Raw genomic sequence first — 56984 nt, 5'->3', positions numbered from 1 at the left:
GCGCTCCATCTCCGCCAGCCAGTCCGCGTGCTCCGCCTCTCCGCCCGCCAGTCCCGCCTGCTGCTTAATGTCCGCCATGTCCGCCGCCTCCTTGTCCCCGCTCTTTGACGATCTGTTCCATTCTTCGCTTCATGTCCGGCGCCATCTGCGGCCGGTTGGCGTCCATCTCGCGGTCGAGCTTCTCCCAACGGTCGCGGAAGGAGCGCCTCGGCAAGCTTGGCGTTACCCGGTAGCTGTTCCAGCCCTTCAAGGGTCCTAGCTTCGTGCGGATCTCGCCGCCGCGCACGACGAGCCGCTGGCCGATCTTGCCGATCGCGAGCGCCGCCTTCATCGCCGCGCTCGAGCCCGTGAGCGCCGCGAAGCCCTTCATGCCGGCCGTCTCGACCGCCTTGCCGTTGCCCGTCTCCACCTTGCGGCGTCGCAGGTAAATGAGCATCTCATGGAGCGGGATCTTGACCGGACAGGCCTCGTAGCAAGCGCCGCACAAGCTCGACGCATTGGCGATGTCGTCCCACTCGGCGACGTTCTTGTTGAGCGCCGGCGTGAGCACCGCGCCGATCGGGCCGCTGTACGTGCTGCCGTAGGCGTGGCCGCCGATATGCCGGTACACAGGGCAGGCATTCAGGCAAGCGCCGCAGCGGATGCAGTTGAGCAGCTCCTGGAATTCGGGATCGCCGAGCTGCAGGGAACGCCCGTTGTCGACGATGATGATGTGCATCTCCTCGGGACCGTCCGCGTCGGCCGTGCGCTTAGGACCGGTGATCGCCGACATGTACATCGTCAGCTTCTGTCCGGTCGCCGAGCGCGGCAGCAGCGTCGCCATTACCTCGAGATCCTCGAACGAAGGAATGATGCGCTCCATGCCCATTAGCGTAATTTGCGTCTTCGGCACCGTCGTGACCATGCGCGCGTTGCCTTCGTTTTCGAATAGAACCATAGAGCCTGTCTCCGCGATCGCGAAGTTGCAGCCCGTCATCCCGATGTCCGCCTCGAGAAACTTCTCGCGCAGTTTCTTGCGCACGAAGCCCGCGAGCACGGTCGTATCCGCCTCCAGCTTCTCCCCGGCCACCTCGGATAGCAGATCGGCGATCTGGTAGCGGTTTTTGTGAATCGCCGGGATGACGATATGCGAAGGCATCTCGCCCGCCAGCTGGATGATGTATTCGCCGAGGTCGGTCTCGATCGCTTCGACGCCGATCTGCTCGAGTGCGTGGTTCAGGTGCAGCTCCTCGGAAACCATCGACTTGGACTTCACGACGGTCTTGGCCGCCTTGCGCTGCGCGATGTCCATCGCGATGGCGACCGCGTCCTCGCCCTTGTCGGCGAAGTGCACGTGCACGCCGTTCGCGCGCGCGTTGTCGACGAACAGATTCAAATAGTAGTCGAGATGGGCGATCGTATGCAGCCGGATCTGCCGTCCCCGCTCCCGCCACTCATCCCAATTCCCGTGCTCCGCCGAGGCGTTTTTTTTCCCGTTGCGAAGCCGCTCGGTCGTGAACTTGACCGCCTTGACGAGAAACTCGTCGTTCAGCGCCAGCTCCGCCCGCTCCTTGACCGTCGCTCTTCCCTTTTGCGCGCTCATGCCAGACCCGCTCCTTCCGCCAGCACCTCTGCCAGGTGCATGACCCGCACTTGTTCGCCGCGATAACGCAGGTTGCCCGCGATGTTCATTAGGCAGGCCATGTCGAGTCCCACCAGCACCTCGGCCTCGGTCTCCTTCACGTGATCGACCTTCTCCGACACCATCGCACCCGAGATGTCCGCCATCTTGACCGCGAACGTGCCGCCGAACCCGCAACAGTCCTCCGCGAACGGCAGCGGTACGAATTCAAGACCCCGCACGTTCGACATGAGCGCCATGGGCTCGTTCTTGACGCCGAGCAGCCGCGTGCCGTGACAGGACGGATGATAGGTCACCTTGTGCGGAAAGCTGGCGCCCACGTCCGTCACGCCGAGCACGTTGACGAGAAATTGCGTGAACTCGTAAGATTTGTCCCGAAGGCGCTCCGCCCGTGCGAGCTGGACCGGATCGGACTCGAACAGCTTCGGATAGTGGTGAATCATCCCCGTGCAGGAGCCGGACGGCGAGATGACGAAGTCGCTGTCCTCGAAGGCGTCGAGAATCGTCTTGGCGCTCGCCCGCGCCTCCTGCCAATAGCCGCTGTTGAAGGCGGGCTGGCCGCAGCAGGTTTGAGTCTTCGGAAATTCGAGCGACACGCCGTACTGCGCGAGCACCCGGACCATCGCCTCGCCGACGCGCGGGTAAATGGCGTCTCCGAGGCAGGTGATGAACAATGAAACCTTCATAGCGTGACACCTCGCGATTTCGATTGGATATGTCAGGTTGTCAGACAGGTTGGTGACGGGAAAGGCGCAGACAAGTCTGCGCCGATCTCTTAGGAATAGCCATTCTTCACTCACGTTGTTGTCACAAAATGAGCGAATGCCGCCGGATCGCACGCGCTCCGGCAGGACTCGACTTCGAATGATCGGAAGAACGCGGCTTCGACCGCCCCAACATCGTCAGGCGATGCTTACGGCGATGCCGCGCGACTCGAGCTCGCGCACGATCTCGCCCGGCAAGCGCCGGTCGGTGACGATCCGGTTCACCTCGGACAAATCGGATACGTGCGTGAACGCCTGCAAGCCGAACTTGCTCGAGTCGGCCAGCACGTAGATGCTATCGGCCATGCCGATCATCTTGTTCTTGATGCGCGCCTGCAGCTCGTTAGACTCGCTGATCCCCCCGCTCGAGATGCACGCCCTTGCACGAGAGGAACAGCTTGTCGACGTGATACGCGTCGAGCGAGCGCTCGGCGAGCGGCCCGACGTACGACAGCGACCTACGCGCGAGCTGGCCGCCCGTCGAGATGACCTCGATCTTCTCCTTGCCGGAAAGCTCGAGCGCGACCTTGATGGAGTTAGTCAGCACGGTGAGCGGGATATCCGGCATCTCGCGGGCCATGTACCACGCCGTCGAGCTCGCGTCCAGCAGGATCCGGTCGTTGGGCGAGATGAGCTTGATCGCCTCGATGGCGATGCGCCGCTTGTCGTCCGCGCGGATGATCTCGCGCTCGGAGTAAGGCGTCTCCGGCTGCGTCTGCACGTCCAGATCCTTGACGCTTACGGCGCCTCCGTGCGACCTCCGCAGCCGTCCGGCCTGTTCCAGCCGGTCGAGATCGCGTCGGATCGTCTCTTCCGTCACGCCGCATTGGTCGGACAGCTCGGACACGCGGATGCTGCCGCGTTCGTTAACGAGCTCTACGATTTTTTCATAACGTTCCGCGACGAGCATTCGGCGTCCTCCTTTCCTCTATCCTACTTCTATAGCGACGTCGTCCGCAAGAATTTTCCGTAGGCGTCTTCCCAGGCAGCCGTGTCCGCGGGCGCGTAGGTCACGACGTCGAACGAGTCGCGGATGACCCGGCGCGCTTCGCGCAGGTCGGCCAATTCGCCGGACGCGATCCACTGGACCGCGAGATTGCCGATCGCGCTCCCCCTCGGCCGGACCGGCCCAGACCGGCTTGCCGATGGCGGATGCGGTCCAGCGGCAGAGCAGCGTGTTCTGGATGCCGCCGCCGACCATATGAAGGCCGCCGTAGCTAACGCCGGTCAGCTCTTCGACCCGCTCGAGCGCGTAACGGTACTTGAGCGCAAGGCTCTCGAGAATGCAGCGCATCGCTTGTCCGACGCCTACCGGCGGCTGCTGCCCGGTGCGGCGGCAATACTCGGCGATCCGTCCGGGCATGTCGCCCGGCGGAAGAAAGAGTTCGTCGTCCGGATCGATGAAGGCGGCGAACGCCGGCGCTTCCTCGGCCATCGCGACCAGCTCGGGGAACGAATAAACGCTGCCCTGCCGCTCCCAGGCTCGGCGGGATTCGTTGACGATCCATAAGCCCATGATGTTCTTGAGCAGACGGTACGTGCCATACGCGCCGCCTTCGTTCGTGAAATTCAATTCCCGCGCGCGGTCCGTGAGTACCGGCTCGGTCACCTCCGTGCCGATCAGCGACCACGTCCCGCAGCTGAGATAGGCAAACTGCTCGTCAAGCGCCGGTACCGCGACGACGGCCGAACCGGTGTCGTGTTCGGCGACCGCGTATACCGGTATCGCCGGCACGCCGAGCTCCTCGGTCACCGCTTCGCTGAGCGCGCCGGCCCGGTCACCGGGCGCGAGGACCGGACCGAACCATTCGGACGGCAAGCCCAACTTCGCGAGCAGCGCTTGGTCCCAATCCTTCTTCGTCGCGTTGAACAGCTGGGTCGTCGTCGCGTTGGTGAATTCGGCGTGCATGTCTCCCGTCAGGAAGTAGCGCAGCAGATCCGGGATCATCAGGAAGCGCTTGGCCTCGCGCAGCAACGGATTGCCGGCGGACTTCAGCGCGTACAGCTGAAAAATCGAGTTGAACGGCTGAAATTGAATGCCGGTTCTGGCGAACAGCTCGGCTTCGGGAATCGCGGCGAACAGCACGGGCATGATGCCTGCCGTATGACTGTCCCGGTAATGATAGGGATTGCCGAGCAGCTCTCCGCTCTCGCCGACGAAGCCGAAGTCGACGGCCCAGGAGTCGATGCCGATGCTCTGTATGTCGACGCCGCGCTGCTTGGCCTTCAGAAGCGCCTGCTTCATCTCGTGCAGAAGCCGGAGAATGTCCCAGTGGAGCCTGCCGCCGACCTGGACCGGATCGTTCGGGAACCGGTGAAGCTCCTCCGTCTCGATCCGTCCGTCCTTCAGCCTGCCGAGCAGCGCCCGGCCGCTGCTCGCTCCCAGATCGTAAGCCAATATGTCGGCCATCTTCAGCTACCTCCAGTATCTATCCTTGCTTAGCCGCGCGCGGCGAGCACGTCGCGTTCGTACGACTTGACCTCTTCGAGCCAACGCTCGCGGACCGGCACGCCTTGCGATTCGCAATAATAGTCCCAGATCGCGCCGAACGGATACGTCTTGAACTCCTCGGTCAGCGCCAGGCGGGACGTGTAGTCGCCTGCGAGTTCGGCCTTGCGCAGCAGGTCCGTCGGCTCGAGGAGCGCTTGAAGCAGCGCCTTGATCGTGTTGCGGGTGCCGATGACCCAAGCCGCGACGCGGTTGATGCTGGCGTCGAAGAAGTCCAGGCCGATATGCGTTTTGCCGAGCAGATCGCCGCGAACGAGCTCCTTGCCGATCTCGAACAGCTCGTCGTCGAGAATGACGACATGGTCGCTGTCCCAGCGGACCGGACGGCTCACGTGCAGCAGCATGCCCTCTGCGAACAGCGACAGCGAAGACAGCTTGCCGGAGATGACCTCCGTCGGATGGAAGTGGCCGGCGTCCAGGCAGATCAGCTTGTTATTTTGCAAGCCGTAGCCCATGTAGAACTCATGCGAACCGACCGTATACGCTTCTGCGCCAAGTCCGAACACCTTGCTCTCGACGGCGTCGAGGTTGTGCGCAGGGTTCAGCTCCTCCGCGAACACTTCGTCGAGCGCATCCTTCAGACGCTTGCGCGGCGCGAGGCGGTCGACCGGATTGTCCTTGAAGCCGTCCGGGACCCAGACATTGGTGACGCAGGTCTGTCCGAGCTGTTCGCCGAAGTAGGCGCCGACGCGGCGGGAGCGCTTGCAGTGCTCGATCCAAAAATCGCGGACCTTCGGATCGGCGTGGCTAAGCGTGAAGCCGTCCTTGGAGTTCTCATGGGAGAAGCAGGTCGGATTGAAATCGAGTCCCAGCCCCTGCGCCTTCGCCCACTCCACCCAACGCTCGTAGTGACGGGGCTCGATCGCGTCGAGATCCACCTTTTCGTCGGTGTCCGCATAGATAGCGTGCAGGTTCACCTTGTGCTTGCCGGGAATGAGGGAGAACGCTTTTTCCAGGTCGGCCCGAAGCTCGTCGGGCGTGCGCGCCGCGCCGGGATAGTTGCCCGTGACCGCGATGCCGCCCGTCAGGTCCTGGTCGCGATTCAAGAAGCCGCGCACGTCGTCGCCCTGCCAGCAGTGCATGGAAATTTTGATTTCGGACAGCTTTTTGAGCGCCGCGTCGACGTCGATGCCGTGAGCCGCGTATAGGGCCTTGGCCGCTTCGTACTGCTTGGTCGTTTCGTTAGATGGCAAAAGGGTCTCCTCCTTATATAAGCCAGGCGAGCGACGCGGGTCGTGCGCCGCGCCGCTCGGGCTTTCTATTCGTTTAAAGTTATTGAATCGGGAACGCCATGACCGACATGAGCGCGTTTTCCGCTTGGGTCGCGTCGAGACGGCTGTATTGCACGATGACCTTGATGTCGCTGCGCACTTCGATCGCGTACGGCACGCCGGGCGTAATGCTCTTGCCGTCCTTGGCCAGCGAAGATGTCCGAATATGACGCGTGCGCCGTGCCGGCACGACGACCAGAATGTCCTCGATCGGATCGCGGTCCTCGAAATAAATGGTGAACTGCAGCAGCGCGTCGTCGGATGCGGTGTTCAGCACGCATACCGATTCGTGGCTCGTCAGCTGGCCTGCGCTGTGCTCGGGAATGTAGGCGTCCGGTATGAACCAACGCTTTTCGCCGGTCGCTTGGGGCATGCGCGAATCCTCCTTCGTCGGCTATTGAACCGCCATGCGGGCGATTAGCGCGTGAACGCGGCCGGTACGCCGCCGTCGATCGTGAGCATGCAGCCGGTCGTCTTCTCGGCCTTCGAGGAAGCGAAGAACGCTACGCCTTCCGCGATGTCGCGCGGGTAGATGTTGACGAGCAGCGTCGTACGCTTGCGATAGTACTCCTCGAGCTGGTCGGGCTCGATGCCGTAAGCCGCGGCGCGTTCGTTGCGCCAGCTGCCGTTCCAGATCGCGGAGCCCTGCAGGATCGCGTCCGGCAAAATCGTGTTGACGCGGATGCCGTGTTCGCCGCCTTCGGCCGCGATGCAGCGTGCCAGATGCGCTTCAAGCGCCTTGGCCGCGCTGTAGGCGGTGGCGTTTTTGCCGGCATACACGGAGTTTTTGGAGCCGATGAACACCATGCTGCCGCCGACCGCTTGCGCCTTCATCAGCTTGAACGCTTCGCGGGCGACCAGGAAATAGCCGGTGCCGAGCACGTTCATGTTCAGGTTCCATTCCTTCAGCGACGTCTCTTCGAACGGGCTGGAGGTCGCAAGACCCGCGTTGTTGACGATAATGTCGACGCCGCCGTAGGCAAGCGCGGTCGCCGCGTAAGCGGCTTGAACCGCCTCTTCGTTCGTCACGTCCATCTTGACCGCGATCGCGCGGTTGTCGCCGTAACGGGCATTGATCTCGGCCGCAATCTTCTCGGCGCCTTCAAGGTTAAGGTCAGCCAACACGACGTGCGCGCCTTCGGATACGAGGCGGCGAGCCGTCTCGCTGCCGATGCCGCCCGCGCCGCCGGTGATGAACGCGACCTTGCGCGAGAACTCGGCCTCGGCCGGCGCCAGCGTCAGCTTGTAAAGCTCGAGCGGCCAGTACTCGACGTTGTACGATTCGTTCTCGCTTAGGGAAACGAATTCGCCGAGCGCCGTCGCGCCGCGCATGACCGCGATCGCGCGGTGGTAGAGCGCGCCGCTTACTCGGGACATCGCCCAGCTCTTGCCGGTATTGATCATGCCGACGCCCGGAATGAGGATGACGCGCGGCGCCGGTTCGAACATGACGTCGCCTTCGTTTTTGTTGCGCTCGAAGTAGGCTTTGTACTGTTCCTTGTAAGCCGCGACGCTCTCCTTCAAGATCGCCTTCAGGCCTTCGACGTCGTCCGCGTTCGGCGTCCAGTCGATGAACAGCGGCACGACCTTCGTATGCACGAGGTGGTCCGGGCAAGCGGCGCCGACTTGGGACAGCTTCGGCGAGCGTTCGCCGCCGACGAACGTCAGCACGTCGTCCGCGTCGTCGAACGACAGGATCATCTTCTTGGCGTCGGAGACGGCGCCGCGGATCGTCGGCATGACTTGCGCGGCGATGCTGCGACGGACGTCGGCCGGCAGCGCGGCGTGCTTAACGCCGCCGAACAGCGTGGCGGCGTTCACGCGCGCTTCGATGAACGCTTCGGCTTCGCTGATGATCTTGATCGTTTGCGCGTAAGCTTCCTCGCTCGTCTCGCCCCAGGTGACAAGGCCATGCTTTTCCATCAGGACGAGCTCCGCGTTCGGGTTGGCCAGCACGCCTTCGGCGATCATTTTGGAGAGCTTAAAGCCCGGGCGGATGTACGGCACCCATACGAAGCGGTCGCCGAAGATTTCTTTGGCCAGCTCCTTGCCGTTGTCGGCGCAGCACAGGCTGATGATCGAATCCGGATGCGTATGGTCGACGTGCTTGAACGGCAGGAACGCATGCAGCAGCGTCTCGATCGAGGCGCGCGGGTGCTTCACGTCGATCATGCAGTTGACGAGGTAGGCGACCATCTCTTCGTCCGGCATCTCGTCCTTTTCGAACAGCGGGCGGATGTCTTCCATGCGGAGGCCCGTAAAGTTGCCGGCTTTCATCGAAGCGAGGTCGGAGCCGCTTCCCTTCACGTACATGACTTCGACGTCGCGACCGCGGAAGTCCTTCACGATCGTCTTCGCGGACGTGTTGCCGCCGCCCCAGTTGCAGACGCGGCGATCGGCGCCGATGATGTTGGAGCGGTAGACGAGCTGATCGAGCGCGTTTTCTTGCTTCGATGCTTCCGAGGAATTCCACAAGCTTTGAACCATGAGATGAGACCTCCGAATAAGTGTTTTGTTTTCTTTTGTTTTCACTATATCATCTTTGTTTATTTTTGAATATGCATTTTCGGATAAAATCGAGTAGGAGGAGGCGGCTAGCCTCCGTCCTCTCACACCACCGTACATGCGGGTCCGCATACGGCGGTTCCAAAAGGTTAACAAGGCTCCTTGTAACGAGTAAGCAGACTTTTCAGCCCTTTTGCCTCCCAGTAGGAGGTCGGAAGGGCGTTGTTTATGTTCCGGGACATTTCCCAAGGGCCGCGCCGGGAGTTGGCCATGACATAACAGGCCCACTCCCGTACATTCAGCGCTCTTAGTTCGCGGATGCGCGTTCGCACTCGCTTCCATTGCTTCCACAGGCACATGCGCAGCCGTCTACGAATCCAGCCATCGAATTGCTCGAGGTGTTTCTTCGCAGCAGCCATCCGGAAGTAGCCCAGCCACCCCATCGTATAGCGGTTTAGCCGGTTTATCCGTTCCTCCATTGGCATAGACTTCGTACGGTTCGTCAGTTCCCGGACCTTGTCCTTGAACCGAGAAATCGTCTTTGGTGCCAATCGAATCGTCGCTTGCCGGTTGTTCATGAAGCTAAATCCTAGAAACTTTCGCTCCCGCGGTCTGGCTACCGCACTCTTTTCCCGGTTCACTTTCAGTCTTAGCTTTCCTTCTACAAAGCGAACCACCGACCCCATGACGCGTTCTCCGGCGCGTTTGCTGGCTACGAAGATGTTGCAATCGTCCGCATAGCGGACGAAGTGCAGTCCTCTGCGCGTTAACTCCTTGTCCAGGTCGTCCAACAGGATGTTTGCCAGTAGTGGACTAAGCGGTCCGCCTTGCGGCGTCCCTTCCTCCGTTCGCTGGCAAACCCCGTTCTCCATGACGCCGGCATTCAGATAGGCGCGAACCAGCTTCAGGACGCGTTGGTCCGTCACCTTACGTGCCACTCTGGCCATGAGCATGTCGTGGTTCACCCGGTCAAAGAACTTCTCCAGGTCCATGTCTACGACCCAGCGCAGTCCGCTCTGGATGTAGGATTGAGCCTGCCGCACCGCATCGTGCGCACGCTTGCCTGGCCGAAAGCCGTAGCTGCTTGGAGAGAATTCGGCATCGAAAATCGGATTCATCACTTGCAGAAGCGCTTGCTGTAGCAGTCGGTCCATCACGGTCGGGATGCCAAGCAGCCGTACGCCGCCTCCGGGTTTGGGGATTTCCACCCGTCTGACGGGCGCAGGTCTGTAGGTTCCCGCGAGGAGTTCGGTCTTCACCGACTCCCAGTGCGTTTTCAGGTAAGCTTGTAGCTGCGCTACCGTTACACCGTCCACACCGGGCGCTCCTCCGTTTTGGACCACTCGCTTGTACGCGTCCCTCAGGTTTGCGCCCTCGAGCATCCGCTCCAGCAAGTCGTTACTGGCTTTGCGAGAGGAAGGGGCGACTTGTGCCGGCGATGAACTCGGCGCTCCTGCATACCCTTGCGGCTTCACCGCTTCTCTTTGCAGCAAGCTCCCTTGCGGGATATTCGGCTGTCGTTGCTCATCGCGCGAACGCATCGGTTTCCTCTCTCCTTTCGGTTCGGCCCTTCCGCAGCTGTTGCAACAGTCTGCGTACTATGGCCTCTGCTGACTCCTGCGGGTTCAGCGCAACCTCCCGGTTGCGGTTACGAAATGACTTCGCTTTTTTTTCATCCCGCAGGCCTCCCCAGATAAGAACGCCATCTGTCTGCCCGCGACCACTGGAGTTTACAGGGTTAGCCCTTGGCGGCTTTGGATTTCGTTGTGTGTTGACAACTCATCCGGCTAACCCTGCCTCGAATCCAGTTCGTATACCTTGGCCCGTGCATTTGCCTCCGGCTTCCTTCAGATTCCGCCTCGCGACGGACACCCTTGCCCTTGGCTACGGTAGGCGCTCGCCAGCCCCCGTTCGGGACTTTCACCCTAAAGATGACGCCCATGCTGGGCGTACAACAAAAAAACATCCTCCCAAAAGAGGATGTTCTCGAAATAAAAACAAACACCATGGTGCTTTGCCGGCATGTACGAAAATAACAATAGCGTCACTCCGAAGTCTCCTCGACCGCTTCAGCAGACGCGCAGGCCGACGATGACCAGGTCCCGCTCGACCCCGTCGAGCTCCGCGACGCGCGGCAGTTGTCCCCACCGTTCGAAGCCGTGCTTGCCGAGGAGGCGGAGGCTCGGTTCGTTGTGTCCGAAGACGAGCCCGACCAGCGTCTTGATGCCGAGCGGCGGCGCTGCCGCGATGGCATGCCGGATGAGCAAGCCGCCCAGGCCAAGTCCCCGGTCGGACTCGGCGACGTAGATGCTGAGCTCCGCCGTCGCATCATATGCCGCTCTACTATGGTAAGGCGAAAAGCTTAGCCATCCCGCGACTCGCCCTTCTCTGCGCAATACCCATAAAGGATGCCGGTTCGGCCGATGCGCCTCGAACCAGCCGATGCGGCTCTCGACCGACACCGGCGCCAGATCCGCCGTCACCTGTCTGCCCGCGATCGTCGAATTGTAGATGGAGACGATGTCCGCCAGATCCTCGAACCGGGCGATTTCGATGCGATAGTCTTCGTGCTGCGACAATGTATTCCCTCTTTTCCATTATGGAAACGGTTCGTCCAAACGGATGCGGATGTAATGATCGCTCTCCGGCTCGTCTTCGTAAAATCCCTGCAGCGCAGACTCCCACGCCGCTCGCGCCGGGGAACCCATGAAACCGGCGACATGATCGCCGAGCGATTGCCATTTGACGAGCAGCATGTAGCGGCCTTCCTGCTCCACGCATTTGTGGAGCTCGTGCGAAATATAGCCTCTCGAACCGGCGAGCAGCGCTTGGGACTTGCGGAAGCTGCTCTCGAATTCGCTTGCCATGCCAGGCTTGACGTTGAGCGTCGCCGATTGAAGGATCATCAGTACACCTCCGGAAAATTCGCATACGCGTACGTTTGCAACCATAACGCCCGGCCTATTAATCGATCGCTTCTTCTGCTGGATGGATCGCTCGGAGTGCGACGCGGTCGTTCTCCCTGACGCCCGTCAGGCCGATGGCGCTCAACATGACATAGGCATGTCCGTCGCTCCAAAATAGAGGCGCGCCTTTGTAATAATGGTCGAAAGCGCGTAGAACGACCGTCTCACGGCCCGGCAGCGCGAACGAATACCGATTGTCGACGTGCTCGATATATTTGCGGAACGGCTTGGACCGCATATAAACGTCGCCGTTCAGCTCGATCCATTCGTAATTGGCGTCCGCCGAAGGATAAACTTCGATCCCGGCATCCGAGCCGTCGATGGCGTATTCCGGTGCTTTCTTGATGAAGCTGCGTACCGTATCCATCGTCGGAGGAAGGTCGAGCAAGTGCGCCTGCACATTCTCCGCGATGCCGATCAAATGCGACACTCCCAACAAAACGGGACCGCCGAATAGGCTGAGTACGATGAGGGTGACGGAGCCGCTCATCAAGCCGACGATCGTACCGCCTACTAAAATTAAATAGCCGAACAAATCGATTATCGCCCGCATGCGATGAACCTCTCCTCGTTCGTTAGTCGTCTTCCTCTTCGTCCGGCTCGACCACGTACATGCAGCGGAAACGCTCCGTACCCGGATACTTTTCGCCCAAGCTATGTACGGCGAAGCCGATGCTGCGATAGAAATTCACGCCGTCCTCGTCCGTCTCCGCTTCGATGCGCTCGGGATCGGCGGCGCTCAGCAGATGCAGGACCATCCCCCTGCCGTATCCTTTGCCCCGCTCGTCCGGATCGACCGCGATATGACGGATGGTCGCGACGCGGTCTTCATCCGTCTCGTAGCCGATGACGCCGATGATCTCCCCGTTGTCTTCGTAGCCTTGGATATGCAATCGCGGATTTCCCTTGTATTCGTTCAGCACCTTCACGATGCTGTCGGGATCCGGAAATACGGACAACTCTAGCAGCTCGTAGATTTGGCGTTGATCCAGTCGGTCTTTTACGTCAACCAGCATGCCCGTCACCCTTTTATGTTATTTAACTGCAATAATTATTGTCATTAAATATACGTTTATCTCCATCTCGTATCCGATTTGGAAAATTGAAATACCGTCCAGGACACGGATGCCAGCACGCAAAGAACCGCATGCCCGCGTTCGTAAAAGAGCGCATAAATCAAACAAAAAACCGTCGCCGTTTGCGCCAGGCTGCCGAGCGTCTTGCCCTCTTTATCGGAAAACGCCGCAATGACCGAGAATAGCAACATCGCCGAGATTACGACAATCCATAGCATCCTTCGTCCGCCTCCTACTCAACGTCGAAATCAAAATACGTTTTCGGATAGGGCTCCTTCGCTAGCGTATAATGCCACCATTCCTTGCTGTAAGCCTTAAAGCCCCGCTTTTCCATCGCCTTCTTCAGCAGGCTGCGGTTCGCCGTATGCGCCGCGTTCGCGAGCTTCGCGCCATGCGCCGACACCGGTCCGAGAAAGTCGAAGCTGCCGCCCATGTCGACGAGCTTGCCGGTCTCGACGCTCGCGATCGACAGATCGACCGTGCTGCCTCTGGAATGCCCCGACTTGCTGGCAAGGTAACCGAGCTTGAACAGCTTGCTCTTGTCCGTGTCCGGGTAAAAGATATCCTTCGTCTTCTGGTCCTTCGGATCCTTCGACCAGCGAATGAAGTGATCAACCGCCTTCTGCGGGCGGTAAGCGTCGTAAATAACGAGCTTGTAGCCTTTGGCGGCGAGATCGCCTGCAACCGCCTTCAGCGCCTTGGCGGCCTGCTGCGTCATGACCGCAAATGGCGCCTTGTACCCTTCGACGCGGGCGCCTACGAAGTTGTAATCGCTAAAATAGCGTATATCGTATTGGGCCGCAGGGATAACTTCGTCCAGATAGACGAATCCTTTAGGCAGCTTGCGCTTCTTGGCCGGCGGACGCTCGGCAGGCTCGGCGGCTTGCGTGTCCGACGACGAAACCGCCAAGGTCGATGTGTCCGGCCTTGCCGTCCCGGCCGTGATCTCGCCGATCCGGGCGGATAAAGCGGCCGAAGCCGCAGCGGTCATGCCGAACGTGGCTGCTGCGTCGACGGCTGGCGCCGCGGCGACGGACAAAGCGACCGCGAGCGGGACCATCCATTTGCTGCGCATGCTTAGGCCTCCTCCTTCGCGCGATCGTAACCATTATTATAGCATCATTCCATCGCGGATGAAGCGCGAGTTGTTGCAGCTTGCAAAGCGGCGGGTATACCTTTGTGTGGAAAACCAACTGCGAATTAAAGGAGCGATCGAACATGGCTAACGCTGCACAAGCCGGCGCAGGCAACGGCGATCTTGCAGGAAAGGTCGCCCTGGTCACAGGCGCCGCATCGGGCATCGGGCTCGCCTCGGCAATCAGGCTCGCCCGCGACGGCGCGAAGGTGGCGCTGCTCGGAAGGGGCGGCGACGACGAGCTGGAGCAGGCGGTACATAAGATCGCAGGCGCCGGCGGCGAAGCGATCCCCGTCGAGGCCGACATCTCCGTCGAAGCCGATATGGAGGCCGCCGTGCAAAAAGTACTCGATACATGGGGCCGGCTCGACATCGTCGTGGCCAATGCGGGCATCAACGGCGTACTGTTGCCGATCGAGGACATGGGCTTCGACGATTGGAGCACGACGATCGGCATCAACCTGACCGGCACCTTCCTCACGGTCAAGTACGCGGTCCCCGCGCTCAAAAAACACGGCGGCAGCATTATCATTACGAGCTCCATTAACGGCAACCGCGTCTTTTCCAACTTCGGCTTCAGCGCCTACAGCACGTCCAAGGCCGGCCAGGTCGCCTTCATGCAGATGGCCGCCCTCGAGCTTGCCAAATACCGCATCCGCGTCAACGCGATTTGTCCGGGCGCGATCGAGACGAACATCGAGGAAAATACGGACCGCAGGCCCGAGGTCGACGAGATCGCGATACCGGTGGAATTTCCCGAAGGCGACCAGCCGCTGCGCCACAAGCCGGGCAGCGCCAAGCAGGTCGCCAGCCTCGTCAAGTTCCTCGCTTCCGACGAGTCTTCGCATATTACCGGGACGCCGATCTACATCGACGGCGCGGAATCTCTTATTCACGGCTGATTCCGGAATCGCAGACGGACGATCGAATTCGTTCAAGCCCAGGCCCGACCGCCGCAAACATATTAGCCAAAGAAGGTGCGCGTCATGCAGCTCGAATGCTTCTACCATTCCCCGCGCAGCAACTGGGCTTATTCCTATGACAAGGACACCTTCCATCTGCGAGTGAGGACCAAAAAAAGACGACGTCGACAGCGTCGTCGCCGTCACCGGCGACAAATACGATTGGGAGCGTCACCATCACGATTGCCGCATGGAGAAAATCGCCAGCGACGGCTTGTTCGATTATTGGGAATGCGAAGTCAAACCCGAACGCAAGCGGTTCTCGTACGGCTTCAAGATGGAATCCGGCGGCGACCGGGTCTGGATGATCGAATCCGGCATCTTCGGAGAAGAGCCGTACCCGCCCGGCGGTTATTACGAGATGCCGTTCATTCACGAGATCGATATATTTACGCCGCCCGAGTGGACGAAGTCGGCGGTTTTCTATCAGATCATGCCAGACCGTTTCGCCAACGGGGATCCGTCCAACGATCCCGAAGGAACGCTTCCCTGGGGCGGCACGCCGACGCGCGAGGGCCACTTCGGCGGCGATCTTCAAGGCATCGTCGACCGGCTCGATTACTTGACGGAGCTGGGCGTGACCGCCGTCTATTTGACGCCGGTGTTCGAGGCGCCAAGCAACCATAAATACGATACGATCGATTACCGAAAAGTAGACCCGCATTTCGGAGATGCCAAGACGCTTAAAAAAGCTGGTCGACGCCGCACACGATAAAGGCATCCGAATCGTGCTCGACGCCGTTTTTAACCATACGAGCGTAGACTTCCACCCGTTTAAGGACATCGTAAAGCACGGCGAAAAATCCAGGTACAAGCATTGGTATCATATTTACGATTATCCGGTCCGTATCGAGGAAGGCAATCCGAACTACGACACGTTCGGTTTTTTCGCCTCCATGCCCAAGCTCAATACGGCCAACCCGGAGGTCAAACACTACCTGCTCGGCGTCGCCGAATACTGGCTTAAGGAAGTCGGCATCGACGGCTGGCGCCTGGACGTCGCCAACGAGATCGACCATTCGTTCTGGCGGGACTTCCGGCGGACGGTCAAAAGCATCAATCCCGAGGCTTATATTATCGGCGAAGTATGGTCCGACTCGCTTCGCTGGCTGCTCGGCGACCAATTCGATTCGGTCATGAATTATCCGTTCGCCGATCGCGTGAACGAATTTTTCAGTCCGGGCGAAGCCGATGCCGGCGACTTCGCGAGCAAGATCAACAACGTTCTGATGCGTTACCCGCAGCAAACGAACGAAGTCGTCTTCAATATGCTGAGCAGCCACGACACGCCGCGCATTTTGACGATGATGGGGTCCGACAAACGGAGGCTCAAGCTCGCGATCGTGTTTTTGCTTACGTTTATCGGGACGCCCTGCATCTTCTACGGCGACGAAGTCGGGCTTGCCGGAGACGGCGACCCGGATTGCCGCAAATGCATGGAGTGGGACTTCAAGCGCCAGGATCGCGAGCTGTTCGATTTTTACAGACTGCTGATCGATCTGCGCAAATCGAATCAAGTGCTCCGCTCGGGACGCTTCCGCTTCCTGAAGGCCGAAGCCGGAGACAGTGCGGTTGTCTACGAGCGGATCGACGGGAATCATCATTTCACCATATGGATGAACAACTCCGAAAAGGAGACGGTCCTCGTCCATCCGATGATCGCCGACGATTGGATCGACGCGCTGAGCGGCGAACCGGTCAAGCCGGAGGACGGACTCATGCACATCGGCCTGGAGCCGCTCGGATACCGGATCTTAAGCCGCTCCATCGTATAACGCGCTACCCGGATACCTGCATTGCACATGCAGGTATCTTTTTTTTCGGACACATTTTGTTCACAATTGAAAAATAAGTTCTAGTTTCAAGTTATATATGCGTTGGTTAATTACTATCTATGATTGATCTGGCAGTCATTTTCAAGGAGGAAGAGCAGAGGATGAGCAAGCAAAAGGTTTTAGCCATGCTATTAGCTGGAGGGGGAAGGCAAGCGGCTGCATCCGCTAACGCAGCAATGGGCCAAACCGGCCGTACCTTTCGGTGGAAAACAACGCATCATCGATTTTCCGATCAGCAACTGCTTAAACTCCTTCATCGATAATATCGGCATCGTTACGCAGTACCGCTCCGAATCCATCCACCAATACTTAAGCGAAGCTAAAACATGGAGCGCCGGTCCGCGCGCGCAGCGCGGCCAAACCTTGCTGCCGGCAGACCGTCTTGGCGGCGAAGGCTACATAGGCACAGCCGACGCGATCTTTCAAAATATAGATTACATCGACAGTCATGCGCCCGAGGACGTGCTGATCCTTTCCGGCGACCACATTTACCAAATGGATTATGCGCCCCTCCTCTCCGCTCACCGCAAAAGCGGCGCAAGCGCGACGATCGTCGTGAAGAACGTCGCCTGGGAGGAAGCGAGCCGATTCGGCATCATGAGCACGGACGAAGATGGCCGAATCGTCGACTTCGCCGAAAAGCCCGCCGCGCCGAAGAGCAACCTCGCTTCGATGGGCGTCTACGTGTTCCGCTGGAACGACCTGCGTCGCCTTTTGCTGCAGGACGCGGCAGATCCCGTTTCCTCGCGCGACTTCGGCAAGGACGTCATCCCGCGGATGCTGGCTGACGGCGAACCGCTCCATGCCTACAAGTTCGGCGGCTACTGGCGCGACGTGGGCACGATCGGCAGCCTATGGGAAGCCAACATGGATCTACTGGACGGCGCCGTTCACATCGGCACGCCGGAATGGCCGATGAACGCTTCCGCCCTGTCTTCGGTCGTGCATTTCTCTTCCGGCGTAGGCGCGCAAATCCGCGGGTCGCTTATTCATCAGGGCGTCACGCCTCGCGGCGAGATCGATCGCTCCGTCGTCTCGATCGGCAGCCAGATCGGCGCGAGCAGCGTCATCCGGGACAGCGTCGTCATGCCGCACGCGAAGATCGGCAAGCATGCGAAGATCAATCGCGCGATCATCGGCGAAGGCGCCATTATCGAGGACTATGCGATCGTCGGCGACGGTGCGGACATCGTCGTCATCGCCCCGGGCGAACGCGTCAAGGCGAATGTGTACATGGCTCCGGCCTTCGACCGCATCAAGGACATGAAAGACCGCATCGTCGGCGCAGGCAAGCTGGACCAACCGGCCGCCCTGCTCACGATCGCCGAATAATCGCCGTTTATTGAAGAAGGCGCGCTCCGTTATGGGGAGCACGCCTTCTTTTTTTACGCGTCGGACGCCGGATATTCGCAGGGACACGCTTGCGCTTCGACTGCACCGTGATCAGTCGACCGGCCGTATCGCCTCCGGCCTGCCCCACAGGTAACCCTGGAACAGACGGTATCCGAGCGCCTGGAGCCAGCGGTAATCTTCCTCGCGCTCGATGCCCTCCGCCAGCGGCACGGCACCGACTTGCATAGCTGCGCTCAGCAGTTCGCCCGCCGTTCGCTGCTTGGCCGGGTCGCCGCTTACGCCGTCCGCGGCGCCGCGGTCCAACTTCATATAGTGAGGCTTGATATCGCGGAGCAGCTCCGGCGTACTGAACCCCGTTCCCACGTCGTCCAGCGCATAGCTGAAGCCTTGTTCGGAATAGTAAGACAAAATCGACTTGAGATGGTCAAGGTCTTCGACCTGTTCGCTCTCCACGACTTCGAAAACGAATCTGGATGCGTCCAGACCCAGCTCGCGCGACAAAGCGGTCGTCGTCCGCAGACAATGCTGCGGGGAATAGATCGACGTCGGAATGAAATTAATGAATACTTTTCCTTCCAGATGAACGGCGCTCCGCACGGCAGCCATACGACACATGCGATCGAGCGCATAAAGCCGGTTGCGCCGCTTCGCCGCCGCGAATACATCAGCCGGCGACAGCAGCTTGCCGTCATCGTCTAAAAATCGCGCAAGCACCTCGTATCCGTAAATGTCTCCGTCCGCCGCCACGATCGGCTGGGCGTACGTCACGACGCGTTCCTCCGCGATAATGCCTTCCACCCAGCGCTCGCGCAATTCGTCCGGCAATGCGCCGATCGGCTTCCAATCGCCTTCGTTCACGCGATAATCCATCGATGCCGGGCTCATATGATCGAGACAAAAATCGTAAAAATCGGCGACTGCGGATTCGCGAAGCAGGATCGTGTCCCGCTTGCTTTGCTTCGGCGCGCCGCGTTCCTCCAAAAATCCGGCGATCGCGCCGGCCACGGCTTCATTTTCGGGATCGGACAGCCGCACTTCGTATAAGGACTCTCCTGCCAAGCATGATCGGCAACTCATCTGCACACTTCCTTCGATGTCGAGCGCGATTAAGGTTCGACGTTATACATTCGCCGTATGCGCCATATTTCCTACCTTTTTCGTCAAGGAAATTGAAAAAGACAGCCTCGGGGGCTGTCTTGGTCAATATCGGGATGCGCGGACAAGTTATGCGCCCGGCGCCTGAAGCGCCCCGAGCAGCCGTCCCACCTCGCGATCGATATCTGCCGGCTCGCAGGCGTAATTGTACATGCCCAGAAAAGCGCGCGTCGCCTGATCGTCGGCGCCGATCAGACGATAAGCGCTCAGCAGCTCCTGCGGGAACGAGACATTTCGGGTCATTTGACAGCCGATCTCAAATCGGCTCATTAATTTGGCTTTCATCCCTTCTTCGTACTTGGCGGCCATCTCCTCCCATGCCCCTGACCAGTCCCCCGGCCTATAGCCGGACAGCGTGCGCGCGAGCAGCCCTGCGCCAAACACCGCATCGTGCATGCCTTGCCCGACCGCCGGATCCTTGAACGAGAACGCATCGCCGATTAACGCCCATCCCCTGCCCATTCCCTGATGCCAATCGTTGTCGTAGCCGAGCAGCGCCCGTATGCGACCGGCGAACGTCGCGCCGCGCAGCCGCGCCGGGAAATCCGTCGCGGACAAGCCTTCTTCGGCCAGCGCCCGAAGTCCTTGCTCCGGCTCGTCGCGCAGCTCATCGATTCGCTCGGTGTCCGTCAGCGGGAACATGAAGCCGAGCACGTACTGCGCGTCGCTCGTCGGGAAAGCGATCGCGAGCTTGTCGCCCTGCTTGTAGAACTCCACGAATCGATCTTCGCCTTGTTCGTAGCCGTCCACATACGCGACATAAGAAGCATAATCGGTCGGTACGGCGATTACCCGCTTGGCGCCCGCCCACTGCCGAACGGAGGAACGGCGGCCGTCCGCGCCGACGACCAGCGAAGCCGCAAAAGACAGAACTTGCCCCTCTTTCGTGATGCCGGTCAGCCCCGTCACCGCGCCGTCCGCGCCGCGGACGAGCGCCGTCGCCCTGAATCCGCTGATCGCCGTTACGCCCGGCTGGGCGCACGCATGGCGGAACAGAATGTCGTCGATGTATTTGCGCTTCACGCATAGACAGCCGTCGATGCCGTCCACAGCGGGATAGCGTCCGTCGATGACGGCGCCCTCGAAGTCGATGTGCGCCCTGTTGTAGAGCGGAGTTCCGGTGGCCAGCAATTCGTCCAGAATCCCCATCTCCCTGAATTTGGACAGCGTGTTCGCGTACACATTATGCGTAGATAACGTATCGCTCGGAAATTCCGCGCGGTCGATCAGCAGCGTCCGCAGCCCTAGCCGCGACAGCTCCCAGGCCAGCGTGGCGCCCGCGATTCTGGCGCCTACGATGATGACGTCGAATGAAGCGGTCATCCGATCCCTCCTCTTGTACCTTGACGGGAACAGTATAGCGCCGGTTCGCGTCATGACGACAGTTACGGCAGTCACCGGATTCGTCACCGAATCGGGAGGGTCGTTCGAAGCAGGGCCCGCATTTTCGGTCTTCCCCTCGCCCATCCGCTCGGTTACAGTAGAAGAACCGGTTAACGAATGGAGGCTTTATTTTGATTACGCCGTTATCGACGAATCGAATCGTCGCCGCGCAGCAGCGCCCGATCTCAACGAAAGACCACGTCGTGTTCGCGGCGGCCACGCTGCTCTATTGGGCGACGATGTATATTTACGTGCCGATTTTGACGCCATTTCTCGAGGACCGCGGCCTGCCGCTCGGTACGATCGGCCTGATCGTCGGCAGCTACGGACTGACGCAGGTGCTGATCCGCTTCCCGCTCGGCCTGTACTCGGACCGCCTCAGCAGGCGCAAACCGTTCCTGTTCGCCGGCATGGCCGCCGGGCTTTTGAGCTGCGCGTTATTTCTGTATGCAGGCGGCTGGGCCGGTCCATTGTCCGGCAGGCTGGTGGCCGGCATCTGCGCGTCGACCTGGGTGCCGTTCACCGTGCTGTACGCTTCGTATTATCCGCCGGCGCAGTCGGGCAAGGCGATGAGCACGCTAAGCTTCCTGACGGTAGTCGGACAACTTGGCGGCATGACCTTAAGCGGCTATCTGGCAGGATCCGGCGACTGGAACGCGGCGTTCGCGGCCGGCATCGTCATTGCCGCAGCCGGCGGCGCGCTCGTCGCCTTCGTGCGCGAGCCGCGCATGGCCGCTGCGGCGGATCCACGTGACGAACGGCGCGTTGAGACGACCGGCAAAAGGCCGACCCTTGCGATTCTCCGGGAATCGCGTCAGCTGCAAATCGTCTCGCTGCTGTCCCTGCTGGCACACTGCGTGCTATTCATTACGATGTTCGGCTTTACGCCCCTGCAAGCCGTCGAGTTCGGCGCCGGCAAAAACGGCCTCACCGTGCTGGTCGTCTCCTTCATGGTGCCGCACGCGCTCGTCTCCCTGTGGACAGGCCGCTACATCGCTCCCCCGCTTCGGCACGCGGCGCGTACTCGTATCCGGCTTCCTGTTGGCCGCCCTCTGCACGGCGCTCATTCCGTTCAGCGGCAGCTTTGCCGGCCTGCTGGCGACGCAAGCGGTCAACGGCGTGGCGCAGGGCTTGTATTTGCCGCTGCTGCTCGGCCTCGCGATCAAAAATATTCGACCGTCCGAGCGAGCCACGGCGATGGGATTCTACCAATCCGTATACGCCATCGGCATGTTCGCCGGACCTTATCTCGCCGGGTGGCTGAACGCCGGCGGCGGGCTGAAGGCAGGCTTCGCATTCGGCGCCGCGATCGCCGTCGCCGCCGCCGTCATCGCGCTGCCGGGCACCAAAGGGGGGACGCGCTGACTAAGCGCAGCAATAACTTGCAAAGTCCAAACGCCTCCCCAAGCTCGGTTAGAGCTTGCCTTGAAGCGCCAACCCCGCGCACGCGATCGCGACCACGGCGAGCAGCAGGCCGTCCTGGGCCTGCCAGCGCAGGCGCTCGGCCTCGCTGGGCATGTCCCGCCTGCCGACGCCGCGGCTCTCGAGCGCCAGCGTCACGGTCTCGCCCATCCGGAACAGCGCCAGCATAAACGGCAAGCCCGTGCTGCGCAGCTTGCGAAGCATGGCTGCAGGCGAACGCCCGGTGTCTTTGCCCCGCGCGACTGCGATTCGCGCGAAGCGATTCCACTCCGCGAGCAGCTGCGGCACGAATCGCAGGATCAGCGTCACCGTTAGGACGAGACGCTGCGAATGTTTTGCCGCGCCGCCCTTCCGCGGCAAAATCTGCGTGAGCGCACGACGCAAGCGAAGCGGCGGAATGGCGGCCGGCAGCGAGATCCCGATCGCGAGCACGAGCCAAGTTTCGCGAACGAGCGAAACGTAGCGAGGCCGTCCGCTGCGTGCCACCAGTCGCCGTGCTCGCCGCTGCTTCCCGTCAATCCGGAGAGCGCCGTCGAGGCGACGGTAAACAGCGCGAACGCGGCCAGCGGTCCCTTGTATTCGCGGAGCGGCAGGCGGGCGAGCCCAACGATCGCTGCCGTAACGATGGCCGAAGCTGCCAATCCGGCCCAGCCCGTTGCCGAGAACATCGAGAGCGACAATGCCACGTACCCGAGCCATAACGCTCTCGGATCGAAAGCGGACAGCCGGTTGCGCTCGAGCGCGACCGCAGGCCTTCTCCTTTCTATAGCCGGCTCTCTGCCATGGGCTTCAAGCGCATCGACCGAGCTTGCGATTCCGCCAACACTCTCGTCGGCCGCATTTTCAACGTCATCGATATCCCCTCTCCGTTTCTTTCTAAACGCTGCAATGTCCGCCGCCTTCCACAATCGGTCTCCTCCAATTCCAAGCCGCCATGCCGCTCTGGCTGCCTTGTACGACTCCGGCGCACGAAGTCCCGCTTCCTCCCACCATTCGGGACGCTCGAGCAGTGCGCGCCGGCTGCAGTGCCGGATGCCTCCGTCGGCCCCGAGCAGCAGCAGCTCGTCCGCAAGCGGCAGCGCCCAGTCGGGATCGTGCGATACGAGCAGTATGCCGCGTCCTGCAAGCCGTTCCTCCACTAGGCTCTGAGCCAGCTTTTCGCAGCCTTGCGCATCAAGGCCGGCCGTCGGCTCGTCCAGCAGCAGCCACGGCGCCGGCGCCGCCAATGCGCAAGCGAGCGCCGTCCTGCGCCGCTCCCCGCCGCTCATCGCGTACGGATCCCGCTCAAGCCAAGACGCCCCCCATCCGACGGCTTGCAGCCCATCGTCTTTTCTCTCGCCGCGTGCCGCCTCATCCAGCTTATACGGACGAAGCACATAGTCGAGCTCTTCCTCGACCGACCGGGCGAACAGTTGGTCCTCCGGGGATTGACTCGCATAGCTGTATGCCAATAAACGAAAACGGCGCGAATTTGCATGGCCTTCTGCCGGCGACCGTGGAAGCCGGCGCTCAAATGTTGCGCGAACGTCCTCGGCCTCGCGAAGACCAGCCCCGATCTCGAGCAGACTGGTCTTGCCCGAGCCGTTCGGACCGAGGAGAACGACGATTCGTCCCGCCTCCAGCGTCAGCGAGTTCGCCGCACGATGCATGGCGCCGTTCGTATCGCCGCGCAGCCGCAGCCCTTCCAAGCGCATCGCGAGAGGGATATAGGACGTTACTGCTTGCGCAGCCCTATCGTCGCGCTTATCGACCTTTAATACGTTCTCCCTTTTGAAGCGAAAAAGCTGCCCGGCGTTCCGGGCGTAACCGACCGTATGGCGCTGAAGCTCGATTTCCCGCGCCAGTGCGGCGCGAAACGGAAGGCGCAGGCCGGCCAGAAGACAAGGCGGCACGGAAGCGGAGGCATTCCCGCGAGCATCGCCGTACAAAAATTCGCTCGCCTTGCCTTCGTATACGAGCCTCCCTGCCGCAAGCGCGACGACGCGGCGATCGGGCTCCTGCTCGAGCTCTTCGATTCGCTGCGTGATCCAGACGATCGCCGCGCCTTCGCGCTGTCTCTTCTGCACAAGCTCCTGCACTAACGATTGCGAATCGCCGTCGAGCATCGAGGTCGCTTCGTCCAGGACGAGCAAAGGCGCATGGCCGGCCGTCGCGGCGGCGACGGCCGCAAGCTGGCGCTGTCCCCCCGGACAGCGCGCTCCATGGCTGATCTGCAGCTCCGGCAAGCCCGACTTCGTCAAGCACCTCTTCCGCAAGACGCATGATTCGCGAACCTTGGACGCCGAGCCATTCAAGCGCGAATACGATCTCTTCGCGCGGCGTCGTCCCGAAAAGCTGCGCGTCCGGATGCTGCATGACGTAAGGCGCCGGATCGTCCCCGGCGAAGCCGCGCTCCCATCGCTCGGCGCGAAGCTCGCCGGGAAAGCCGAGTCCCGCGACGATTTTGCCCAGCGTCGACTTCCCGCTGCCGTTCGTCCCGACGACGTACAGCCACTCGCCGGGCGACAGCGTCAGATCGACCCGGTCGAGTATCGCCGAAGCATTCACGGCCGCATCGTCCACGGGATCCTCCCGTCGGACGGACATCCCCTTTATCACAAGCGGCAAGCCGGACGAGAGTCCCGCAAGCGAATCAATCGTTTCCGTCATTCGCGAATTCCTTCTTCCCAAACCGGTTCTACCGTGCTAGAATGCCAATTGTTAACCTACATCGTGATAACAGGTTAACATTTGAGAGGAGAATTGACAATGTCTCAACCCGATCGATCGCCCTCGACTCCGAGCGCCGAGCCTAAAGCCGGCGCAATCGTCGTTCGGCAAAACGCCGCTTCCGCCTGGATCGGCAAAACCGTCTTTACCGCCTTGTTCGCCGCGCTGTTCATCGCTTTCAGCTATGTATCGATTCCGCTTGGATTCACGTCCGTTCCGATCACGCTCCAGACGCTGGCCGTCATGCTCGCCGGGGGCCTGCTCGGCGCGCGGCTCGGCTTTTCCAGCATCGCGCTCGTCGTCCTGCTTGCCGCCGCGGGACTGCCGCTTCTGCACGGCCGAGGCGGGCTGGCGACGGTATTCGGACCGACCGGCGGCTTCATCTGGATGTTTCCGTTCCAAGCGCTGTTCATCGGGATGACGGCCGATCGGCTATTTCGCAAAGGCGGCAAACCGACAACGCGTACATACGTCATTCTCATCGTATCGATCCTACTCTTCGGCATTGCGTTATCTTATGTCGGCGGCGTGCCCTGGTACGCGTACAAAGCTCATGTCTCGCTGCATGCGGCCTTGGTCGGAGCCTGCTACCCGTTCCTGCCCGGCGATCTCGTCAAAGGGGCCGCCGCCGCGATGATCGTTGCCGCGCTGCGCCCGGCGCTGTCCGGCACGTTAAGGCGATTGTCCGGACGCTGATCTCCGCTGCTTCGCCAGTGCCTTTATTCAAGCTTTTTCTTTCATGATCAAAGATCGCCCTTCTTCCGGATCCTCGACCGGGAGAAGGGCGATCTTTTCGATAAAGGCATTCAGATGACCGTCAATCCGCCGTACCTCGCCAGCTCCTCGATCAGCCGCTTGTATATCGGCAGCCTGAACTCCATCGGCCCCGTGCGGTGAATCCCGCCGCGGTGATGCACGACGACTTCCTTCGCATAGACCGCATAATACGCGCTCCCTGCCGCGATTGATCCGTAGGCGATCTCGCCGCTGGCCGTACGGGCCGCTCTCTCGAGACGGACGCTCTCGCAGGGAACGACGCTCACGATATGCTCGAACAAGATGTAATAGTTCATATGCGGCTTTTGCACGACCAGTTCCCGCGTCGACAAGGTCAGCCCGAACGGGCCTTTTTTGTGCGAAACTTTAAGTTCTCCGGTCAAGCCTTTGATTTGCAGAAAATCCGAGATCGGAACCACCTTCTTCCCTGGAAATGCATGCCGGCCGGCAGGTCCCTCCCAAGCGGACCTGGCGCTAGACGAAGGTACAGGCAGCGGTCGGCCAAGCGGCATACTCTGATGACATGCGGCTGTCATGCGGCAGCAAAGTCCTGCAATCGGGAGCGTGAAACGGTGCGATGATCAGCAGCATACTGGACCTTATCGTCAGCGATCTGCCGGAGCGAACGGTCCAAATGACGTCCGGCTGCGCGTACGGCGAAGAAAACGCCTTGACGGAGATCGGGGACGGTACCGAGGTCACGCTTGTATACGGAAGGTATTCCGCTAACGCTGTCGTTCGCATGCGCAGCGGAGGCGAATGCTTCCACGGCAGCTTCGAGCTCGGCGCCCCCCCTGGCGAGACAGCTGCGGCTTACCGGAGACAAGCGATACAAACTCGTCTACGATACGGAACGCAAGACGATCAGAATCGGCCCCTCGCCTTTGTCGGCGGCGTCCGCTCCGATCGGCAGCGATACCAAGCTCGGCGCTAGCCGGCTGTCGATCGGATACGCGCTGCTCAGTCGCCTCGGCTTGCCGGACGATGGGCGGGATCATACGCTAACGCTCAGGCATGGCGGTCTATCCCGGCGTCTTGCGGTCCGATCGCCCGCCAATCTGTTCGAAGGGGGCCTGAATCTGCATCCCGACACGGTTCGCGCGCTCAAGCTGCGGACCGGCAAAACCTACAAGCTTAGTTACGATCAGCGAATCAAGGAGCTTGTCGTGACGCCGACCGGCGTTGGGCAAGGCAAAGGCGATGCCAACCGTTCAGGCGGCACGAACCGCTCGGGCGGCGCTCACCGATCTGGCGGCGCTCAGCGCTCCGGCAGCACCAGCCGATCCGCCGGCGTCAACCGCTCGGCCGGAGCGAAGGCCGCGAACCGCTCGGGCGGGGCGAAGGCCGCGAACCGCTCGGGCGGGGCGAGCGACGGGCATCGCTCGCCCGGCGTTCCTGCCTTCAATCCCCCTGCGCCCGCGAAAAACCGGTCGGCGGGCGCAGCCCGCAAACGCCCCGCCCATCCGTCAATCGCGCGAGAAAAAACGCGCAAGCCTGTTCCGCTCGCCGCGCCGCGCGATGATCGGCGGCCGACATCCCGCGCTGCAAAGCCGATCCGGCAGAAGAGGTCCTCCTCCGATCCAGCCCCCGTTTTTCATGCGGCCAAGCGAGGCGCTTCCGGCCCCGTCGCCACGCCCAAACCGTATATGCCGAAGGGCCGCGCATAATGCCGCGGCCCTTCTTGCCGTGAGCCGAGAAAATCCTGCCGGGGCAGGCTCGCGCTACGTGAATCCCTTTGCCTAACTAAATACCTTCCGAAGATCAGTCGATGCAAGTCTCCGGCTCTTCGGCCGGCGGCGTCGCCGCTTCGACGTCGAGCTTTTCGGCGACCGTGTCGCGAATGATGCTGACGATGGACTGCAGCATATAGTTGACGTCGGTCTGGCTTTGCTGGAACTGCTGAACGACCGGCATGCCGTCGAGCTCGTCCTGAAGCGTCGCGATCTCGCCTTCGATCTTTTCGACCATCGCCGGATTTTTGAACGTCTTTTGGAACGCGACGAGTTCCTTTTGCTTCTTTTTAATCTGGGAGATCAATCCTTGCACCTTGTCGTGGCGCTGAATGAGCCGCTCCGCGTTCTGGTACGTTTGCACCTCGTCGGCCGTCGTGATGAGCTGCGCCAATTCCTTGGCCCGCGCGAGGATGTCGTCGCGCAGGATCAGCTCCCGGTTGTCGAACTCGGGAATGACGTAGCCCTCGGGCTGCCCGAGATCGGGTACGCCGTGGCTGCAGCCGTCGTGGCCGTGATGGTGATCGTGCGAATGCTGAGACATGTAATGGGTTCCTCCCGAATGTGAACTTCCTCTTCTTCAGTTTAAACGCCGCCGGCCGTTTTCGGCAATTCCCGCTCCGCTTCCGCCAAGCCGATCGCTTCGGCCCGGATGAACCAAGTCTGCGGCTGCGTGACGCGTACCATGGCGAACTGCCCGATCCACGATTTGGGACCTTCGAAGTGGATCAGCTTGTTGCTGCGCGTACGCCCGGACAGCACGTTCGCGTTGTTCTTGCTCTCGCCTTCGACGAGCACCTCGACGACCTGGCCCGCCAGCTCCAGGTTGCTGGCCAGGCTCATCTCGGCGATCACTTCGTTCAGGCGCGCGAGCCTCCGCTGCTTCGCTTCGTACGGCACGTTGTCCTCCATCTCGGCGGCCGGCGTGCCGGCGCGCGGCGAATGAATGAACGTATAGGCCATCGAGATGCCCGCTTCGCGAACGACCTCGATCGTCTCCTCGAATTGTTCTTCGGTCTCGCCGGGGAAGCCGACGATGATATCGCTCGTCAGCACGGCGTTCGGCATCGCGGCGCGGATGCGCCCGACCAGGGACAGGAATTGCTCGCGCGTATACTTGCGGCTCATCCGCTTAAGCACTTCGCTGCTGCCCGACTGGAACGGCAGGTGAATGTGCTCCACCAGGTTGCCGCCCTTGGCGAGCACCTCGATCAGATGATCGTCGAAGTCGCGCGGATGGCTCGTCGTGAACCTGACGCGCGGGATGTCGATCTTGCGGATGTCGTCCATCAGATCGCCGAATCGGTAGTTCCGGTCCGCAAAGTCTTTGCCGTAGGCGTTGACGTTCTGCCCGAGCAGCGTGATCTCTTTGAAGCCTTGACGCGCGAGCTCGCGCACCTCGGCGATGACGTCCTCCGGTACCCGGCTGCGCTCCTTGCCCCGCGTGTAAGGCACGATGCAGTATGTGCAGAACTTGTCGCAGCCGTACATGATGTTCACCCAGGCGCGAAGGCCTTCCCGCTTCTTCGGCAGGTTTTCGATGATGTCGCCTTCCTTGGACCAGACCTCGACGACCATCTCCTTGCCGTAGTGCGCTTCCTTCAACAGCTCGGGCAGACGGTGAATGTTGTGCGTGCCGAAAATAAGATCGACATGCGGGTGCTTCTCCAGAATGCGATTGACGACCGACACTTCCTGGGACATGCAGCCGCATACGCCGAGCACCAGCTCCGGCTTTTGAAGCTTCAGCCGCTTCAGGTGTCCGAGCTCGCCGAACACTTTGTCCTCCGCGTTTTCGCGCACCGCGCACGTATTGATCAGGATGACGTCTGCCTGCTGCTTGTCCTCGGTGGCGGTGTAGCCCATCTCCTCGAACAGGCCGCGCATGATCTCCGTGTCGTGCTCGTTCATCTGGCAGCCGTACGTGAAGATGCAGTAATAACGGCCTGCGCCGAATGTCTTCATGTCCTCGCCGATGCCCGTATCGTAGTGGACCCGGATCTCTTCTTTGCCGCGCTTCTTGCCTTCCCGCAGATCGGGGGGCGAAGAGATTTGGACGTTGCGGCCGTTGATGCGATATGTCGTCTTTCCGTCCTCTTGAGCGATGACCTTCGCGCCCGAGAAGTCGAAGTATTTGGCATAATCTTTAGCCGGACCGGCGTCTTGCCGTCCTTGGCCTTCCTTCGTCATGCGAAGAGATACCTCCTGTCGTGCGCCCTCATAGCATTGGGACCGTTCGATTCTCCATTATAGCATAGCAAATAAAGGCGCCCAAGCCTATTCCGGCGGCAAAAAAAGAGCCGAAGGCATGTGCGCGCGCGAAAAACCCGGCAGCGCTGGCTGCCGGGTCGCAAGTCTTTCATCTATTTGCGCAAATTGCGCGTGTCGATCATCCGATTTTGCCTGTCGGGGTGACTATTGGTGCCGACCGGACGCTGCTCCTTGACCGCTTCGAAGTTCGCCTTCGCCCTGTCCGCGTGAGCCTGCCATTGCTTGCCTTCCTCCTGCACGTCGATACCCTGCCTGTCCAACCTGCCGTTGTTCGTCATGCGATTCCACCTCCGGGTTGAATTAGGACATGGATTCTTTACCCGGGAAAGCGCAATCTTAACCAGAATAAGGTTCTTTCTTCCGATTTCCTTGCCGTTACCGCCGCCGCCAGCCGAATATGCGCACGTGAACGAGCGCCTTCGTACCCCATTTCGACACCACGTATAGTAAGATAAACAGCAAAACCAAAGGTTTGAATATCGTCCACAAGGCGACCCAGCAAAACAAGATTTGCCAAGGTGTCATTGCGCGGAGGTATTTGTCGGGCACCGCGAAGATCCGGTACATCGGATGGGCCCGTTGCAGCGCCTCCAGATACTCGTCCTGAAACTGCTTGTCGTCCGGATTGAGCCGAACTGCGCTTTTCATGTACGTCTCGTCAAGCTTGAAGTCTCCGCGCGTGCGGGCAGCCCAAGCCAGATGAAGCAGCACGTGCGGCGTCTCGCCATCGAGGCGGATCGCCTGGGCGTCGAGCTGCGCGGATGCCCCGAAGTCGCCAAGGAGCGCTTCGACATAACTGAGCAGGGCGAGATAAACGGGATTGTGGGGCTGTATCTCCAGCGCGCTCTGCAGCTCGGACTTGGCGAACAAGAATTGTCCTTTTTTTATTGTAGTAGTTGGCATTCAAATAATAATAGAACGATTCATACGGATCGAGCCGCAGCGCTTCGGCCAACGCTTCTTGGAATTCCTTGAGCCGGCCGGTCTCGTAGTAGGCGGATACGCGCACGAACCAGGCCAGCAGGTGCTCCGGATCTCTGCGCAGCGCCTCCTGCGCCCAATGCAGCGCTTCTTGGTGCCGGTCCATGCAAAGATGGACGCGACCGGCAAGCGCCAATGCGTCCGCGTCCTCCGGATCGAGCGCCAGCAGCCGCTGCGTCTCTTCGAGCGCTTCCTTGTATCTCTTCCATTCGATCAGTTGCTCGGCCGCCCGATAGGACGCCTGCCAAGCCGCTTGTTCCAACCGCGCCGCCTCCCCCGCTTGCCGGACCGCTTATTTAATGCCGTGCTTTTTCGCGTAGTCGAGCACGATTCGATAATCTCCGTTGGCGTCGCTGAACGTCGCGTAATTTTTGGCCGTCGAAAACCACTCCAGCGTCGTCGCCTTGCGCGTCTTGGCCGAGCGCCGCAGATCGTCGTTCGTGATCGGCTCGATCCGGCCCGATCCGAGCATGCGCTCCATGGCCGACTCGACCGCGTCCTTGACGACCTGCTCGAGGTCCGCGCCCGAGAAGAGCTTCGTCTCCGCCGCGATCTTCCCCAGCTGGAGTCCCTCCGCAGGCTTGCCGGACAGTTTAAGCTCCAAGATCCGCTCCCGTTCGGCTTCCTCCGGCGGGGGCACGAAAACGAGATGGTTGAACCTTCCCGGCCGCCGCAGCGCCGAGTCGAGATACCAAGGCGTATTGGTCGCGCCGATGATAAATACGTTCTCGTTTTCCGCCTGCAGGCCGTCCAGCTCGAGCAGAAGCTGATTGACCAGCATCCGATCGTGATGCTGTCTCATCTGATGCCGGCTGCCGCCCATCGCATCGAGCTCGTCGATAAAAATAACGCACGGCTTGCTCTGCCGGGCTTTTTCGAAGATGTCGTGCAAATTGTGCTCGCTCTGGCCCGCGTACATGGACAAAATGGCTTGAAGCTCGATATGCATGAAGTTCGCGTCGATCTCGCCGGCGACGGCTCTCGCGAGGAACGTCTTGCCGCAGCCCGGCGGGCCGAACAGCAGCAGGCTGCCGCCGGCTTCCTTGCCATAGGCCGCGAAGAGCTCGGGCTGCCGCACCGGCAATATGAAGTTCATCCGGATTTTCTTTTTGACGTCTTCAAGGCCGCCGACGTCGGCGAACGTTTCTTTCGGCTTATCCGATTCGACGAGCGATTGGTCGTCCTTGCTGAACTGGATGAGCTTCAGGTTTTTCCTTCTTTGCTCCGCGATCTCGTCCCGGTCGGACATCTACGTTACCACCTCGGCTTCTATGATAAAGAATATACACAGTTTACCATATCTATGAAAAGTCCTAGCGCCGTTTCCGTGCGGCGAGAGGCAAATCAGCCAAAAAAAAAGCGCGTCCCCGCTTGAATCGCGGAGAACGCGCCTTTTCAAGACTACGATTCGAGCAGCTCGGCGAAGTCGCCCGTCGCAGCCCCGGAGGCGTTGCCTTCGTCGGTGTCGATATGCATATCGAGCGCGAACGACGGCGACACGCGCGCGATGACGTTCTCGAACACGAGGCCCCGATCTCCGCCGACGCGCACCTTGAGCAGCTGCTTGTCCGCGATGCCCAGCCGCTCCGCGTCGGACGTATGGAAGTGAATGTGCCGGGCCGCCACGATGACGCCTTCGTTCACCGTCACTTCGCCGGCCGGACCGGCGATCCGGATGCCGGGCGTCCCTTCGATATGGCCGGATTCGCGCACCGGCGGCTTCAGTCCGAGCGAGAAAGCGTCCGTGCGGGACACTTCAAGCTGCGTGGCCTTGCGGACCGGTCCGAGGATGCGGACTTTCGGAAAGGAGCCCTTCGGGCCGTAGACCGCGACCGTCTCGTTCGCGGCGAATTGACCAGGCTGCGACAGCGGCTTCATCTCGGTGAGCTCGGCGCCCTCGCCGAACAGGATCCCGACATGCTCCTGCGTCAGATGAATGTGCCTGGCGGATACGCCGACCGGTATTTTTCTGTCTTCGTTCATCGTCAAAACCTGCCTTTCGCGAGCGGCTCTCGTATATTGAACATGTACACGATGTCATTATAACGCAAACATCGGCCCGTTACGCGGGAAGAGGACACAAGTTCACGAACCGTCCACGCGCTTGTCATACGTCCGCCTTAATTTGCCTTATTCTGCCTTCAGCCAAGCTTCCGCGCGCGCGATCCAGGCGCCGCTCTCGTCCGCGAGCAGCGTCCTCCATCCGAGCGCGGCGCCTTGCGGCAAATTGTTGTTCGTATCGTCGACATATAAAATGTCCGCGAAGTCCGCCAGGCACGCATCCATGCGGCCGTATATCTCCGGCTCGGGCTTGCGGCATCCCGCTTCGGCCGATACGATCACATGGTCCGCCAGCGGGTACACGCGCGCTAGCACCGGCGCGATCCATTCGGTCCGGTGATTGCTGAGGATGTTCAGACTCGCCCGATCGCGCCATTCGGCCAGCCGCTCGAGCGCGGGAAGCGGCCGGATTGCCGAGACCAGTCTATCTCTAGCGTCAGACGCGTCGATCGCCTGGAATCGTTCGGACATCCGTTCCCAAAATTCCGACTCGGCCATCGCGCCCGTCCATAAATCCGCTCTTACGTCTTTGCGGAATTGCATCAATGCTTCATAGGAAACTTCGTATTCGTCCGAGAGGGCTTCCCAAAATTGCGGGGTATAGTTAGTGGCGAGCACGCCGCCGACATCGAGGATCATCGCTTTCTTGTGCTTCAACTTGCATTTCTCTCCCTTTCGATCGACTAACGAAAGTATAGCATTCAGTCACAAATCGTGAACAAGTTAAAAATATGGTGATACCCTGCCGTTGCTGGTTCCTTCGCAAGCGAATATGACGTCGGTTTTCTCACCGGATCCGCGAAGCGATTCGAATGACGCAAAAAAAGAGAGGATCGCTCCTCTCCTTGCAGCGTCTCTGCCGGTCGTCTCGACTCGCTTCGTTACTTCAACTTGATTTTTTTCGTCCAGCGCTTCTCTTGCCCATTGTCGTCCTTGAACAAAAAGCTAACTTCGCCCTCCTGCCCCTTCAGCTCGTCGGGGTAAAAGAAGCCCATGAACTGACCGTCGCCGCTGATGTAAAATCCGTCTTCGCCGTTGCCGCCGTGCGCGATCGCGTCCTGCAGCGTGTTGACGATCTTCGTATCGCCGGACGTCCAGCTCATCTCGGACAGCGCGTACCCGGACGGGACCTGCTTGACGGCAAAGTCGAAGCTATTGCCTTCGATCGGCTTCTCCGTCTGATCGATGACGATGAGGATCTTCTGGTCGGCCGGCTCCCCGGATGCAGCCGCGCCCGATCCCTCGGCGGAAGCGCCCTGAGAGGATGCCGGAGCATCCGTCGCTTCGCCGGCCGAAGGCGATGCAGGCGCCGAAGCGGGCAGCGACGCGGAAGCGGAAGGCAACGGCGTCGCTTGCGCGGCGGACGAAGGAGCGCCCGCCGAAGCCTGCGCGTCGTCATTCGTTTTTTCCCCGCAGGCGCTCGTCATCAGCAGCGCCGCGATCGCGGCGGCGTACAGCCAGTTATTACGGTTCATCATTCGTATCTCCTCCGATTTCGTTTAAAGTAAAGTAGAATGCCACGCCCTGCGCCGTATTGCGGACGCCGAAATCGCTCCCGTGGAGCGTTAGGATATGCTTCACGATGGCCAGGCCCAGACCCGTGCCGCCGGACTTGCGGTCCCTTGACCGCTCGATCCGGTAAAATTGCTCCCAGATCCGTTCCAGATCCGCTTGGGCGATGGGCGGACCCTCGTTTTCGATGGTCGTACGTACTTTGCCCTGCGAGGGTCGCGTCACTTCAATCGCGAGCTTGCCGCCTTCGGCCGCGTGCCGAATCGAATTGCTCAATAAATTCATGAGCACCTGCTCGATCCGCTTCGAATCCGCATCCACTTGCCATGCCTCGCCGATCGCATTCGCTTCAAGTCGCAGTCCCTTCTCTTCGAGCTGCCCGGAAAACGACCGCAGCGCTTTTTGAATCAATGACGTCAAAGATATCGCTTCAGGATGCAGTTGAACTGCGCGTACCTCGTAACGGGACAGCTCGAGCATATCCATGATGAGCGCGTTCATCCGATCCGTCTCCGTTACGATGAGCGAGAGGTACCGCTCCCTTTTGTCGGCGGCGACGCCGTCCTGAAGCCCCTCGGCGAAGCCCTTTACGATGCCGAGAGGCGTCTTCAGCTCATGGGAAATGTTCGCGACCAGCTCCTTGCGCAGCCGCTCCGAACGCTCCTTCTCCTCGACGTCCTGCTTCAACCGCACGTTCGCCTGTCTCAGCTCCGCGAGCGCCGCCTCCAGATTCCGGGACATCGCGGTCATGCGACGCGACAGCTCGCCGAATTCGTCCTTCGACCGAATTTCCTCTTGCCCGGCAAAGTCGAGCTCCGAGAGCCGCGTCGCCGACCGGGTCAGCCGAACGAGCGGACGCGAGACCATTCTCGAATACACCCAGGACAACACCAGTCCAATGACCAATACGACTGGCGCTAAATAAGCGATGTACCGCTTAAGCATATCGACGGCTTCTCCGACCGGCTGCAGGGATGTCATGGCGAACAAATACCGGGCATCCCCGCTCCCCGGTACGAACGGTTGCAGCATGGCCGCATAGCGGACTCCGCTCCACGGATCGGTCCAATCCGCACGCACGGTACCGCCGTCCATCGAACGAATCGAAGTTTGCTCGTCGTCGGTCAGCCAGGCCGAGAGCGCCTCTTTCATCTGCAGATCCTGATAAAAAAGGATTGTACGAACGGCGCTCCGGCACCATGAGATCGGTGATCGTCCCGCTTACCCGCACGAGTCCCTCCTCGAGCGCGCGCCCCCGCTTTCCGATGGCGACCGGCTGCATGATCGTATCATCTTCGTCCATGAAAATGCCGTCGACCGTCAGCGGATCTCCGACTTTCAGGCCTTGCGGAAGCGCGTCCGCCGTCATCCCTTCGCTTGCGAGCGGCACGGTGATCGTCTTCCCTTCCGCGCGCAGCTCGAGAAAGTAAGGATTAACGGAAATAAGCTGGAACCGGTCATTCAGCATCGCGAGACTGGCGTCGCTTCGGTTCATGAATTCGCCGAGCAGCCGAGATCCGCTTCCCGCTTTCGTTTGCTCGGCCTGACGATACGCATCGCCGAACGCCGTCATGCTTCGTTCGATCGCATGGTCTTTGGACGCGCGATAAAATCGTTCGAAGAACAGGCCTTCGGCCAGGAGCAGGAGCACGAATAAGAGGAGGAAGAGCGCTGCCGTCACCGCAAACAGTTTAAAAACGACGCTATTGCTTCTCATGGTTCCCTCTCGAACTTGTACCCTGACCGGATGACCGTGGCGATCAGCTTGCCTTCGCTACCGAGCTTGGCGCGAAGCTTTTTGATATGCGTGTCCACCGTGCGCGGATCGCCGTCGTATTCGTAGCCCCATACCGAATCCAAAATATAATCGCGTGCCAGCACCTTGCCTTCATGCTTCGCGAGAAAAACGAGCAGTTCGAATTCCTTCGGCGACAGTTGGAGCGGTTCTCCGGCTACGGTCGCCGCATGCGCCTTCCTGTCGATCTTCAGATCGCCGAAAACGAGCTGCTCGCCTTCGCGTCCGACCGTCCCTTCGGTGCGGCGCATCAATGCGGCTGCGCGCGCGACCAGAACGCGCGGGCTCAGCGGCTTGGTCACGTATTCGTCGGCGCCGAGCTCGTATCCCATAATCTGATCGTCGTCCGCCGCCCGCGCCGTGATGATGATGACCGGCACGTCCGACTTTTCCCGGATGCGCCGGCACGCCGTCCAGCCGTCCATCTCAGGCATCATGAGGTCGAGCACGACCAAGTCGACGGCGTTTTGCTCGAACAGGTCCAGCGCCGTTCGCCCGTTATCCGCCTCAAGCACGTCCCATCGTTCTCGGACAAAGTAATCCGTTATAAACTCGCGCATCAGCGCATCGTCTTCCGCCAGCAGAATCGTCCGTTTCGTAGCACCCCACCCCCGATCGCTGCCCGGCTGCCCGGTACGTCTTTAACTTTATCGTACCCCTGTGTCCTTCGTGTGTACGCGCACAACCTAAAAAAAGCGGCAGACGGGACCTTATGCCATGTCCCGAACTGCCGCTATGTGGGGTCTTGCGTGAATTATCTGAACTCCGAGAGCAGCTTGTCGAATTCGGCTTCCGGGAGCGTGAGATCCTGCTTTGCGAGCGCTTCGGGCTTGAAGCCGACCGCCATGTCCTCGTACGACTTGCGCGTCGTGTCCTGGTAGATCAGGCCCGTCAGCATGCCGTTCGTTTCCATGATTTTCGTCATCGCCGCGATACGGTTGCCCGGATCGTAGTCGGGGAACTGCTCGAGGTTGACGATATTCTCCTTGAACCAATCGTAGGTGTTGACCTTGTTGAAGGTCACGCAAGGCGAGAACACGTTGATGAGCGAAAAGCCTTTGTGCTGAATTGCCTGTTCGATGAGCGAGGTCAGCTGCTTCAGGTCGCTGGAAAACGACTGGGCGACGAACGTGGCGCCCGCGGACAGCGCGATCTCGAGCGGCGACAGCGTCGTCTCGATCGAGCCTTCCGGCGTCGACTTCGTCTTGAAGCCTTCCGCGCTGCGAGGAGACGTCTGGCCCTTCGTCAGACCGTAGATCTGATTGTCCATGACGATGTAGGTGATGTCCAGGTTGCGGCGGATCGCATGTACGGTATGCCCCATGCCGATCGCGAAGCCGTCGCCGTCGCCGCCGGAGGCAATGACGGTCAGCTCGCGGTTCGCGAGCTTGACGCCTTGGGCGATCGGCAGCGCGCGGCCGTGAATGCCGTGAAGTCCGTACGCGTTAATGTAGCCGGAGATTCGGCCTGAGCAGCCGATGCCCGAGATGACGGCGAGCTGCTCGGGCTCGAGGCCGACGTTCGCGGCCGCGCGCTGGATCGAAGCCTGCACCGTGAAGTCCCCGCAGCCCGGGCACCAGTTCGGCTTGACGTTGTTGCGGAATTCTTTGAAAGTCGCCATTACAGCTTCAGCTCCTTGCAGGCTTGATAAACTTCGGATGGCAGGAACGGCGTGCCGTCGTATTTGAGCAGATTCACGATTTTATCGTGGTATCCGACGTTTTGCTTGATCAGATTGGCGAGCTGGCCCGTCGCGTTGTTCTCGAGCACGACGACCTTGCTAGCCCGCTCCAGGTATGGCGCGAGCAGGTCGCTCGGAAACGGATGCATTTGACGCACCGTCACGTGATTCGTCGCGATGCCCTCCTGCGTCAGGCGGCTTTGGGCCTCATTGATCGTGCCGCCCGTAGAGCCCATCGACACGATGAGCAGATCGGCGGGCTCGCTCGGCCCGTCCGACTTCACGGCGTCGGTAATGCGCAGCGCGCCGAGCTTGTTCAATCTCTTGTCCATCATCTTGCGGCGGTTGACCGCGCTCTCGGACGGACGGCCCTCCTCGTCATGCTCGACGCCGGTCACGTGGTGGATGCCGTGCTTCGTGCCCGGCAATACGCGCGGCGAGACACCGTTCTCGGTGAATTCGTAGCGCTTGAACAGCTTGTTCGGCTCCGTAGGCACGAGTTCCTGCTCGAGCGGGATAAGCTTGCCTCGCTTGATCTCGATGCGCTTGTAGTCGAGCGGCTCGCACGATTGCTTGCCGAGCGACAGCTGCAGGTCGGTCGCCACGATGACCGGCACCTGGTATTCCTCGGCGATGTTGAAGGCTTCGATCATATCGTAGAAGCATTCCTCGATCGTGCTTGGCGCGATGACGACCTTCGGAATCTCGCCGTGCGTGCCGTAGATCAGCGCGTTGATATCGGACTGTTCCTGCTTTGTCGGCAAGCCGGTCGACGGACCGCCGCGCTGCGTGTCGATGATGACGAGCGGCGTCTCGGTCATGCCCGACAGGCCGATCGCCTCCATCATGAGCGACAGGCCCGGACCGGCCGAAGCCGTCATCGTCCGCACGCCGCCGTAGTTGGCGCCGATCGCCATCGTGACTGCCGCGATCTCGTCCTCCGTCTGCACGACGGTGCCGCCGAACTTCGGCAGCTTCTTGATCAGGTACTCCATGACTTCCGACGCCGGCGTGATCGGGTAGGCGGACATCAAGCGGCAGCCTGCCGCGACGGAGCCGAGCCCCATCGCTTCGTTGCCGATCATGAACAGCTTTTGTTTGCCGTCGGCTTCGGCCAGCTTAAACGCTTCGATCGGGCCGCCCGCCTGCTCGAGCACGAATTCCGCGCCACGGCGTACGGCTTCGACGTTTTTCTCGACAACGGCAGCGCCCTTGCGTCCGAACTCTTCTTCGACCGCCCGGTTGAACACCTCGATCGGCAGGCCGAGCAGCGCCCAGGACGCGCCGGATGCGACCATGTTCTTCATCAGCGACGTGCCGAGCTCCTCGGCGATCGCCGTGATCGGCACCGCGAACAACTGGGCGTCCACGCCCTCAGGCACGACCGGCGCGAACTTGGCGTCCGCGACGATAACCCCGTCCGCGCGAAGCTCCTTCGCATTCAGGTCGATGCTCTCCTGGTCGAACGCGACGAGAATGTCCAGGTCATCCGAGATCGCCCGGATCGGGTGCGTGCTGATGCGGATCTTATTGTTCGTATGACCGCCCTTGATCCTGGAGGAGAAGTGACGATAGCCGTATAAATAGTAGCCGAGCCGGTTCAGCGCCGTCGAAAAAATACGGTCCGTGCTCTCGACGCCCTCCCCCCTGCTGACCGCCTATTTTCCAAGAAAGTTGCTCGATCAATGCTTCCATCTCCTCATGCTTAGGGTGACTGGTATCCATATGGGCAAACCTTGACGATTGTGCTATATACAAATTCGTTTTCGACTGAATCGATGCTTTGATCTAATAAATTTTATGATTCGTATTGTTAAAATGCAATAGTTTCAGCCGATTTGGCACGATAATACTTTTTGATTTTGTCATCGATTTGCCTATATCTTTTAGGGGATCGTCGCGCTTATTTTAGATGGTCGGTCAAGAAGCGCCGCGCATGTCCCGACAGCCAGCCCCGAACGAGCGGCTCGGGATAACGCGACAGCAGCGCGTCCGCAAGCGCCGGATAATCGGCAGGCCCGGCGAGCCCAACCGTATACGTATCGATCCCGTCGAAGTCCGAGCCGAACGCGATATGGTTCGCTCCGCCGAGGGCGCATACGTGCTCGACGTGCCGCAGGACGTCGTCGATGCCGGCCGGTCTCAGCGCCTGAAGAAAAAACGGCACGAACGTGATCCCCATCAAGCCGCCCGCCGCGACGAGCGCGCGAATCTGATCGTCCGTCAGGTTGCGCGGATGGGGACAAAGCGACCGGGCATTGGCGTGCGAAGCGATTAGCGGTCGTCTCGCGAGCTCCGCCGTGTCCCAAAATCCCTTTTCGGACAAATGCGATACGTCGATTAAAATACCGAGCGCTTCGCATTCCGCCACGAGGCTGCGCCCTTCCTTCGTCAATCCGGCGCCTCTCGGTTCCATGATGCCGTCGCACGCCCAGTTGGCCTCGTTCCAGGTGAGCCCGAGCATCCGAAGTCCGAGGCGATGGAGCAGGCGCAGCGCCCACCGCTCTCCGCGCAGCGCATCCGCGCCTTCGAGCGTCAGCAGCGCCCCCCTCTCCGACGCACCCGGACCCAGTACCGCCTCCACATCGGCACCGCTCTGCACGAGACGCATGCCGGGAGCGGACAAGATCTTGTCATGGAAAATCGCCGCCTGGCGCAGCGCGCTTTCAGGCGTTTTAGGCGTTCCCGCCGGCACCCAGATCGCAAAAGCCTGAAGTCCCACGTTTCCTCCCGCCAAGCCCTCGGCGGTCACGTCCAGTTCCCCGCCCGACGATTCGGCCCAATCCAGCTTCGGGTCGCGATCGAGCTTGCTGAGCGCGTCGCAATGCAAATCCGCGATTCGCATGCGTTTCCTCCTCTCCTATCAGAGCACGACAAAAAAACCTGCGGGCGCGCGAGAAGCGAGCTGCGCGGCAAGCTCCGCGGCATCCGCACCCATGCGATGGCAGGTCAATTCTCTTATCGGACGGTCGCTTCCCGCGAGGTTATCTAGGCTCGACGATGAGCTTGATGGCCGTTCGGTCTTCTCCGTCGATGACGATATCCGTAAATGCCGGTATGCAAATCAAATCGACGCCGCTCGGCGCGACGAAACCTCTCGCGATCGCCACCGCCTTGACCGCCTGATTCAGCGCGCCCGCGCCGATCGCCTGCAGCTCAGCCCCTCCACGCTCACGTAGCACCCCTGCCAATGCGCCTGCGACGGAGTTTGGGTTCGATTTTGCCGATACCTTTAATACATCCATGACCAGTTCCTCCTTGGGGTTAAGGATGGGCTCACTAACCGATCATATTCGGGACGCCGACGATTAATTCCTGCCCTTCTGGATGGACGCGGCGATCTAATTTCACATTATTCAGAAAATACAGCTTTTCGATATAATTTGGAAAACAAAAACCATTTTAAATGCGAAAAACCGCACCCCAGGGTGCGGCTCCTCTTATGTGCAATTACGAACTCGCGGGCATCAAGCCGGGATCCAGCTGTCTTCGTCCACGCGTATCGTACGGACGCTGACGGCTTTCCCCGTCGCCTCGTCAATGTCGATGAACAGACCGTTCAGATGCCACTTCGTCTCGGCCACCTGGAATCGGGTAGGCATGCCGGTAATGAACTTGCGCAGCACGCTCTCCCGCTCCATGCCGAGCACGCCGTCGCGCGGTCCCGTCATGCCCGCATCCGTCACGTACGCGGTGCCTTCAGGCAAAATCCGATCGTCGTTGGTTTGCACATGCGTGTGCGTGCCGAGCACGACCGAGGCGCGTCCGTCGAGATGCCAGCCCATCGCGATCTTCTCGCTCGTCGCTTCGGCATGAAAGTCGACGAGGATGCATTTCGTCTTGCGCCGCAGCTCGTCCACGATCTCGTCCGCCTTGCGGAACGGGCAATCGGACGGCGGCAAGAAGGTGCGCCCGATTAAATTCACGATGGCCAGCTCCCGGCTGCCGCTCTTGATGATCGTATAACCGCGGCCGGGCGTTCCCGGGGGCAGGTTGGCCGGGCGGACCATCCGGGCTTCGTCGTCGATGAATTCAAAGATCTCCCGGTTGTCCCAGGTGTGATTGCCCATCGTGATGCCCTGCACGCCGGCTGCGAACAGCTCGCGGGTGATCGCGGCGTTGATGCCGCGACCGCCTGCGGCATTCTCGCCGTTCGCGATGACGATATGCGGCTGATACCGGTCTTTGAGCCATGGCAGCAGCCGCTTGACGGTATCCCGGCCGACTTGGCCGACGATATCCCCGATAAAGACGACTTTCATGAAATCCACCTTTCTGTACCTTCGCCTGTCATTTTCGCGTAGGCCCGAGAACGGAGAAAGTGGCCGCCAATCGTGGCGGCCACTCCCCCCGTATAGCCTTGCTGTTATTTGGCGTATTCGACCGCCCGCGTCTCGCGAATGACCGTGACCTTAATATGTCCCGGATAATCGAGTTCGCTCTCGATCTTCTTCGTGATATCCCGCGCGAGTCTGAACGCTTCGCCGTCGTCGACCTTCTCCGGCTGAACCATGACGCGCACTTCGCGTCCGGCCTGAATGGCATACGACTTCTCGACGCCTTCGAACGACTCCGAGATGGCTTCCAGCTTTTCCAGCCGGCGGATATACGTCTCGAGCGTCTCGCGGCGCGCGCCAGGACGGGCCGCGCTGAGCGCGTCGGCCGCGCCGACCAGCATCGCGATGACCGAAGTCGCCTCCACGTCGCCGTGGTGGGACGCGATACTGTTGATGACGACCGGGTGCTCCTTGTATTTCTTCGCCAATTCTACGCCGATCTCGACATGCGAACCTTCCACTTCGTGGTCGAGCGCCTTGCCGATATCATGCAGCAAGCCGGCGCGTTTGGCGAGAGAAATGTCCTCTCCGAGCTCGGCTGCCATCAGTCCGGTCAGATACGCGACCTCCATCGAATGCTTAAGCACATTCTGGCCGTAACTCGTACGGAACTTCAGGCGACCGAGAATCTTGATGAGGTCCGGATGGAGACCGTGAACGCCCACCTCGAACGTCGCTTGCTCGCCGTATTCGCGGATCCGCTCGTCCACTTCGCGACGGGACTTCTCCACCATTTCCTCGATGCGGGCAGGGTGGATGCGTCCGTCGGCGACGAGCTTTTCGAGCGCGGTGCGCGCGATCTCGCGGCGGATCGGGTCAAAGCCTGACAGGATAACGGCCTCCGGCGTATCGTCGATGATGAGATCGATGCCGGTGAGCGTCTCCAGCGCGCGGATGTTGCGGCCTTCGCGGCCGATGATCCGCCCCTTCATCTCTTCGTTCGGCAGCGTCACGACGGATACCGTCGTCTCCGCCACGTGATCCGCGGCGCAGCGCTGGATCGCGAGCGAGATGATGTCGCGGGCGCGCTTGTCGCCTTCTTCCTTCGCCTGCTGCTCGATGTCTTTGATCAGTTGAGCGGTCTCGTGACGCACTTCCTGTTCGACCGTAGACAGAATCAGCTGCTTGGCGTCTTCCATCGTCAGGTTGGAGATGCGTTCGAGCTCCGTTATTTGCTGCTTATGAAGCGTCTCGATCTGTTCTTGGGTCTCTTCGATCCGTTTCTCTTTGTTGGCGACTTGCTCCTCCTTGCGTTCCAGCTGCTCCAGCTTGCGGTCCAGCGATTCTTCCTTCTGAACCAGCCGTCGTTCCTGCCGCTGAATCTCGTTGCGGCGCTCTCTAATATCGCGTTCCGCTTCGTTCCGGAGCTTGTGCACCTCGTCTTTGGCTTCCAGTACCGTCTCTTTGCGAAGAGCGTCGGCTTCCTTTTTCGCATTTTCTACGATCTGCTTGGCCGCTTCTTCCGCACTGGATATTTTAGCTTCCGCAATGGACTTGCGTACAACATAACCGATCCCAAAGAAAAGCACGCCAACAACGATGACGATCAAGACCCAGATCCCTGTCTCCATGGTCTTCACCTCCTCGTTGCATCACCAAGGCAAATCTTGGGACACCTATTTAATTGTGCTCCGGTTTCAGAACCGTTCCGTAGTCTCGCGTAAATCGTCGAAAATTCACTATCCGAATCGTTTTTTTGGAAGGAAAAAAGAATCGGTAGCGCGATGATGGAATACTCACTCATTGTATCTTTTGTGAAAATGGATTGTCAAGCAATGCAAGGACGTCCCCGCCCCCTCCCTTGCTCCTCCGAACGAATTCGCCCGGCGGGAAGCGCCAAGCGCCGGTTCGGAAAAGCCGCAACTATAGGCGAGAAAGCAAAAACGCGATGCTGCCGCTACTTGAACGCCTCAATCCAGCGTGTCCTCTTCGAACGGCTCCTCCGGCGCATCCCATTCCTCTGCCTCGGCTGCGGACGCAGACGCTTTGCGCACCGCTTCGCGGGCCGCTGCGCCCGGAAATCCTCTGCGCAGCAGCATGTTCATCAGCTTCATCTGACGCTCCCGCTCGCTCTTGCCTTTGACGGCAGGCCAGCGCTTCATGGCCAGCGCTAACGCGGAATTACGCTCTACCTCTTCATCGAGTCCTTTGATCGCTTCATCGATCTCCCGCTTGTCGACGCCGCGCTGCATGAGCTCCTGACGGACCAGGCGGCTCCCTTTCTTTTGCCCCGTGACGCGCTGCTCGGCGAAGCGCTGCGCGAACATGGCGTCGTTCACGTAGCCTTGCCTGACGAGGCGCTCCAGGCAGCCGTCGATCGCCTCGGCCGCATACCCTTTTGCGGACCAGTCCCCGCCGCAGCTCCGCTTGCGTGCGGGCTTTAAAATCGAGCATGTAAAGCGCCGAGCGGTAGGCCTCTTCCTTTTCCTGCTCTTTGCGGAGCATCTCCCACTCTTCCGGCGACAGGCGCCGGTCCTTCAGGAGCCGCCACGCGACTAACGTGTCCTCGTGGACGCCGATCAACGCCTGCTCCGCTTGGCCCTCCACCGCAATCGCAAGCTTGTACATGGCGGGCCGCTTCGCATCGGCCTCCACGGCCACGATGACGGCGGCTGCGGGGCCCGAAGACGCGGACTCTTCATCGCCGTTCGTCTTTTCCTTCTGGGGACGAGTAGGCGAAGAAGCGCGCCGCGCGCGCGACTGCTCCCACTCCCTCTCGTCCGATATATCGACGATCTCGTCGGCCGGATTCGGCTCTGATTTTTTTCTGACCATCGCCGGTCAACCTCCTCGCCTTTGATTGCTGCTGCCGTTATTAACCGCATATGTCCAAAAAAGGCATCCGCAGCTGCGGACGCCCTTAAGCTGTGCCTATTATTCGTTCTCGAAATCCGGCTCTTCCTCGTCGTCCGGCTCCGCGGCGTTCGTACGGGCAGCCACGGCAACCTCGTTCAGCGTAGCCTCCCGAATCTGCCGTTCAATCTGACCGCACAGCTCCGCATGGTCCTTCAGGAACTGCTTGGAATTTTCCCGGCCTTGTCCAAGGCGCTCGCCATTGAAGGAGAACCATGCGCCGCTCTTCTGCACGATGTCCAGCTCGACGCCGATATCGATGATGCTGCCTTCACGCGAAATGCCTTCGCCGTACATGATGTCGACCTCTGCCTGCTTGAACGGCGGAGCGACCTTATTCTTCACGACCTTGATGCGCGTCCGGTTGCCCACGACATCATTGCCCTGCTTGATCGATTCGATCCGGCGCACGTCCAGACGCACGCTGGCGTAGAACTTGAGCGCGCGGCCGCCTGGCGTCGTCTCGGGATTGCCGAACATGACGCCGACCTTCTCGCGAAGCTGGTTGATGAAGATCGCGATCGACTTCGACTTGCTGATGGCGCCCGACAGCTTGCGCATCGCCTGCGACATCAAGCGAGCCTGCAGGCCGACGAACGAGTCGCCCATGTCGCCCTCGATCTCCGCCTTCGGCACGAGCGCCGCGACCGAGTCCACGACGACGATGTCCACCGCGCCGCTGCGCACGAGCGCTTCGGCGATCTCCAGCGCTTGCTCGCCGGTATCCGGCTGGCTCAGCAGCAGCTCGTCGATGTTGACGCCCAGGTTGCGGGCATACATCGGATCGAGCGCATGCTCTGCGTCGATAAAGGCAGCTTGTCCGCCGGCCCTTTGTACCTCGGCGATCGCGTGCAGGGCGACGGTCGTCTTACCGGAAGATTCCGGTCCGTAAACTTCAATAATCCGGCCCCGCGGGAATCCGCCGATCCCGAGGGCGATATCCAAAGCCAGCGCTCCGCTGGAATATGTCTCGACTTGGAGGTTGGTTTGCTCTCCCAGCTTCATGATCGAGCCCTTGCCGAATTGCTTTTCAATCTGGCGCAATGCCATCTCTAATGCGGCGCGACGATCGGACAACACACCCACATCCTTATCTTTTGATAGTTATATTATAACTTTTTTACGAACCGTTTGCCAAGCTTTTTACGAACATTTGTTCGAAAAACTTCCAAAAAAAGAACCGTAGCAAAGTATTCTTCGCTACGGTTCTTCCGCAACTTTCCTATTCAATCTATCATAATTCGACTATTGGCGCAAGCTTGCTTTCTAGCGAATCGCGATTGAGAGAGCTGTCAATCCTTGCCGGTTAACCGCAGCCAAGCCAAGTACAACGCTCGCTTCGCCGCCCGGATCCGGATGCCTTCGCGGTCCCCTTGCAGCTGGAGCTTCTCCGCGCGTGCGGGTTTACCCCGTTCGGCAATACCGATATAAACAAGCCCTACAGGTTTGCCTTCGGAGGAAGCCGGCCCCGCCACGCCGGTAACCGACAACGCCAGATCCGTGTCGGTCGCCAGGCGGATGCCTTCAGCCATCGCCCTCGCCGTCTCTTCGCTGACCGCCCCCGGCGCGCCTTCGCCCTCCAGCAGCGCCGGATCGACGCCAAGCAGGTCCCGCTTCACGGGATTGCTGTAGCTCACCACGCCGCCGAGAAAAGCGTCCGCGCTGCCCGGCACCGTCGTGAGCAGCGTCGCGATCAGTCCGCCCGTGCAGCTCTCCGCGCACGAGATCGTCCGACGCTGTTCCGCGAGCAGCCGGATGACTTCGGTCTCGAGCGCCACGTCGCTCTCCGAATACAGATAGCGTTCGCCGCGCCTGCGAATCTCCTGAAGCGTCGGCGCAAGCCTCGCAAGCGCCTCTTCGGCCCCGGCGGCCTTCGTGGACACGCGAAGCACGACCTCGCCTTCCTTCGCATACGTAGCGAGGGTCGGATCGGTCTGCGCCTCGATCAAATCCTTGTAGAGCTCCTCTAGCGCGGATTCGCCGATCCCGCAGAAGCGAAGCATGGCCGAGTGAAGTGCCCCCCGCATCGCCGAGCTTTTCCTTCAGCCAGGCGGTCCCGTCGTTCAGGAACATCGGCTTCATCTCTCGCGGCGGTCCCGGCAGCAGCATATAAAGCGTGCCGCCCGACGCGAGCGCGCTGCCGACGGCGAGGCCCGCGTCGTTGCGGAGCGGCGAAGCGCCCTCCACGAGCATCGCCTGGCGGCGGTTGATCTCGATGAGCGAAGGCGACCTGCCGGCAAACATCGCTTCGATCTTGGCAAGCGTTGGCTCGTGCATTTCTATGCCGACGCCCAGATGGGCGGCCAGCGCATCGCGCGTCAGGTCGTCCATCGTCGGCCCAAGACCGCCGGTAAATACAATGAGGTCGGCCCGCGACTCGGCGATGGCGATCGCTTGCTTCAGACGTTCTTCATTGTCCCCGACGACCGTCTGAAAGTAAACGTCGACCCCGAGTTCCGCAAGGCGCTGCGACAAAAATTGCGCGTTCGTGTTGACGATCTGGCCGAGCAGCAATTCCGTTCCGACCGCGATAATCTCCGCTCTCATGCGCCTGGTCGCCCCTTCTTGCCTTCACCGGCCGGTGGATCGGACAGCGGGATGAGATTTTTGTTTTTAATGAAGTAATCGATGCCCGAGTATACCGTGATGGCTGCAGCGGCCCAGACGGCGATCGTGTCAAGCGGGAAATGCAAATAGGTGAACGGGAAGTTGTTCAACAGCAGCACGATGATCATCGCGATTTGGATCGCGGTTTTCCACTTGCCCCATTTGCTGGCGGCGAGCACGGCGCCTTCAAGCAAGGCGACCTGGCGCAGGCCCGTGACCGCCCATTCGCGGCTGATGATGACGATGGCGACCCAAGCGTCCAGCTTGCCCATCTCGACGAGCGAAATCAGGACGGCCGCCACGAGCAGCTTGTCCGCGAGCGGGTCGAGCAGCTTGCCGAGGTTCGTGACGATCTTGTGCTTGCGGGCGATGTAGCCGTCGAGACCGTCCGTGCTCGCGGCGATGATGAACAAGAGCAGCGCGAACACCTGATTGTAGGAAATCGAATAGTCGCCGATGGTGAGCGGAGACACATCCAGCTTGATCAGCAAGAAAAAGGTCATAATCGGAACGAGGAAGATACGAACGAGCGTGATTCGATTCGCCAGATTCATGCGGACACCTCCCCCATCGTCATGCCGGCCGCGCTCGGGCGCGGTACGGTGCGAGTTGCGGAGCAATTGTCCGCGGACTGTCTCTACCATGAATGACTTCCCCCAGGTTTTTCGCCAGATTAAATGTTCAAGTCAGTATAAATGAAGCCTCGCCGAAGTGTCAAAATTTGACGAATCATGCATGCTCGCCGTTAGCGGTAGTTCGTAAATTGAAGCTCGAGCGGCAGATCCGCGCCTTTCAGCAGCGACATGATCGCTTGGAGATCGTCCTTGCTCTTGCCCGTCACGCGAAGCTGATCGCCCTGGATCTGGCTTTTTACCTTCAACTTGGAATCGCGAATCAGAATATTGATTTTTTTTCGCGTTTTCCTGGTCGACGCCCTGTTTGAGTTTGATATTCTGACGAACGGTGCTGCCGGACGCGGGCTCGATCTTGCCGTAGTCCAAATTGCGAATCGGCACGCCGCGCTTGATCAGCTTGCTCTGCAAAATGTCGATGACGCTCTTCAGCCGGTACTCGTCGTCCGACGCGACGTTCAGCGCTTCGCCTTCGAGCGCGATGCTGCTCTTGCTCCCTTTAAAGTCGAACCGGGTCTCGATTTCCTTTACCGCCTGCTGAACGGCGTTGCTCACTTCTTGAAGCTCGACCTTGGACACGATGTCGAACGAATACTCGGATGCCATATGTAGTCTTCCTTTCCTTATCATCGATTGTGTACATTATAAACGAAATGAAGCGGGGATTCCAAGACGACAAGCAGGAGCGGATTCCGCGCCGCAAAAAAAGAGAATGAGTGCGATTCGCGCTCATTCTCCTCCTCGGTTCGGACTATCTGCCGCGGGCCGGCTCGCGAAACAAATCGAGCAAACCGAGCACGATCCAGGCGAGCCCGAAGCCCAAAATGCCATAACCCCAAGCGCTCGGCGTCATCAACCAGCCCAGCAGGCTGACCACCACGCCGACCGCGACCACGATCCAACTGACTGCCATTTGCGACAACCTCCATGCTAGCGTATCCGTTGCTTACATTAGCGTGTCTCTTCAGGTTAGCGAATATGCGTCACTATAGGAGGTTAAGGCGTCGGAGTCGCCGGTTGGCCCGTGCCGTCCGTCACCGTGAAAATGAATCTTCTGCGGCCCGGAACGTCCTCGTCGTCGACGGCGATGCCGTCGATCTCGATCAGCGCGCCTTTGGCGAAGCCCAGGTTCACGTACAAAGGCGTCTCGCCGAGCTCGAACGTCAACTCCTCGCTCTGGTCCGGCGTCGCCCCGTAAATCGACTTGCCGGACGAGTTATTCTCATTCACGCCGACCCAGCTCTTCCCGCCGGGGAACGAAATCTTCAACTGGTGCGTGCCCGCCGGGGAGACGTCGAAATAATAGCGGCTGTTCTTTTTCTCCCGGAACGTGACGGTCGTCTGCGGCGGCGTCGGCGTCGGCGTCGGCGTCGCGGTGGGCGTAGGCGTAGGCGTCGCAGCGGACGAAGGCATCGCCGTCTCCGTCGTAAGCGAAGGTGGCGTCGTCTCCGACGGCTTGTTCGTCTCCGTCTTGTTGTTGGCGTAATAGACGTATATCACAACTGCGATCAAGATCGGGAACAGCCACATGAGCAAGGTGACGACCACTTTGCCGACCCGATCGTTATGCTGGACTCTCCGGCTCTTGGGCTGTATATAAGAAGGCTCCGGCGCGCCCGCTTCGGTCGCCGGCGCCTTCGGCAATTCTTTTTTGATAAAGACGAAGCACTTCTTCGGCGTCCAGGCCTACCGTCTCGGCATACGTCTTGACGAAGGCGCGAACGTAGAACGATCCAGGAAGCACTTTATAATCGCCGGATTCGATGGCTTCAAGGTAGCGTTTGCGTATTTTCGTAATTTCCTGGATGTCGTCGAGGGTATACCCCCCGTTGCTCCCTCGCCTTGCGAAGCAGCAATCCCAGATCAGACACAAACTTCACCTCCTGCCGTTTCCATTAGGATCTGCTCAAATTCGTCAAAAGCCGCCGTCAAGGCCCGCGGTCGTAAAGTTCTCGTACGTGATCTCCTCGTCGGGCGTATTGCGCAGCTCGACGATGCAATCGAATACGTCGTAGTCGAAGCTCGATTCGCGGACGAAAATGTCGGGGTGCTCGATCACCTTCGTAGAAGGCATCGCCATAATGTCCTGCAGCAAACTGTAATGCTTGTCGTTCGAACGGATCGTGCTCACGATGCCGTCGATGATGAACACGTTGTGCGGGTTCATCTCCTCTTCGGACAGCTGGCTGCGAACCGTCTGCCGGAGCAGCGTCGAGGATACGAACGCCCAGCGCTTGTTCGCGCATACGCTGCCCGCGATGATCGATTCGGTCTTCCCGACGCGCGGCATGCCGCGAAGCCCGATCGTCTGGTTCCCTTCTTGCTTGAAGAGCTCGCCGAGAAAGTCGACCAGCAAACCGAGTTCGTCCCGCGTGAAGCGGAACGTCTTGCGGTCGTCCGAATCCCGCTCGATATATCTTCCGTGGCGGACGGCCAGAATATCCGTCAGCCGCGGCGGACGCAGCGTCACGATCGATATATTTTCGACCTTGGCCAGCATTTTCCCGAGCAGCTCGATCTTTTCGTCGTCGTCGGTCTGCAGCAGCATGCCCCGTGTCCGGTCTTCGACGCCGTTGATGGTCAGGATATTCACTTCGAGCATGCCGAGCAGAGACGCAATGTCTCCGAGCAGACCCGGACGGTTTTTATGTATCTTATATTCCATATACCACTGTTTCGTATTCATTAGACACCTCGTCGCCGTTTCCTTCAAACTTCATTCTACAACGGTGGGCCCGCTCCTGCAAAAGTCAGCAAAAGATTCCTACTAAAGTCCTACAAGCCATCGTTCCCCTCGCTCGAAAAGAATTCGCCGCGCGCAAGCATAAACAGAAATAAAGAAGGCTCCGCCTTCGATCGGCAGAGCCTTCCTTCCCGTCCGTCGCCCAGCTCAGCTATGCTTAGCGAGCTTGACCATAAGCGCGGCCATCGTCTTGCGTTCGGATTCGTCGCCGACGTCCCAAAGCTCCTTCAGGACGCGTTGTTCTTCGTTTTTCGGGTCGACTTTGTTGTCCAGGAATTCGCCGATCTCGTACGCGAGCTTGGCAATCGCGTCTTCGCCGATCCCCAAGTCCTTAGCGGCCTCGATCCGGTCGCCCAGAAATTTTTTCCAGGACTCAAAGTTGCTCAGCACGGTAGACATCCGACAGCCTCCTTGATGGGTGAGATCAATGCACTGATAGGATGCCCTTCGCCTCCTCGCCTTATTCGGAACGGCCTGCCGCTACATTCGCCATCCGCCGGTGAGGCCGATGATCTGCCCCGTAATATATCCGGCGTCGCCAAGCGTCAAAAAGCGAACGAGCTCGGCCACCTCGTCCGGATCCGCGAACCGCTTCATCGGGACCGCCTCACGAAGTTCCTCCAGCTCCGAACGATCCAGCTCCGCCAGCATGTCCGTCTCGACGAGACCCGGCGCGACGGCATTTACCGTGACGCCCGCAAAAGCCATCTCCCGCGCCAGCGCTTTGGTTAATCCGTTCAACCCGCCCTTGGCCGCGGAATAAGCGGCTTCGCCCGCAGCTCCGACGACGCCCCAGACGCTGCTGACGTGCACGATCCGGCCGTGCCGACGCCAGGACATCGTCGGCCCGAAGCGCTTGGCCAGGCCGTACGCGGCTTTGAGGTGGACGTGCTGAATATCGTCCCACTCGTCCTCCTCCAGATCCTCCAGCAGGCCGTAGTGCGCCGTGCCGGCCGCATGTACCAGAATGTCCGGCATGCGGCCCGCGTGCTCGAGAGCGCGCTTGAGCGCGGCGATATCGGAGCTTAGCCGGACATCGGCGGCGGCCACTTCCGCGAACGGGGCGCCCAGCGACAGGCACTCGGCCGCGACTGCTTCGGCGCGCTCGCGCGACCGGTGATAATGCACGATCACGCCCGCGCCTTCCCTGGCCATCCTGCGGGCGACGGCCGCACCGATTCCCCGGGAAGCGCCGGTGACAAGCGCGCAGTAAGGCGACAAACGCGCGCTTGACCCTTGCCGTTCATTCGTCACTCGGTATCCGACCGGACGATGCAGACGGACCTGCGGCCAGTGTCCGCCAGCAGACGAAGCCGTTCGTGCACATCTTCAAGCGTGATGCTCTCGTACAGGCGCACGACGTCGAACAGATCCCCGCCCTTGAAGCGGTACCGGGTGAATTCGCCCGCAATCGCTTCCGGACTGTTCAGCATGCGAAGATAAGCGCCGATCTTCTTTGCGCGGGTTCGTTCGAACGAGGCTTGCGGCAGACCGTCCCGAATCGCCTCGTCGATCGCTGCGACGACGCGCGCGAGCAGTTCGTCCGGATCCCTGGTGTCTCCGCCGATAACCGTAAAGGCGTAGCCCGGGCCCGTATTGTATTCGTGACCGAAGCTGTCGGAGATGAGATTGTCGTCATATAGAAGCTGATAAACCGGCGAGCTGGAGCCGATCAGTACGTCGAGCATGAGCTTGGCCGCGAGTTCCCTGCGGATGCCTTCTTCCCCTTCGGGGAACGGCCCCGACTCTTTGAAGCCGATCATGCACTTGGGAAGCGACACCGGCAGCTTGACGACGCGACGCGCTTCTCGAACGCCGGACGGCTCGACTTCGAACAGACGCTCGATTTCTCCGCCGGGCGCGAATGTCTTGCGTGCCTGGTTGCGACGAACGCGCACGAGCGTTTCCTCGGGATCGATCCCGCCCACGACGAACAGCGTCATGTTGGACGGATGATAAAAGGTTCGGTAGCAGTCGTACAGCTGTTCCTTCGTAATCGATCGAACGGATTGCTCCGTGCCGGCAATGTCGATATGCACGGGGTGCTTCGCATACAGCGCTTCGATCAAGCCGAAGTAGACGCGCCAGTCCGCATTGTCCTTGTACATGTTGATTTCCTGGACGATAATGCCTTTTTCTTTTTCCACGTTCTCGTCCGTGAAGTACGGATTCTGCACGAAATCGAGCAGCGTATCCAGGCTCTCGAGCGGTTCTCCCGCCGTCGAAAATAAATAAGACGTACGGTCGAAGCTCGTAAACGCGTTGGCCGATGCGCCCTGCTCGGCGAAGCGCGAAAAGACGTCGCCTTCGGGCTCTTCGAACATTTTGTGCTCGAGGAAATGGGCGATGCCGTCGGGTACGGCACGCGCTTCCTGTCCTTCGGGACGGAAATGGTTGTCTACCGAGCCGTATTTGGTCGTAAAGGTCGCGTACGTCTTCGTAAAGCCGGGCTTAGGCAGAACGAACACCTCGAGGCCGTTGTCCAGCACCTCGCGATAAAGCGTCTCCTGCAGCTTCGGATAGTCAAGCTTGGACATGGGCCGCCTCCTCCTTCAGGTCGCGCAGGAAGTAGATCGTATCCAGTCCGACGTTCCCGGCGATCGCCGCGGCCTTGTCTGCCGTCACGGATTCGATCGCCGCGATCAGTTCGTCCGCGCTGCGCTGCTTGCCCGATACGACGCCGTTGTAATCGAATGCGATCCGCTCGAATGCCGAGTCCTGAATCTCGCGCAGCTGGTTGACGAGCATCGCCTTCGTCTTGGACAGCTCCTGCTCTTCGATATTGCCTGCGCGCATCTCGTCGAGCTGCTCGCGGATAATGTCCAGCGCGCGTTCGTAGTTCGCGATCTCGATGCCCGACTGAATCGTGAGCAAGCCTTTATGGCCGTCGAGACGCGACGAAGCGTAGTAGGCGAGGCTGGCTTTTTCGCGCACGTGAATAAAGAGCTTGGAGTGCGGAAAAGCGCCCAATATGCCATTGTATACGAGCAAATCCGGGTAGCGGTCGTCGGAATAGGCGATCCCGGTCCGAAGTCCGAGATTGAGCTTGCCTTGCCCGACGTCGAGCCGCTCGACGACCGTGCGGGGCGCTTCCGATGCGGGCTTGATCTCGGCAGCGCTGTAGGTACCCGGCTGTCCGTCCGGGAGTTTGAAGTACTGCCCCGCCCACGCGGACACTTGTTCAAGCGACGTATCGCCGGACACGTACAGGTCGAACACGGCTTCGTCCAGCCATTTACGGTAGCTCTCGTACAAGGAGGCCGGCGTGATATGCGGCAGTTCCTCCTTGCGTCCGAGCGCGAGCAGCCTGTAAGGCTCGTTTCTGCACATTTCCTCTAGGCACCGTTCTGCCGCGTAGCGGATTTTATCGTTGATGATGGACTCGATCCGCTTTTGCACGGTCGTTTTTTCCGATTCGACATACTTGGCGGTGAACGCGCCGCTCTCAAGCGCCGGCTCCGTCAGCGCCTCGCCTAGAAAACGGAGCGCCTCCTCCAACAAGGACTGGCTTGAGGAGACGAACGCGTCGTTAATGATATCGAGGCGAAATTGAACGATCTGATAGTCGCCCCGCTTGTAAATATCGAAGCCGAAGCCGGCGCCGTAAAGTTCGTCTAGTCGCTCGCGGAACTGAATCGTCTCCGGATAGGAACGGGTGCCCCGGCGAAGCACGAACGGCACGAGCGCGACCGGCGTGACGCGCGATTCTTCGAGCGGCACGCCCGCGAAAAGCGACAATGAAAAGGTTTTGAATCGGGTGGTCGGCAATACGTGGACGCGCATCCGGCCGACTGCGCCGCGCTGGAACACTTCAGTCTGCAAGGCCTCAGATCCCTTCCCTGATTCTGGATTCAAGCCCATTCTAGCGCATGGTCAAGCCCGAAGCAAATAAGGCGCGGCACAAAAAGCGGGTCAATTGCAAAAAATATGTTGCCCGATCGTCTTGTACTGGGGTCTCGACCAGATCCACTTCGAGGTCGCTGTCTTGGGGTTGAAATAGTACAGGCAGCCGTCCGTCGGATCCCAGCCGGATAACGCGTCTTTGACGGCCTTGGCCGCAGTCTCGTTCGGCGTCAGATAGATCTGCCCGTCCGCCACCGCAGTGAAGGCGCCTGGCTGGAAGATGACGCCTGATACGGTGTTGGGAAACTCCGAGGCGCGCACCCGATTCAAGATGACCGCTGCTACCGCGACCTGCCCTTCGTACGGTTCGCCGCGCGATTCGCCGTACACGGCGTTGGCCATCAGCTTCAGATCGTTGGCCGACAAGCCCATGTCGTTCGACGCAGGCAGGTTGGCCTCGTTCGAGGCGCCATTGCCTGCGTTCGCGCTTTGGTTCGGCTCCGTTTCCTTGCCAAGGTTGGACGCGTTCGGCTTCCAGTCCTTCGTCGCTTCCCAAAGCTTCAGCTTCGTTTTGCCGCCGACGACGCCGTCCGCCTTCATGCCGAACTTCCACTGGAACCACTTGACGGAATTCAGCGTAGTCTCCCCCGAAGTTCCCGTCCACTATTCCGCTGTAATAGCCTAAGTACTTAAGTCTTCCTTGCAGCTCGTATACGTCTTTGCCCGTTGCGCCGCTCTTGATGACGGCACTGCTGAACGCTTCGCGCGCGGCATGCGGCTTGTCGAGCCGGTTCAGCGTATACAGACCGAAGAGGCAGCAGACGAGGCACACGGTCAAAATTACTAAACGATAGCGCATCTTCATTCACGCCTTCCTCTCATTTATCGTGATTCGTGCGCGCTGCTCCGATGGGGCCGCGGGCATGCTTGAGGTTAGTATGAGGAAGGTCATGGATGGCTATTCATGGACAAAAACCAGCTAATGTTTGTCAACCCTATGTGGTTGGATTGCGGCATCGTTATTGCTATACTGTTTTTGAACTAACACAAAGAAGCCTCCGTTGGCGCGGATACTTCTGGGTGAATATGGAATTTAGGCTTTGTAGGGCTCGCCTTTTACGAGGATGGCATGGACGTGATGCAAAAGCTTGTTGGCGCAAGCGATCACGACTACCTTGTAGGGCTTGCCCTCTTTCCTTTTCTTGTCGTAATAGGCTTTTAGCCGTTCGTTTACACCCTTTCTAAGCCCGCACTGCACAGCGACATACAGCGCTCTGCGTAAGCGTTTGGAACCCCTTTTCGAAATACGGCTGCTGCTGGCCGTGAACTTCCCCGAGCTGTGCACACCTGGATCAAGACCCGCATAGGCGACAAGTTTCTTGGGGTCCTTAAATTGAGCCGCATCCCCCGATCTCCGCCGCAATGGCAGCCGCAAGTTTATCCCCCACGCCGGGAATCGTCTTCAGCAGCTCCACTTCCGGAAGCGTCAGCGCCGTCTCCTCGATGGCATTCTCAAGTTGGCGAAGCTGTTCTTGCTGAGCGAGTATCGTTTCCACCATACATAGCAGAGCTGTCTGCTGCGCTTTGCTTGACTGGCTCAGAGGAGGCAAAGCTTGTATTTGCTCTGCTTTTGCCTGCACCCATGCTTTTCCGTGTGAAGAGCCGGCTGTTTCCCGAATCGTTTCAACCGTGATGGTGCCACCGCTTAACCTATAGCGTAGGACATGTAAAGAGGTTGAGGAGAACAGGTTATAGAAAACGTCCTCGTAAGCTGGACATACCTGGTCAAGCAGGGCCCTGGCATTCAGTTTGGCTTGAACGAGCAGAGACGTCATAAACTCGTGCTGCCGCGTCAGATGTTGCAGTTCTGTCATCTCCTCGTTCCATGCTCGGTGCGGCTTAACATCCCCGCGGTAGAACATCTCGGCCAGATGCCAGGCATCCACCGCGTCCGTCTTCACCTTTCGCAGCTGTGTCCCCTTGGCACGTTTGGATTGCAGAGGATTCACGATGTAGTGGCAATATCCTTCACGTTCCAAATAGGCAACCAGACTGCGATGGTAATGCCCCGTCGCTTCCAACACCACCGCAGGCTCCAGCTTCGTTATCTGTCGTAATTCCTCCAGCAAGCCTCCTAATCGCTCGCACCCTTCCTCCGTATGCGTGATGCTGATAATCTTACTGTACGGCTTGTTCCGATCCGTAAACGCTTGGAGCATGCTTGTCCCTTTCGCCACATCCACTCCGACAACCGGTCTCATGTCATCTCCTCCTACAATCGTAGCCGGCATTCCCACGATGGTTCCAATCCCACAGCTTCGCTTGTGATGCGAGGTCCAAATGCCTCAACCAGCTCAAACATGGTCATTGGGGGTAGTGGGAGAACAGTTTTTGCGACGGGGTAAAACTCCCCAAAAACGCCCTCGTTCTCCCGGCTACCGCCATCTTAAACCGGCCATGTAAAAAGGCCAACCAGAAATTCTGGCTGACCTGAT

General features: G+C 60.0%; 55 protein-coding genes and 9 pseudogenes (1 of these 64 running past the window's edge). 8 read left to right on the top strand and 56 right to left on the bottom strand.

The window, feature by feature from the left end:
• The 15 genes and pseudogenes from OMP38_RS24610 to OMP38_RS24540 form a co-directional block, all read right to left on the bottom strand.
• Positions 1–78, bottom strand: the start of a protein-coding gene (locus tag OMP38_RS24610) for a LutC/YkgG family protein (RefSeq protein WP_277567400.1). 684 nt of this gene lie to the left of the window's left edge; only the first 78 of its 762 coding nucleotides appear in the window; it begins with the start codon at positions 76–78; the stop codon falls past the left edge of the window.
• On the bottom strand, positions 65–1582 hold the full coding sequence (locus OMP38_RS24605; RefSeq protein ID WP_277567399.1) for a LutB/LldF family L-lactate oxidation iron-sulfur protein: 1518 nt from the start codon (positions 1580–1582) through the stop codon (positions 65–67). Before OMP38_RS24605 ends, OMP38_RS24610 begins: the two co-directional genes overlap by 14 nt.
• Positions 1579–2307 carry a (Fe-S)-binding protein gene (locus tag OMP38_RS24600; protein WP_277567398.1) on the bottom strand — a complete coding sequence of 243 codons (729 nt, stop codon included), beginning with the start codon at positions 2305–2307 and terminating at the stop codon, positions 1579–1581. Before OMP38_RS24600 ends, OMP38_RS24605 begins: the two co-directional genes overlap by 4 nt.
• Before the next feature lie 216 nt (positions 2308–2523).
• Positions 2524–3295, bottom strand: a pseudogene (locus OMP38_RS24595) (DeoR/GlpR family DNA-binding transcription regulator).
• Between the two features lie 29 nt (positions 3296–3324).
• Positions 3325–4795: pseudogene (locus OMP38_RS24590) on the bottom strand (rhamnulokinase).
• Between the two features lie 29 nt (positions 4796–4824).
• Positions 4825–6087 carry an L-rhamnose isomerase gene (gene rhaA / locus OMP38_RS24585; RefSeq protein ID WP_277567397.1) on the bottom strand — a complete coding sequence of 421 codons (1263 nt, stop codon included), beginning with the start codon at positions 6085–6087 and terminating at the stop codon, positions 4825–4827.
• 79 nt (positions 6088–6166) lie between these two features.
• Positions 6167–6538: a sensory rhodopsin transducer gene (locus OMP38_RS24580; RefSeq protein ID WP_277567396.1), complete on the bottom strand. Its 372-nt coding sequence runs from the start codon at positions 6536–6538 to the stop codon at positions 6167–6169.
• Positions 6539–6582: 44 nt separating this feature from the next.
• On the bottom strand, positions 6583–8652 hold the full coding sequence (locus tag OMP38_RS24575; RefSeq protein WP_277567395.1) for a bifunctional aldolase/short-chain dehydrogenase: 2070 nt from the start codon (positions 8650–8652) through the stop codon (positions 6583–6585).
• A gap of 167 nt (positions 8653–8819) precedes the next feature.
• Positions 8820–10211, bottom strand: a complete 1392-nt coding sequence (ltrA, locus tag OMP38_RS24570; RefSeq protein WP_277564517.1) for a group II intron reverse transcriptase/maturase — start codon at positions 10209–10211, stop codon at positions 8820–8822.
• A gap of 528 nt (positions 10212–10739) precedes the next feature.
• Entirely contained in the window at positions 10740–11249 is a 510-nt protein-coding gene (locus OMP38_RS24565; RefSeq protein ID WP_277567394.1) for a GNAT family N-acetyltransferase, read from the bottom strand.
• A gap of 18 nt (positions 11250–11267) precedes the next feature.
• Positions 11268–11576: an antibiotic biosynthesis monooxygenase family protein gene (locus OMP38_RS24560; protein WP_277567393.1), complete on the bottom strand. Its 309-nt coding sequence runs from the start codon at positions 11574–11576 to the stop codon at positions 11268–11270.
• A 58-nt stretch (positions 11577–11634) separates the two neighbouring features.
• A complete protein-coding gene (locus OMP38_RS24555) occupies positions 11635–12189 on the bottom strand; it encodes a hypothetical protein (protein WP_277567392.1) in 555 nt (184 codons plus the stop codon).
• 22 nt (positions 12190–12211) lie between these two features.
• Positions 12212–12652, bottom strand: coding sequence for a GNAT family N-acetyltransferase (locus tag OMP38_RS24550; protein ID WP_277567391.1), 441 nt, complete (start codon positions 12650–12652; stop codon positions 12212–12214).
• A gap of 56 nt (positions 12653–12708) precedes the next feature.
• Entirely contained in the window at positions 12709–12930 is a 222-nt protein-coding gene (locus OMP38_RS24545) for a hypothetical protein (protein WP_277567390.1), read from the bottom strand.
• A gap of 14 nt (positions 12931–12944) precedes the next feature.
• The gene (locus tag OMP38_RS24540; RefSeq protein WP_277567389.1) at positions 12945–13787 is read right to left on the bottom strand and encodes a M15 family metallopeptidase; all 843 of its coding nucleotides are present in this window, start codon (positions 13785–13787) and stop codon (positions 12945–12947) included.
• Between the two features lie 143 nt (positions 13788–13930).
• On the opposite strand from OMP38_RS24540, the gene OMP38_RS24535 reads away from it, so the two are divergent.
• From OMP38_RS24535 to OMP38_RS24525, 3 genes and pseudogenes are all read left to right on the top strand, one after another.
• Complete coding sequence (locus OMP38_RS24535; RefSeq protein WP_277567388.1) at positions 13931–14749, top strand: SDR family oxidoreductase; 819 nt, start codon at positions 13931–13933, stop codon at positions 14747–14749.
• 84 nt (positions 14750–14833) lie between these two features.
• A pseudogene (locus OMP38_RS24530) lies at positions 14834–16584 on the top strand (alpha-glycosidase).
• Positions 16585–16779: 195 nt separating this feature from the next.
• Entirely contained in the window at positions 16780–17976 is a 1197-nt protein-coding gene (locus OMP38_RS24525) for a sugar phosphate nucleotidyltransferase (protein WP_338130652.1), read from the top strand.
• A gap of 111 nt (positions 17977–18087) precedes the next feature.
• Here the strand turns inward: OMP38_RS24525 and OMP38_RS24520 are convergent, their stop codons facing one another.
• Together OMP38_RS24520 and OMP38_RS24515 are read right to left on the bottom strand one after the other, a co-directional pair.
• The gene (locus tag OMP38_RS24520) at positions 18088–19074 is read right to left on the bottom strand and encodes an EAL domain-containing protein (protein ID WP_277567387.1); all 987 of its coding nucleotides are present in this window, start codon (positions 19072–19074) and stop codon (positions 18088–18090) included.
• A gap of 147 nt (positions 19075–19221) precedes the next feature.
• Entirely contained in the window at positions 19222–20475 is a 1254-nt protein-coding gene (locus tag OMP38_RS24515) for an FAD-dependent oxidoreductase (RefSeq protein WP_277567386.1), read from the bottom strand.
• 299 nt (positions 20476–20774) lie between these two features.
• Between OMP38_RS24515 and OMP38_RS24510 the strand changes: the two are divergent.
• Positions 20775–21470: pseudogene (locus OMP38_RS24510) on the top strand (MFS transporter); the annotation flags it as partial.
• Positions 21471–21576: 106 nt separating this feature from the next.
• Entirely contained in the window at positions 21577–21900 is a 324-nt protein-coding gene (locus OMP38_RS24505) for an MFS transporter (protein WP_277567385.1), read from the top strand.
• A 48-nt stretch (positions 21901–21948) separates the two neighbouring features.
• On the opposite strand, the gene OMP38_RS24500 is transcribed toward OMP38_RS24505, so the two are convergent.
• The 3 genes from OMP38_RS24500 to OMP38_RS36205 form a co-directional block, all read right to left on the bottom strand.
• The gene (locus OMP38_RS24500; protein ID WP_277567384.1) at positions 21949–22266 is read right to left on the bottom strand and encodes an energy-coupling factor transporter transmembrane component T; all 318 of its coding nucleotides are present in this window, start codon (positions 22264–22266) and stop codon (positions 21949–21951) included.
• Between the two features lie 2 nt (positions 22267–22268).
• Positions 22269–23606 carry an ATP-binding cassette domain-containing protein gene (locus tag OMP38_RS24495; protein WP_420869747.1) on the bottom strand — a complete coding sequence of 446 codons (1338 nt, stop codon included), beginning with the start codon at positions 23604–23606 and terminating at the stop codon, positions 22269–22271.
• 94 nt (positions 23607–23700) lie between these two features.
• Positions 23701–24543 carry an ATP-binding cassette domain-containing protein gene (locus tag OMP38_RS36205; RefSeq protein ID WP_420869746.1) on the bottom strand — a complete coding sequence of 281 codons (843 nt, stop codon included), beginning with the start codon at positions 24541–24543 and terminating at the stop codon, positions 23701–23703.
• A gap of 162 nt (positions 24544–24705) precedes the next feature.
• Between OMP38_RS36205 and OMP38_RS24485 the strand changes: the two genes are divergently transcribed.
• On the top strand, positions 24706–25362 hold the full coding sequence (locus tag OMP38_RS24485) for a biotin transporter BioY (protein WP_277567381.1): 657 nt from the start codon (positions 24706–24708) through the stop codon (positions 25360–25362).
• Between the two features lie 110 nt (positions 25363–25472).
• Here the strand turns inward: OMP38_RS24485 and OMP38_RS24480 are convergent, their stop codons facing one another.
• Complete coding sequence (locus OMP38_RS24480) at positions 25473–25862, bottom strand: hypothetical protein (RefSeq protein WP_277567380.1); 390 nt, start codon at positions 25860–25862, stop codon at positions 25473–25475.
• A gap of 158 nt (positions 25863–26020) precedes the next feature.
• On the opposite strand from OMP38_RS24480, the gene OMP38_RS24475 reads away from it, so the two are divergent.
• Together OMP38_RS24475 and OMP38_RS24470 are read left to right on the top strand one after the other, a co-directional pair.
• Positions 26021–26377, top strand: a complete 357-nt coding sequence (locus tag OMP38_RS24475) for a hypothetical protein (RefSeq protein WP_277567379.1) — start codon at positions 26021–26023, stop codon at positions 26375–26377.
• Entirely contained in the window at positions 26328–27110 is a 783-nt protein-coding gene (locus OMP38_RS24470; RefSeq protein ID WP_277567378.1) for a hypothetical protein, read from the top strand. Before OMP38_RS24475 ends, OMP38_RS24470 begins: the two co-directional genes overlap by 50 nt.
• 94 nt (positions 27111–27204) lie before the next feature.
• Here the strand turns inward: OMP38_RS24470 and OMP38_RS24465 are convergent, their stop codons facing one another.
• The 35 genes and pseudogenes from OMP38_RS24465 to OMP38_RS24300 all read right to left on the bottom strand — a co-directional run bounded on the left by OMP38_RS24465 (position 27205) and on the right by OMP38_RS24300 (position 56750).
• Complete coding sequence (locus OMP38_RS24465; protein ID WP_090115802.1) at positions 27205–27717, bottom strand: YlbF/YmcA family competence regulator; 513 nt, start codon at positions 27715–27717, stop codon at positions 27205–27207.
• 41 nt (positions 27718–27758) lie between these two features.
• Entirely contained in the window at positions 27759–29363 is a 1605-nt protein-coding gene (gene miaB / locus OMP38_RS24460; protein WP_277567377.1) for a tRNA (N6-isopentenyl adenosine(37)-C2)-methylthiotransferase MiaB, read from the bottom strand.
• Between the two features lie 173 nt (positions 29364–29536).
• Positions 29537–29722 (bottom strand): hypothetical protein, encoded by a 186-nt coding sequence (locus OMP38_RS24455; protein WP_277567376.1) that lies wholly within the window; start codon positions 29720–29722, stop codon positions 29537–29539.
• Positions 29723–29819: 97 nt separating this feature from the next.
• Positions 29820–30155, bottom strand: coding sequence for a hypothetical protein (locus tag OMP38_RS24450; RefSeq protein WP_277567375.1), 336 nt, complete (start codon positions 30153–30155; stop codon positions 29820–29822).
• Positions 30103–30687 carry a tetratricopeptide repeat protein gene (locus OMP38_RS24445; RefSeq protein ID WP_277567374.1) on the bottom strand — a complete coding sequence of 195 codons (585 nt, stop codon included), beginning with the start codon at positions 30685–30687 and terminating at the stop codon, positions 30103–30105. The genes OMP38_RS24450 and OMP38_RS24445 overlap by 53 nt, the downstream gene beginning before the upstream one ends.
• Before the next feature lie 30 nt (positions 30688–30717).
• On the bottom strand, positions 30718–31674 hold the full coding sequence (locus OMP38_RS24440; protein WP_277567373.1) for an ATP-binding protein: 957 nt from the start codon (positions 31672–31674) through the stop codon (positions 30718–30720).
• 152 nt (positions 31675–31826) lie between these two features.
• Complete coding sequence (locus tag OMP38_RS24435) at positions 31827–32408, bottom strand: phosphate propanoyltransferase (protein WP_277567372.1); 582 nt, start codon at positions 32406–32408, stop codon at positions 31827–31829.
• Positions 32409–32555: 147 nt separating this feature from the next.
• The gene (locus tag OMP38_RS24430) at positions 32556–33143 is read right to left on the bottom strand and encodes an HAD-IA family hydrolase (protein WP_277567371.1); all 588 of its coding nucleotides are present in this window, start codon (positions 33141–33143) and stop codon (positions 32556–32558) included.
• Between the two features lie 224 nt (positions 33144–33367).
• Positions 33368–33964, bottom strand: a complete 597-nt coding sequence (locus OMP38_RS24425; protein ID WP_277567370.1) for a hypothetical protein — start codon at positions 33962–33964, stop codon at positions 33368–33370.
• A complete protein-coding gene (locus tag OMP38_RS24420; protein WP_277567369.1) occupies positions 33951–35030 on the bottom strand; it encodes a sensor histidine kinase in 1080 nt (359 codons plus the stop codon). The genes OMP38_RS24425 and OMP38_RS24420 overlap by 14 nt, the downstream gene beginning before the upstream one ends.
• A complete protein-coding gene (locus tag OMP38_RS24415; protein WP_277567368.1) occupies positions 34936–35715 on the bottom strand; it encodes a hypothetical protein in 780 nt (259 codons plus the stop codon). The genes OMP38_RS24420 and OMP38_RS24415 overlap by 95 nt, the downstream gene beginning before the upstream one ends.
• The gene (locus OMP38_RS24410; RefSeq protein ID WP_277567646.1) at positions 35712–36380 is read right to left on the bottom strand and encodes a response regulator transcription factor; all 669 of its coding nucleotides are present in this window, start codon (positions 36378–36380) and stop codon (positions 35712–35714) included. The genes OMP38_RS24415 and OMP38_RS24410 overlap by 4 nt, the downstream gene beginning before the upstream one ends.
• Before the next feature lie 167 nt (positions 36381–36547).
• The gene (locus OMP38_RS24405) at positions 36548–37414 is read right to left on the bottom strand and encodes a 2-oxoacid:ferredoxin oxidoreductase subunit beta (RefSeq protein WP_277567367.1); all 867 of its coding nucleotides are present in this window, start codon (positions 37412–37414) and stop codon (positions 36548–36550) included.
• Positions 37414–39160, bottom strand: a pseudogene (locus tag OMP38_RS24400) (2-oxoacid:acceptor oxidoreductase subunit alpha). The gene OMP38_RS24405 and the pseudogene OMP38_RS24400 overlap by 1 nt, the downstream one beginning before the upstream one ends.
• Positions 39161–39377: 217 nt before the next feature.
• The gene (locus OMP38_RS24395) at positions 39378–40319 is read right to left on the bottom strand and encodes a dipeptidase (protein ID WP_277567366.1); all 942 of its coding nucleotides are present in this window, start codon (positions 40317–40319) and stop codon (positions 39378–39380) included.
• 139 nt (positions 40320–40458) lie between these two features.
• A complete protein-coding gene (locus OMP38_RS24390) occupies positions 40459–40719 on the bottom strand; it encodes a stage V sporulation protein S (RefSeq protein WP_044877525.1) in 261 nt (86 codons plus the stop codon).
• 222 nt (positions 40720–40941) lie between these two features.
• A complete protein-coding gene (locus OMP38_RS24385) occupies positions 40942–41736 on the bottom strand; it encodes a TIGR00282 family metallophosphoesterase (RefSeq protein WP_277567645.1) in 795 nt (264 codons plus the stop codon).
• A gap of 104 nt (positions 41737–41840) precedes the next feature.
• On the bottom strand, positions 41841–43382 hold the full coding sequence (gene rny, locus OMP38_RS24380) for a ribonuclease Y (RefSeq protein WP_277567365.1): 1542 nt from the start codon (positions 43380–43382) through the stop codon (positions 41841–41843).
• A gap of 339 nt (positions 43383–43721) precedes the next feature.
• Positions 43722–44078 carry a regulatory protein RecX gene (locus tag OMP38_RS24375; protein ID WP_420869728.1) on the bottom strand — a complete coding sequence of 119 codons (357 nt, stop codon included), beginning with the start codon at positions 44076–44078 and terminating at the stop codon, positions 43722–43724.
• Positions 43969–44586, bottom strand: a complete 618-nt coding sequence (locus OMP38_RS36200; protein ID WP_420869727.1) for a regulatory protein RecX — start codon at positions 44584–44586, stop codon at positions 43969–43971. The genes OMP38_RS24375 and OMP38_RS36200 overlap by 110 nt, the downstream gene beginning before the upstream one ends.
• Before the next feature lie 99 nt (positions 44587–44685).
• The gene (gene recA, locus OMP38_RS24370; RefSeq protein WP_277567364.1) at positions 44686–45741 is read right to left on the bottom strand and encodes a recombinase RecA; all 1056 of its coding nucleotides are present in this window, start codon (positions 45739–45741) and stop codon (positions 44686–44688) included.
• 215 nt (positions 45742–45956) lie between these two features.
• Positions 45957–47211 (bottom strand): annotated as a pseudogene (locus tag OMP38_RS24365) (competence/damage-inducible protein A).
• A complete protein-coding gene (gene pgsA / locus OMP38_RS24360) occupies positions 47208–47825 on the bottom strand; it encodes a CDP-diacylglycerol--glycerol-3-phosphate 3-phosphatidyltransferase (protein ID WP_277567643.1) in 618 nt (205 codons plus the stop codon). The pseudogene OMP38_RS24365 and the gene pgsA overlap by 4 nt, the downstream one beginning before the upstream one ends.
• A gap of 191 nt (positions 47826–48016) precedes the next feature.
• Positions 48017–48509 (bottom strand): annotated as a pseudogene (locus OMP38_RS24355) (YajQ family cyclic di-GMP-binding protein).
• 145 nt (positions 48510–48654) lie between these two features.
• A complete protein-coding gene (locus OMP38_RS24350) occupies positions 48655–48816 on the bottom strand; it encodes a hypothetical protein (protein ID WP_177244254.1) in 162 nt (53 codons plus the stop codon).
• 83 nt (positions 48817–48899) lie between these two features.
• Entirely contained in the window at positions 48900–49451 is a 552-nt protein-coding gene (locus tag OMP38_RS24345) for a hypothetical protein (RefSeq protein ID WP_277567363.1), read from the bottom strand.
• A gap of 16 nt (positions 49452–49467) precedes the next feature.
• Positions 49468–49776 (bottom strand): helix-turn-helix domain-containing protein, encoded by a 309-nt coding sequence (locus OMP38_RS24340; RefSeq protein ID WP_277567362.1) that lies wholly within the window; start codon positions 49774–49776, stop codon positions 49468–49470.
• Positions 49777–49818: 42 nt separating this feature from the next.
• Positions 49819–50589, bottom strand: coding sequence for a DUF3388 domain-containing protein (locus OMP38_RS24335; RefSeq protein WP_277567361.1), 771 nt, complete (start codon positions 50587–50589; stop codon positions 49819–49821).
• A gap of 204 nt (positions 50590–50793) precedes the next feature.
• The gene (locus tag OMP38_RS24330; protein WP_090115780.1) at positions 50794–51045 is read right to left on the bottom strand and encodes a DUF3243 domain-containing protein; all 252 of its coding nucleotides are present in this window, start codon (positions 51043–51045) and stop codon (positions 50794–50796) included.
• Positions 51046–51126: 81 nt separating this feature from the next.
• Positions 51127–51900: an elongation factor P 5-aminopentanone reductase gene (gene ymfI, locus OMP38_RS24325; protein ID WP_277567360.1), complete on the bottom strand. Its 774-nt coding sequence runs from the start codon at positions 51898–51900 to the stop codon at positions 51127–51129.
• Positions 51897–53183, bottom strand: a complete 1287-nt coding sequence (gene yfmH, locus OMP38_RS24320; protein ID WP_277567359.1) for an EF-P 5-aminopentanol modification-associated protein YfmH — start codon at positions 53181–53183, stop codon at positions 51897–51899. The genes ymfI and yfmH overlap by 4 nt, the downstream gene beginning before the upstream one ends.
• Positions 53170–54468 (bottom strand): EF-P 5-aminopentanol modification-associated protein YfmF, encoded by a 1299-nt coding sequence (gene yfmF / locus OMP38_RS24315; RefSeq protein WP_277567358.1) that lies wholly within the window; start codon positions 54466–54468, stop codon positions 53170–53172. Before yfmF ends, yfmH begins: the two co-directional genes overlap by 14 nt.
• A 90-nt stretch (positions 54469–54558) precedes the next feature.
• Entirely contained in the window at positions 54559–55125 is a 567-nt protein-coding gene (gene sleB, locus OMP38_RS24310; RefSeq protein ID WP_420869745.1) for a spore cortex-lytic enzyme, read from the bottom strand.
• Between the two features lie 55 nt (positions 55126–55180).
• A pseudogene (locus OMP38_RS36195) lies at positions 55181–55348 on the bottom strand (spore cortex-lytic enzyme); the annotation flags it as partial.
• Between the two features lie 234 nt (positions 55349–55582).
• A pseudogene (locus OMP38_RS24300) lies at positions 55583–56750 on the bottom strand (IS110 family RNA-guided transposase).
• Between the last annotated feature and the right edge of the window lie 234 nt (positions 56751–56984).

The sequence above is a fragment of the Cohnella ginsengisoli genome (assembly GCF_029525555.1).
In the GTDB taxonomy this organism is placed as follows: Bacteria; Bacillota; Bacilli; order Paenibacillales; family Paenibacillaceae; genus Cohnella; species Cohnella ginsengisoli.
Note: the sequence above shows the minus strand (reverse complement) of the source record. Positions and strands in the feature narration are given on the sequence as shown.

Coding starts and splice junctions, on each gene's coding strand:
- OMP38_RS24605 (WP_277567399.1), bottom strand. CDS start 1,582: ATGAGCGCGCAAAAGGGAAGAGCGACGGTCAAGGAGCGGGCGGAGCTG.
- OMP38_RS24600 (WP_277567398.1), bottom strand. CDS start 2,307: ATGAAGGTTTCATTGTTCATCACCTGCCTCGGAGACGCCATTTACCCG.
- OMP38_RS24580 (WP_277567396.1), bottom strand. CDS start 6,538: ATGCCCCAAGCGACCGGCGAAAAGCGTTGGTTCATACCGGACGCCTAC.
- OMP38_RS24575 (WP_277567395.1), bottom strand. CDS start 8,652: ATGGTTCAAAGCTTGTGGAATTCCTCGGAAGCATCGAAGCAAGAAAAC.
- ltrA (WP_277564517.1), bottom strand. CDS start 10,211: ATGCGTTCGCGCGATGAGCAACGACAGCCGAATATCCCGCAAGGGAGC.
- OMP38_RS24560 (WP_277567393.1), bottom strand. CDS start 11,576: ATGATCCTTCAATCGGCGACGCTCAACGTCAAGCCTGGCATGGCAAGC.
- OMP38_RS24555 (WP_277567392.1), bottom strand. CDS start 12,189: ATGCGGGCGATAATCGATTTGTTCGGCTATTTAATTTTAGTAGGCGGT.
- OMP38_RS24550 (WP_277567391.1), bottom strand. CDS start 12,652: ATGCTGGTTGACGTAAAAGACCGACTGGATCAACGCCAAATCTACGAG.
- OMP38_RS24545 (WP_277567390.1), bottom strand. CDS start 12,930: ATGCTATGGATTGTCGTAATCTCGGCGATGTTGCTATTCTCGGTCATT.
- OMP38_RS24540 (WP_277567389.1), bottom strand. CDS start 13,787: ATGCGCAGCAAATGGATGGTCCCGCTCGCGGTCGCTTTGTCCGTCGCC.
- OMP38_RS24535 (WP_277567388.1), top strand. CDS start 13,931: ATGGCTAACGCTGCACAAGCCGGCGCAGGCAACGGCGATCTTGCAGGA.
- OMP38_RS24520 (WP_277567387.1), bottom strand. CDS start 19,074: ATGAGTTGCCGATCATGCTTGGCAGGAGAGTCCTTATACGAAGTGCGG.
- OMP38_RS24515 (WP_277567386.1), bottom strand. CDS start 20,475: ATGACCGCTTCATTCGACGTCATCATCGTAGGCGCCAGAATCGCGGGC.
- OMP38_RS24495 (WP_420869747.1), bottom strand. CDS start 23,606: ATGCATCGTGCGGCGAACTCGCTGACGCTGGAGGCGGGACGAATCGTC.
- OMP38_RS36205 (WP_420869746.1), bottom strand. CDS start 24,543: ATGTCCGTCCGACGGGAGGATCCCGTGGACGATGCGGCCGTGAATGCT.
- OMP38_RS24485 (WP_277567381.1), top strand. CDS start 24,706: ATGTCTCAACCCGATCGATCGCCCTCGACTCCGAGCGCCGAGCCTAAA.
- OMP38_RS24475 (WP_277567379.1), top strand. CDS start 26,021: ATGATCAGCAGCATACTGGACCTTATCGTCAGCGATCTGCCGGAGCGA.
- OMP38_RS24465 (WP_090115802.1), bottom strand. CDS start 27,717: ATGTCTCAGCATTCGCACGATCACCATCACGGCCACGACGGCTGCAGC.
- miaB (WP_277567377.1), bottom strand. CDS start 29,363: ATGACGAAGGAAGGCCAAGGACGGCAAGACGCCGGTCCGGCTAAAGAT.
- OMP38_RS24455 (WP_277567376.1), bottom strand. CDS start 29,722: ATGACGAACAACGGCAGGTTGGACAGGCAGGGTATCGACGTGCAGGAG.
- OMP38_RS24440 (WP_277567373.1), bottom strand. CDS start 31,674: ATGTCCGACCGGGACGAGATCGCGGAGCAAAGAAGGAAAAACCTGAAG.
- OMP38_RS24435 (WP_277567372.1), bottom strand. CDS start 32,408: ATGAACGAAGACAGAAAAATACCGGTCGGCGTATCCGCCAGGCACATT.
- OMP38_RS24425 (WP_277567370.1), bottom strand. CDS start 33,964: ATGATGAACCGTAATAACTGGCTGTACGCCGCCGCGATCGCGGCGCTG.
- OMP38_RS24420 (WP_277567369.1), bottom strand. CDS start 35,030: ATGCTGCAACCGTTCGTACCGGGGAGCGGGGATGCCCGGTATTTGTTC.
- OMP38_RS24415 (WP_277567368.1), bottom strand. CDS start 35,715: ATGAGAAGCAATAGCGTCGTTTTTAAACTGTTTGCGGTGACGGCAGCG.
- OMP38_RS24405 (WP_277567367.1), bottom strand. CDS start 37,414: ATGGCGACTTTCAAAGAATTCCGCAACAACGTCAAGCCGAACTGGTGC.
- OMP38_RS24395 (WP_277567366.1), bottom strand. CDS start 40,319: ATGCGAATCGCGGATTTGCATTGCGACGCGCTCAGCAAGCTCGATCGC.
- OMP38_RS24390 (WP_044877525.1), bottom strand. CDS start 40,719: ATGGATGTATTAAAGGTATCGGCAAAATCGAACCCAAACTCCGTCGCA.
- OMP38_RS24385 (WP_277567645.1), bottom strand. CDS start 41,736: ATGAAAGTCGTCTTTATCGGGGATATCGTCGGCCAAGTCGGCCGGGAT.
- rny (WP_277567365.1), bottom strand. CDS start 43,382: ATGGAGACAGGGATCTGGGTCTTGATCGTCATCGTTGTTGGCGTGCTT.
- OMP38_RS24375 (WP_420869728.1), bottom strand. CDS start 44,078: ATGTTCGCGCAGCGCTTCGCCGAGCAGCGCGTCACGGGGCAAAAGAAA.
- OMP38_RS36200 (WP_420869727.1), bottom strand. CDS start 44,586: ATGGTCAGAAAAAAATCAGAGCCGAATCCGGCCGACGAGATCGTCGAT.
- pgsA (WP_277567643.1), bottom strand. CDS start 47,825: ATGAATCTGGCGAATCGAATCACGCTCGTTCGTATCTTCCTCGTTCCG.
- OMP38_RS24350 (WP_177244254.1), bottom strand. CDS start 48,816: ATGGCAGTCAGTTGGATCGTGGTCGCGGTCGGCGTGGTGGTCAGCCTG.
- OMP38_RS24335 (WP_277567361.1), bottom strand. CDS start 50,589: ATGAATACGAAACAGTGGTATATGGAATATAAGATACATAAAAACCGT.
- OMP38_RS24330 (WP_090115780.1), bottom strand. CDS start 51,045: ATGTCTACCGTGCTGAGCAACTTTGAGTCCTGGAAAAAATTTCTGGGC.
- yfmH (WP_277567359.1), bottom strand. CDS start 53,183: ATGTCCAAGCTTGACTATCCGAAGCTGCAGGAGACGCTTTATCGCGAG.